This is a genomic window from Amycolatopsis decaplanina DSM 44594, assembly GCF_000342005.1.
Classification (GTDB): domain Bacteria; phylum Actinomycetota; class Actinomycetes; order Mycobacteriales; family Pseudonocardiaceae; genus Amycolatopsis; species Amycolatopsis decaplanina.
The window spans coordinates 57,002-113,965 of the sequence record NZ_AOHO01000077.1; the positions used below are offsets into that span (position 1 = coordinate 57,002).

At 69.0% G+C, this 56,964-nt stretch carries 50 protein-coding genes and 3 tRNA genes (2 of these 53 only partly in view); 27 read left to right on the forward strand and 26 right to left on the reverse strand.

Annotated features, from left to right (window positions below; translation table 11 throughout):
* Both H074_RS34225 and H074_RS34230 read left to right on the forward strand, forming a co-directional pair.
* On the forward strand, positions 1–773 hold the 3' portion of the coding sequence (locus tag H074_RS34225; RefSeq protein ID WP_007034678.1) for a pyridoxal phosphate-dependent decarboxylase family protein. The gene continues 592 nt to the left of window position 1, outside the view; 773 of the gene's 1,365 nt are visible here — the last part of the coding sequence; its start codon lies off the left edge, out of view; it ends in the stop codon at positions 771–773.
* 35 nt (positions 774–808) lie between these two features.
* The gene (locus tag H074_RS34230) at positions 809–2,197 is read left to right on the forward strand and encodes an amino acid permease (RefSeq protein ID WP_007034679.1); all 1,389 of its coding nucleotides are present in this window, start codon (positions 809–811) and stop codon (positions 2,195–2,197) included.
* Here H074_RS34230 and H074_RS34235 read toward each other — a convergent pair.
* Positions 2,175–3,176 (reverse strand): ROK family transcriptional regulator, encoded by a 1,002-nt coding sequence (locus H074_RS34235; protein ID WP_007034680.1) that lies wholly within the window; start codon positions 3,174–3,176, stop codon positions 2,175–2,177. The two genes, H074_RS34230 and H074_RS34235, sit on opposite strands and share 23 nt — an antisense overlap.
* Before the next feature lie 8 nt (positions 3,177–3,184).
* A complete protein-coding gene (locus tag H074_RS34240; protein ID WP_007034681.1) occupies positions 3,185–3,613 on the reverse strand; it encodes a winged helix-turn-helix transcriptional regulator in 429 nt (142 codons plus the stop codon).
* 131 nt (positions 3,614–3,744) lie between these two features.
* On the opposite strand from H074_RS34240, the gene H074_RS34245 reads away from it, so the two are divergent.
* On the forward strand, positions 3,745–5,157 hold the full coding sequence (locus H074_RS34245; RefSeq protein ID WP_039924087.1) for an MFS transporter: 1,413 nt from the start codon (positions 3,745–3,747) through the stop codon (positions 5,155–5,157).
* On the opposite strand, the gene H074_RS34250 is transcribed toward H074_RS34245, so the two are convergent.
* A complete protein-coding gene (locus tag H074_RS34250; RefSeq protein WP_007034683.1) occupies positions 5,097–5,561 on the reverse strand; it encodes an SRPBCC family protein in 465 nt (154 codons plus the stop codon). The two genes, H074_RS34245 and H074_RS34250, sit on opposite strands and share 61 nt — an antisense overlap.
* A gap of 65 nt (positions 5,562–5,626) precedes the next feature.
* Between H074_RS34250 and H074_RS34255 the strand changes: the two genes are divergently transcribed.
* The gene (locus H074_RS34255; protein ID WP_007034684.1) at positions 5,627–6,118 is read left to right on the forward strand and encodes a hypothetical protein; all 492 of its coding nucleotides are present in this window, start codon (positions 5,627–5,629) and stop codon (positions 6,116–6,118) included.
* Here the strand turns inward: H074_RS34255 and H074_RS34260 are convergent.
* From H074_RS34260 to H074_RS34270, 3 genes are all read right to left on the reverse strand, one after another.
* On the reverse strand, positions 6,099–7,097 hold the full coding sequence (locus tag H074_RS34260) for an aliphatic amidase (protein ID WP_007034685.1): 999 nt from the start codon (positions 7,095–7,097) through the stop codon (positions 6,099–6,101). The two genes, H074_RS34255 and H074_RS34260, sit on opposite strands and share 20 nt — an antisense overlap.
* On the reverse strand, positions 7,084–7,707 hold the full coding sequence (locus H074_RS34265; protein ID WP_007034686.1) for an AmiS/UreI family transporter: 624 nt from the start codon (positions 7,705–7,707) through the stop codon (positions 7,084–7,086). The genes H074_RS34260 and H074_RS34265 overlap by 14 nt, the downstream gene beginning before the upstream one ends.
* Before the next feature lie 86 nt (positions 7,708–7,793).
* The gene (locus H074_RS34270; protein WP_268744785.1) at positions 7,794–8,870 is read right to left on the reverse strand and encodes a substrate-binding domain-containing protein; all 1,077 of its coding nucleotides are present in this window, start codon (positions 8,868–8,870) and stop codon (positions 7,794–7,796) included.
* Positions 8,871–8,957: 87 nt separating this feature from the next.
* On the opposite strand from H074_RS34270, the gene H074_RS34275 reads away from it, so the two are divergent.
* Positions 8,958–9,368: a MarR family transcriptional regulator gene (locus tag H074_RS34275; protein ID WP_007034688.1), complete on the forward strand. Its 411-nt coding sequence runs from the start codon at positions 8,958–8,960 to the stop codon at positions 9,366–9,368.
* Between the two features lie 3 nt (positions 9,369–9,371).
* Here the strand turns inward: H074_RS34275 and H074_RS34280 are convergent, their stop codons facing one another.
* The 7 genes from H074_RS34280 to H074_RS34305 all read right to left on the reverse strand — a co-directional run bounded on the left by H074_RS34280 (position 9,372) and on the right by H074_RS34305 (position 14,081).
* Entirely contained in the window at positions 9,372–10,019 is a 648-nt protein-coding gene (locus tag H074_RS34280) for an MFS transporter (RefSeq protein WP_007034689.1), read from the reverse strand.
* Positions 10,020–10,437: 418 nt separating this feature from the next.
* Positions 10,438–10,656, reverse strand: coding sequence for a DUF397 domain-containing protein (locus H074_RS34285; RefSeq protein WP_007034690.1), 219 nt, complete (start codon positions 10,654–10,656; stop codon positions 10,438–10,440).
* Positions 10,657–10,972: 316 nt separating this feature from the next.
* A complete protein-coding gene (locus H074_RS38875; RefSeq protein ID WP_152521551.1) occupies positions 10,973–11,584 on the reverse strand; it encodes a hypothetical protein in 612 nt (203 codons plus the stop codon).
* 149 nt (positions 11,585–11,733) lie between these two features.
* Positions 11,734–12,003: a hypothetical protein gene (locus tag H074_RS38880; protein WP_007034691.1), complete on the reverse strand. Its 270-nt coding sequence runs from the start codon at positions 12,001–12,003 to the stop codon at positions 11,734–11,736.
* A gap of 135 nt (positions 12,004–12,138) precedes the next feature.
* Positions 12,139–12,212: transfer RNA gene (locus tag H074_RS34295), tRNA-Arg, on the reverse strand.
* A gap of 241 nt (positions 12,213–12,453) precedes the next feature.
* Positions 12,454–12,843: a peptidase inhibitor family I36 protein gene (locus H074_RS34300; protein ID WP_039924090.1), complete on the reverse strand. Its 390-nt coding sequence runs from the start codon at positions 12,841–12,843 to the stop codon at positions 12,454–12,456.
* Between the two features lie 188 nt (positions 12,844–13,031).
* Complete coding sequence (locus tag H074_RS34305) at positions 13,032–14,081, reverse strand: LacI family DNA-binding transcriptional regulator (RefSeq protein ID WP_007034693.1); 1,050 nt, start codon at positions 14,079–14,081, stop codon at positions 13,032–13,034.
* A 121-nt stretch (positions 14,082–14,202) separates the two neighbouring features.
* Here H074_RS34305 and H074_RS34310 point away from each other — a divergent pair, with 121 nt between their 5' ends.
* On the forward strand, positions 14,203–15,381 hold the full coding sequence (locus tag H074_RS34310; RefSeq protein ID WP_007034694.1) for an MFS transporter: 1,179 nt from the start codon (positions 14,203–14,205) through the stop codon (positions 15,379–15,381).
* Positions 15,382–15,491: 110 nt separating this feature from the next.
* On the forward strand, positions 15,492–16,652 hold the full coding sequence (locus tag H074_RS34315; protein ID WP_007034695.1) for a sensor histidine kinase: 1,161 nt from the start codon (positions 15,492–15,494) through the stop codon (positions 16,650–16,652).
* On the opposite strand, the gene H074_RS34320 is transcribed toward H074_RS34315, so the two are convergent.
* On the reverse strand, positions 16,626–17,264 hold the full coding sequence (locus H074_RS34320) for a histidine phosphatase family protein (protein ID WP_007034696.1): 639 nt from the start codon (positions 17,262–17,264) through the stop codon (positions 16,626–16,628). The genes H074_RS34315 and H074_RS34320 overlap by 27 nt on opposite strands.
* Positions 17,265–17,306: 42 nt before the next feature.
* On the opposite strand from H074_RS34320, the gene H074_RS34325 reads away from it, so the two are divergent.
* The 8 genes from H074_RS34325 to H074_RS34360 all read left to right on the forward strand — a co-directional run bounded on the left by H074_RS34325 (position 17,307) and on the right by H074_RS34360 (position 31,121).
* A complete protein-coding gene (locus H074_RS34325) occupies positions 17,307–19,334 on the forward strand; it encodes a bifunctional copper resistance protein CopD/cytochrome c oxidase assembly protein (RefSeq protein WP_051072069.1) in 2,028 nt (675 codons plus the stop codon).
* Between the two features lie 218 nt (positions 19,335–19,552).
* Positions 19,553–20,002: a single-stranded DNA-binding protein gene (locus H074_RS34330; protein ID WP_235096952.1), complete on the forward strand. Its 450-nt coding sequence runs from the start codon at positions 19,553–19,555 to the stop codon at positions 20,000–20,002.
* A gap of 96 nt (positions 20,003–20,098) precedes the next feature.
* A complete protein-coding gene (ettA, locus tag H074_RS34335) occupies positions 20,099–21,775 on the forward strand; it encodes an energy-dependent translational throttle protein EttA (protein ID WP_007034699.1) in 1,677 nt (558 codons plus the stop codon).
* 16 nt (positions 21,776–21,791) lie between these two features.
* The gene (locus H074_RS34340) at positions 21,792–24,359 is read left to right on the forward strand and encodes a hypothetical protein (protein ID WP_007034700.1); all 2,568 of its coding nucleotides are present in this window, start codon (positions 21,792–21,794) and stop codon (positions 24,357–24,359) included.
* Positions 24,360–24,702: 343 nt separating this feature from the next.
* Positions 24,703–29,676 (forward strand): NAD-glutamate dehydrogenase, encoded by a 4,974-nt coding sequence (locus tag H074_RS34345; RefSeq protein WP_007034701.1) that lies wholly within the window; start codon positions 24,703–24,705, stop codon positions 29,674–29,676.
* Positions 29,676–30,095: an acyl-CoA thioesterase gene (locus tag H074_RS34350; RefSeq protein WP_007034702.1), complete on the forward strand. Its 420-nt coding sequence runs from the start codon at positions 29,676–29,678 to the stop codon at positions 30,093–30,095. The genes H074_RS34345 and H074_RS34350 overlap by 1 nt, the downstream gene beginning before the upstream one ends.
* A complete protein-coding gene (locus H074_RS34355; RefSeq protein WP_007034703.1) occupies positions 30,088–30,723 on the forward strand; it encodes a DUF8010 domain-containing protein in 636 nt (211 codons plus the stop codon). Before H074_RS34350 ends, H074_RS34355 begins: the two co-directional genes overlap by 8 nt.
* 98 nt (positions 30,724–30,821) lie before the next feature.
* Positions 30,822–31,121 carry a hypothetical protein gene (locus H074_RS34360; RefSeq protein WP_007034704.1) on the forward strand — a complete coding sequence of 100 codons (300 nt, stop codon included), beginning with the start codon at positions 30,822–30,824 and terminating at the stop codon, positions 31,119–31,121.
* A gap of 75 nt (positions 31,122–31,196) precedes the next feature.
* Here H074_RS34360 and H074_RS34365 read toward each other — a convergent pair whose 3' ends face one another.
* On the reverse strand, positions 31,197–31,838 hold the full coding sequence (locus H074_RS34365) for a DUF305 domain-containing protein (protein ID WP_007034705.1): 642 nt from the start codon (positions 31,836–31,838) through the stop codon (positions 31,197–31,199).
* Between the two features lie 87 nt (positions 31,839–31,925).
* Here H074_RS34365 and H074_RS34370 point away from each other — a divergent pair, with 87 nt between their 5' ends.
* Both H074_RS34370 and H074_RS34375 read left to right on the forward strand, forming a co-directional pair.
* Positions 31,926–33,377: an LVIVD repeat-containing protein gene (locus H074_RS34370; protein WP_007034706.1), complete on the forward strand. Its 1,452-nt coding sequence runs from the start codon at positions 31,926–31,928 to the stop codon at positions 33,375–33,377.
* 104 nt (positions 33,378–33,481) lie between these two features.
* Positions 33,482–34,417: a hypothetical protein gene (locus tag H074_RS34375; protein WP_007034707.1), complete on the forward strand. Its 936-nt coding sequence runs from the start codon at positions 33,482–33,484 to the stop codon at positions 34,415–34,417.
* Between the two features lie 32 nt (positions 34,418–34,449).
* Here the strand turns inward: H074_RS34375 and H074_RS34380 are convergent, their stop codons facing one another.
* From H074_RS34380 to H074_RS34390, 3 genes are read right to left on the reverse strand one after another with little or no spacing between them, the layout of a single operon-like run.
* Positions 34,450–36,003 carry a glycoside hydrolase family 13 protein gene (locus tag H074_RS34380; protein WP_007034708.1) on the reverse strand — a complete coding sequence of 518 codons (1,554 nt, stop codon included), beginning with the start codon at positions 36,001–36,003 and terminating at the stop codon, positions 34,450–34,452.
* Entirely contained in the window at positions 36,003–36,398 is a 396-nt protein-coding gene (locus tag H074_RS34385; protein ID WP_007034709.1) for a globin, read from the reverse strand. Before H074_RS34385 ends, H074_RS34380 begins: the two co-directional genes overlap by 1 nt.
* Positions 36,399–36,418: 20 nt before the next feature.
* Positions 36,419–37,396, reverse strand: coding sequence for a mechanosensitive ion channel family protein (locus H074_RS34390; RefSeq protein ID WP_007034710.1), 978 nt, complete (start codon positions 37,394–37,396; stop codon positions 36,419–36,421).
* Between the two features lie 409 nt (positions 37,397–37,805).
* Here H074_RS34390 and H074_RS34395 point away from each other — a divergent pair, with 409 nt between their 5' ends.
* The 3 genes from H074_RS34395 to H074_RS34405 all read left to right on the forward strand — a co-directional run bounded on the left by H074_RS34395 (position 37,806) and on the right by H074_RS34405 (position 39,789).
* The gene (locus tag H074_RS34395; protein WP_007034711.1) at positions 37,806–38,300 is read left to right on the forward strand and encodes an HNH endonuclease; all 495 of its coding nucleotides are present in this window, start codon (positions 37,806–37,808) and stop codon (positions 38,298–38,300) included.
* A gap of 762 nt (positions 38,301–39,062) precedes the next feature.
* Positions 39,063–39,320, forward strand: coding sequence for an aa3-type cytochrome oxidase subunit CtaJ (gene ctaJ, locus H074_RS34400; protein ID WP_007034712.1), 258 nt, complete (start codon positions 39,063–39,065; stop codon positions 39,318–39,320).
* On the forward strand, positions 39,307–39,789 hold the full coding sequence (locus tag H074_RS34405; protein WP_039924094.1) for a DUF5130 family protein: 483 nt from the start codon (positions 39,307–39,309) through the stop codon (positions 39,787–39,789). The genes ctaJ and H074_RS34405 overlap by 14 nt, the downstream gene beginning before the upstream one ends.
* Positions 39,790–39,935: 146 nt before the next feature.
* Here H074_RS34405 and pepN read toward each other — a convergent pair whose 3' ends face one another.
* Positions 39,936–42,509, reverse strand: a complete 2,574-nt coding sequence (pepN, locus tag H074_RS34410) for an aminopeptidase N (RefSeq protein ID WP_007034714.1) — start codon at positions 42,507–42,509, stop codon at positions 39,936–39,938.
* 168 nt (positions 42,510–42,677) lie between these two features.
* Here pepN and H074_RS34415 point away from each other — a divergent pair, with 168 nt between their 5' ends.
* Complete coding sequence (locus tag H074_RS34415; protein WP_007034715.1) at positions 42,678–43,298, forward strand: mycothiol-dependent nitroreductase Rv2466c family protein; 621 nt, start codon at positions 42,678–42,680, stop codon at positions 43,296–43,298.
* A gap of 11 nt (positions 43,299–43,309) precedes the next feature.
* On the opposite strand, the gene H074_RS34420 is transcribed toward H074_RS34415, so the two are convergent.
* Together H074_RS34420 and H074_RS34425 are read right to left on the reverse strand one after the other, a co-directional pair.
* Positions 43,310–44,113: an MBL fold metallo-hydrolase gene (locus tag H074_RS34420; RefSeq protein WP_007034716.1), complete on the reverse strand. Its 804-nt coding sequence runs from the start codon at positions 44,111–44,113 to the stop codon at positions 43,310–43,312.
* On the reverse strand, positions 44,110–44,853 hold the full coding sequence (locus H074_RS34425; RefSeq protein WP_007034717.1) for a 2-phosphosulfolactate phosphatase: 744 nt from the start codon (positions 44,851–44,853) through the stop codon (positions 44,110–44,112). The genes H074_RS34420 and H074_RS34425 overlap by 4 nt, the downstream gene beginning before the upstream one ends.
* Before the next feature lie 45 nt (positions 44,854–44,898).
* On the opposite strand from H074_RS34425, the gene H074_RS34430 reads away from it, so the two are divergent.
* Positions 44,899–45,372 (forward strand): ribose-5-phosphate isomerase, encoded by a 474-nt coding sequence (locus H074_RS34430; protein ID WP_007034718.1) that lies wholly within the window; start codon positions 44,899–44,901, stop codon positions 45,370–45,372.
* Between the two features lies 1 nt (position 45,373).
* A complete protein-coding gene (locus H074_RS34435) occupies positions 45,374–46,183 on the forward strand; it encodes an Fpg/Nei family DNA glycosylase (RefSeq protein ID WP_007034719.1) in 810 nt (269 codons plus the stop codon).
* Positions 46,184–46,273: 90 nt separating this feature from the next.
* Here H074_RS34435 and H074_RS34440 read toward each other — a convergent pair whose 3' ends face one another.
* A complete protein-coding gene (locus H074_RS34440) occupies positions 46,274–47,056 on the reverse strand; it encodes a hypothetical protein (protein WP_007034720.1) in 783 nt (260 codons plus the stop codon).
* Positions 47,057–47,185: 129 nt separating this feature from the next.
* On the opposite strand from H074_RS34440, the gene H074_RS34445 reads away from it, so the two are divergent.
* On the forward strand, positions 47,186–48,061 hold the full coding sequence (locus H074_RS34445) for a TIGR03619 family F420-dependent LLM class oxidoreductase (RefSeq protein ID WP_007034721.1): 876 nt from the start codon (positions 47,186–47,188) through the stop codon (positions 48,059–48,061).
* Positions 48,062–48,064: 3 nt separating this feature from the next.
* The gene (locus tag H074_RS34450) at positions 48,065–48,511 is read left to right on the forward strand and encodes a nuclear transport factor 2 family protein (RefSeq protein ID WP_007034722.1); all 447 of its coding nucleotides are present in this window, start codon (positions 48,065–48,067) and stop codon (positions 48,509–48,511) included.
* Here the strand turns inward: H074_RS34450 and H074_RS34455 are convergent.
* The 3 genes from H074_RS34455 to H074_RS34465 form a co-directional block, all read right to left on the reverse strand.
* Positions 48,508–49,728: an RNA polymerase sigma factor gene (locus tag H074_RS34455; RefSeq protein WP_007034723.1), complete on the reverse strand. Its 1,221-nt coding sequence runs from the start codon at positions 49,726–49,728 to the stop codon at positions 48,508–48,510. The genes H074_RS34450 and H074_RS34455 overlap by 4 nt on opposite strands.
* Before the next feature lie 81 nt (positions 49,729–49,809).
* Positions 49,810–50,250 (reverse strand): GNAT family N-acetyltransferase, encoded by a 441-nt coding sequence (locus tag H074_RS34460; protein ID WP_007034724.1) that lies wholly within the window; start codon positions 50,248–50,250, stop codon positions 49,810–49,812.
* Between the two features lie 216 nt (positions 50,251–50,466).
* A tRNA-Pro gene (locus H074_RS34465) sits at positions 50,467–50,543 on the reverse strand.
* 84 nt (positions 50,544–50,627) lie between these two features.
* On the opposite strand from H074_RS34465, the gene H074_RS34470 reads away from it, so the two are divergent.
* Positions 50,628–50,701: transfer RNA gene (locus tag H074_RS34470), tRNA-Gly, on the forward strand.
* Between the two features lie 137 nt (positions 50,702–50,838).
* On the opposite strand, the gene H074_RS34475 is transcribed toward H074_RS34470, so the two are convergent.
* Positions 50,839–55,533 (reverse strand): HAMP domain-containing protein, encoded by a 4,695-nt coding sequence (locus tag H074_RS34475; protein WP_051072070.1) that lies wholly within the window; start codon positions 55,531–55,533, stop codon positions 50,839–50,841.
* A 130-nt stretch (positions 55,534–55,663) separates the two neighbouring features.
* On the opposite strand from H074_RS34475, the gene H074_RS34480 reads away from it, so the two are divergent.
* Positions 55,664–56,964: the 5' portion of a SpoIIE family protein phosphatase gene (locus tag H074_RS34480; RefSeq protein WP_007034726.1), read on the forward strand. 277 nt of this gene lie beyond the right edge of the window; 1,301 of the gene's 1,578 nt are visible here — the first part of the coding sequence; the start codon lies at positions 55,664–55,666; its stop codon lies off the right edge, out of view.

Here is a 56,964-nt window from a genome sequence, read left to right on the forward strand (position 1 = left end):
CCGCGCTCGGCACGGTCGAACCTGTTCACGAGGCGCTGGCGCTGCGTGAACGCTACGGCGTCCGGGTGCACGTCGACGCGGCCTACGGTGGGTTCTTCCGGCTTCTGTCCGGTTTGGACGGTCCCGAAGGTCTGCCCCAAGCGCCGTGGCTCGCCATCGCGGAGGCCGACTCGATCGTGATAGACCCGCACAAGCACGGCCTCCAGCCCTACGGTTGCGGCGCGGTGCTGTTCAAGGATCCCGGGGCGGGCCGGTTCTACCTGCACGATTCGCCGTACACCTACTTCACCTCGGAAGACCTGCACCTCGGCGAGATCAGTCTCGAATGCTCCCGGGCGGGCGCGGCCGCCGCCGCGTTGTGGCTCACCTTCCGGGTGCTGCCGCCCACCCCCGGCGGACTGGGCCGGGTGCTCGCGGCCGGGCGCCGCGCGGCGTTGCGGTGGGCGAAACTGCTGGAGGACTCCGAGCGGTTCGACCTGTACCAGCCACCGGAACTCGACATCGTCACCTACTTCCCCCGCACGGAGCCGCTTTCGCTGTCGAAGATCGACCAGGCGAGTACGCGGATCCTGCGCAACGGCATGGCCGCGGCGAGGGAACCGGTGTTCCTCAGCGCGCTCCAGGTGAGCGAGGCGCAGTTCGGTCTGCGTCACACCGAGGTCGGTGCGGATGCGGACGGCGCGAGGATCCTGCGTAGCGTGCTGATGAAGCCCGAAATCGAGGACCACGTCGACCGGCTCCATGAGCGGCTGGAAGAGTTGTCCCGCGCTTGAGCGTCCGACTACCACCGCAGACGAATGGATCCGCCATGCCCGCACCAGGTCCCGCCGAACCCGTGACCACGATCGAGACCCGGTCGCTCGGCACCGGGTTCCGGCGGCGGCACGTCACCATGTTGGCCATCAGCGGGGCGATCGGCGCCGGACTGTTCGTCGGCACCGGCGCGGGGATCAAGACCGCGGGCCCCGGCATCCTGCTGTCCTATGTGGTCGCGGGCCTGCTCATGGTGCTCGTGATGCGCATGCTGGGCGAGATGGCGGCCGCCGAGCCGAGCAGCGGTTCGTTCTCGGTGTACGCGGAGAAGGCGCTCGGGCGCTGGGCCGGGTTCACCGTCGGCTGGCTGTACTGGTCGCTGCTGGTGGTCGTGGTCGCCGCCGAGGCCACCGCGGCGGCGGGGATCGCGAACGGGCTGCTGCCCGTGGTTCCACAGTGGACCTGGGTGCTGCTGTTCATGGCCGTGCTGACCGTGGTGAACCTGTTCGCCGTGCGCTCGTTCGGGGAGTTCGAGTTCTGGTTCGGCGCGATCAAGGTGACCGCCGTGGTCGGCTTCCTCGTGCTCGGCACGCTGGCGGTGTTCGGGATCCTGCCGGGGACGTCGCCGGTCGGCCTGGACAATCTCACCGGGCACGGCGGTTTCCTGCCCAACGGTCTCCAAGGCGTGCTGACCGGTCTGCTCGCGGTCGCGTTCTCCTTCGGCGGCATGGAACTGGTCACCATCGCCGCGGCGGAGTCCGACGATCCGGCGGGCTCGATCCGCCGCACCACGCGCACGGTCATCGTGCGGCTGCTGTTGTTCTACATCGGTTCCGTGGCGCTGATGGTGTTGTTGCTGCCGTGGGAGTCCGCTTCGGCCAACACCAGCCCCTTCGTGACCATCCTGGAGCAGATCGGGGTGCCGTCGGCGGCGCTCATGATGAGTTTCGTCGTGCTGACCTCGCTGCTCTCGGCACTGAACGCGAACCTCTACGGCGCCTCGCGGATGGTGTTCTCCCTGGCCGCGCGCGGTGAAGCGCCGCGCGCGATGCTGAAGCTGTCCGGAGCGGGTGTTCCCCGGACGGCGGTGCTCGCGTCGGTGGCCTTCGGTTTCGTGGCCGTGCTGCTGAACTTCCTCGCGCCCGAGCATGTGCTTCCGTTCCTGCTGAACGCCATCGGGGCGAACATCCTGCTGGTCTGGATCTTCGTCGCCGTCTCCCAGTTGCGGCTGCGGAAGGCGGCGGAACGCGACGGCACGGCCGCGGACCTGCCGGTGCGGATGTGGGGTTTCCCGTGGCTCAGCTGGGTCGCCCTGCTCGCGATGGCCGGTGTCCTCATTCTCATGTGGACGGACGCCGACGCGCGGACGCAGCTGTTCACCAGTGGTGGGGTGGCCGTGCTGATCGTGGTGATCAGCCTGCTCAGGCGACGTCCGCGACGCTGAACAGTTCGCGCTCCACGCGGCTCAGCGCCAGCCTGACCGCGCCGAGCGCCACCGAGTCTTCGCCGAGCGTCGACGTCTCGACGCGCACCGGGAACAGGCACAACCGGGCCAGTTCGGCGCGCAGCGGCGTCGTCAGCACGTCCCCGGCCGGGGCGAGCCCGCCGATCACCACCAGTCGCGGGTCGACGGCGAGCACGATCGCGGCGACGAGCTCGACGAACCTGTCGAGTGACGCGTGCCGGCCGACCTGCCGCAGGGCGCCGATCTCGCCCGCCGCGCCGTGGTGGCCGGCGTGCAGCTTCCCGCCCAGCAGCAGGCCGAGTGAGATGGTGCGCCCGGCCCGCACGTAGACGACGTCGTCGACGCCGTGCGCGGCCCCGCGCCAGTGTTCGGCCAGTGTCGCGAGCTTGGTGTCGTTCCCGGCCAGTACCGGGCATCCGCCGCCGAACTCCGCGGGCAGGTCGACGCCGGTCCAGCCGGGAAGGCGGTCGTCGCGGACGACCTTGCCGCCGGACACCACGCCGGTGGTGCCGATGCCGAGCACCCGAACGTTGACGTGGCCTTCGACGGCCGTGCCGAGCACCCGGTGCGCGGCGCCGAGCCGGTCCGTGGCGTCCATTTCCGGGGTGAGTCCGGCCTTCGCCCGCCCGACGACCTCGCCCCGCAGGTCGGCGACCAGGCACAATGCCCGGTGCGGGCCGATTTCGAGGCCGGCGACGTGCCCGGACTCGTGGCGGAAGCGGTACCGCTTGGCGGGCCTGCCCACCGGCCGCGGTGCGCCGGGGGAGAGCGGTAGCTCCTCGACGAGGCCCTGTTCGCCGAGTTCGGCGGCGATCTCCTTGACCGTCGGACGGGAGACCTCGCTGGCCCTGACCAGTTCCGCGAGGGTGAGTTCCTCCGCCGCGTACAGCGCTCGCAAGACGGCGATGGTGTTGAGCCGCCGAAGCAGTGACGGATCCCCTCCGGACAGTCTGGCCATGCGACTCCTCAGGCGGTGACGCGTTTGTCGTACTGGGCGCGGGCGAGGGCGATTTCGCTCTGGTGGTCCTCGGTCCAGGTGACCAGCGACTGGATGGTCTGGTGCAGCGTCATCCCCAGCGGCGTCAGTGCGTACTCGACCCGGGGCGGCACCACCGGATAGACGGTCCGCTTCACGAGCCCGTCGCGTTCCAGATGCCGCAGCGTGGTGGTGAGCATGCGCTGGCTGATGCCGTCGATCTTGTACTTGAGCTCGGTGAACCGCAGAGTGTTCCGGTCGAGCAGCGCGATCACCAGGAGCGACCATTTGTCCGCCACCCTGTCCAGGATCTGGCGGACCTCGCAGTCCTCGCGCGTGTCCCACTGGAAGGCCTCGTAGTCCTCTTCGGTGAGTTCGCAACGACTAGGTGAGTTCGAAGTGCCTTCTTCCATGGTCATCGATAGTGTCCGAAGATCTCCTTGGTTACAAGAGGGAACCGACCGGCATTTGGGTAACCGTCGGTCCCTTGTCCACTGAGGGAGATCCGATCTTGATCAACACACGAACGCCGCCGCGCGCCGCCGACCGGATGGGCGGGGAGGCCTGGGGCATGCTCCTGGTGCTGTGCGGCGCCATCTTCCTGGAGGGCATCGACGTCGCGATGCTGAACGTGGCGTTGCCGTCCATCCGGGCCGAACTCGGCCTGTCGACCGCTACGCTCAGCGGCGTGGTGAGCGCCTACGTGCTCGGCTACGGCGGGTTCATGCTGCTGGGCGGGCGCGCCGCCGACCTGTACGGCCGCCGCCGCATGTTCCTCACCTGGCTGATGGTGTTCCTCGTCTTCTCCGGGCTGGGCGGATTCGCCACCGAGGGCTGGATGCTGCTGCTCGCCCGGTTCATCACCGGCGTCGCCGCGGCCTTCATGACCCCCGCCGGCCTGTCGATCATCACCACGAGCTTCGAAGAAGGCCCCCAACGCACCAAGGCCCTGCTGTTCTACGCCGGCACCGCGGCGGGCGGTTTCTCGCTCGGCCTGGTCATCGGCGGGCTGCTGACCAGGATCGACTGGCGCTGGGTGTTCTTCACGCCGGTGATCCTGTCCGCCGTCATCCTGTCCGCCGCGCTCTGGCTCATCAAGGAACCGGTGAAGCGGGTCCGCGTCCCCCGGCGCCTGGACCTCGGTGGAGCCGTCACCGTGACCGTGGCGATGCTGCTGCTCGCCTACGGGGTGGTCCGGCTGGAGCACCCCGGACAGGGCTGGGGCTGGACGGTCGCTTCCTTGGCCGGGGGAGTGGCGGCGCTGGCGGCCTTCGTGGCCATCGAACGCCGCTCGCCCGCGCCACTGGTGCGGTTGGGCATCCTCAGGTCGGGACCGCTGATGCGGGCGAACACCAGCGCCCTGCTCTACGCGGGTTCCTTCTTCGGGTTCCAGTTCCTCGTGACGTTGTACCTGCAGGAACTCCGGGGCTGGTCGACGCTCGAGACGAGCCTGGCGCTGCTGGCGACCGGGATCGACGCGATCCTCGCGCCGACGCTGACCCCTCGGCTGGTGGCGAAGTTCGGCAACACGCGGGTGATCTTCGGCGGCCTCGTGCTCGCTGTGGTGGCGTACGCGCTCTTCCTGCCGCTGGGCATGGACTGGACGTACGCGGCGATGTTCCCGTCGATGATCCTTCTGGGCCTCGGTTTCGCCCTCGCCTACGGGCCGTTGACGATCGTCGCCACCGACGGGATCGCCGAGGACGAGCAGGGACTGGCGGGGGGCCTGCTGTACACGGCCTTCCAGTTCGGGGCGGCGCTCGGGCTGTCCGCGGTGACCGCGGTCAACGTCGCCGCGCTCGGTGACGGTTCGCCGCAGGCCGCGCTCGGCGGTTTCCGGGCGGCGCTGGTCGTGCCGCTGGTGATGGCCGTCCTCGCCGCGATCGTCATCGCGTCCGGTCGTCAGCGTGTTTCGGCGAAGGAAGCCAGGTTGGCCAGCGAAGAGGCGATCCCCGCCTCGTGATCCGCCTGGCCGATGCCGGACGGCACGTCCGTCGCGGTGACGGTCACTTCGGTGCCGTCGCCCGCGACGGCGAGGTCCCAGGTCATCGTCATGGTGCCCGCGAACGCCGGGTCTTCGGACTCGAAAACGGCCGACTGCACCACACGTTCCGGCGGATCCAGGTCGGCGAACCCGACTTCGACGACGTCCGTCGCGTCCGATGACTTGCCGGGCGCGGCGGACGCGTCGAGGTAGGTGAGGATCATCCGGAAGCCGCCACCGGGCCGCGGATCCCACTGCTCGATCCGGCCCCGCATGCCTTCGGGTGGCAGCCAGGTTTCGAGGGCTTCCCTGTCGAGGAGGGCTTTGTAGACGGTCTCGGGCGGAGCGGCGATCACCCGGGTGCCGCTGTCGATCCTGTCCATGGTCTCGAGTCTAGGGCGGATAAGCTGATCATCGCGGATCACGGACGTCGGTGGTCCGGGGAGGGGTGATCCACATCGAGTACTTCACCGCCTGGTCCGCCTTCCTCGGCGGCTGGCTCCTAGTCGCCGGGCCCATGTACCAGGGCGCGCTCGAACTCCGCGAGGAAAGCGAGCGGTTCGGAGATCTGCGGTCGGTCAAGGACACGCCCCGCCCCTCCTACGGCGAGCCCGTTTCGCGCTGGTGGTGGCTGCTGCCGCCGGTGGCCATCGCCAAGGAACGCCGGCGGCGGCGCAAGGTGCACCGCGAGGTCATGAAGTCGTTCACGGCCGAGCAGCGGCGCACCATGGCCACCTTCGCCAACAAGGCCCGCGGCTGGTTCATCGTGACCGCGGGCGCCTTCTTCATCGCCCTCAAGGAAACGTGGCACCTGAATCATCTGTACCACTGGCCTTTGTGGATCTATTTCGCGCTGGTGCTCGTCCCGCTGGCGCTGAGTTTCGCCCACACGTCACGGGGTGTCCGGCTCACCGTCCTCATCATGGGTTCCGAGGAGTGATGGTGTCGCGGGTGATCGACTCCACCTTCTCCTGCGCCTTCTTGGCGTCGGTGACCCAGAGCTTGTAGAAGTCGAACGGGCAGTCCGCCACGCCCTTGTCGCCTTCGCCGGCGTCCTGCACGCCGGTGTAACCGCGGTGCAGCAGCTTGAAGATGTGGTTCTGCGACTGGTCGTAGGCCCGCGCGTCGCGGATCGCCGAGACCGACAGCTGCGCGTACTGGATCCCGTATTCCTCTTCGCCGGTCTCGCCGAGCGTGCGCCCGTCGAAGCCGATGATCGCGGAATGGCCGAAGTACGAGTACACGCCGTCGAAACCGGCGGCGTTCGCCACGGCCACGTAGCAGTTGTTGGCCCATGCCATCGCCTTGGCCATCAGGACCTGCTGCTCCTTGGCCGGGTACATGTAGCCCTGGCAGCGCACGATCAGTTCGGCGCCCTTCATCGCGCAGTCGCGCCAGATCTCCGGGTAGTTCCCGTCGTCGCAGATGATCAGCGAGATCTTCATGCCCTTGGGGCCGTCGCTGACGTAGGTGTCTTCGCCGGGGTACCAGCCTTCGATCGGGCACCACGGCAGGATCTTGCGGTACTTCTGGACGATCTCGCCGCGGTCGTTGATGAGCACGAGCGTGTTGTACGGCGGCTTGTCCGGGTGGTCTTCGTGCCGCTCGCCGGTGATGGAGAAAACGCCCCAGGTCCGGGCTTCCCGGCACGCGGCGGCGAAGATCTCGGTCTCCTCGCCGGGGATGGTCGCCGCGGTCTCGTACATCTCGCCCGCGTCGTACATGATGCCCTGCGTCGAGTACTCCGGGAACACCACGAGGTCCATGCCCGGCAGTCCGGACTTCATGCCCACCACCATTTCGGCGATCTTGCGGGCGTTGCCGAGGACCTCGGCCTTGGTGTGCAGGCGCGGCATCTTGTAGTTGACCACCGCGACGCCGACCGTGTCGGGGCTGGCGGAAATGTCACCGTGTCGCATGAAGACTCCTTTTCTCCGAACGGTTTTTCAGGACGTCGAGTGATCCGGCCGCCGCGATCAGCGCCACCGCGATCGCGGCCGCGAGCAGTGCGGTGCCTCCGTCGCTGTGGTACGCGCCGATGAGGCCGAGAAAGGCGGGCAGCGTGCACGTCGGCTGGCTGAGCAGCAGGACGGTCCAGCCGGTGAACCGCGTCAGATGCTCCTTGCCGAGGCCGAGCACCAGGAAGAACAAGGTCCACAGCAGAGCCCAGGACAGCCAGATGACACCGAACACCGGGTCGTTGTCATGCCAGAAGGCGATTCCCGCGTACACCACGGCGGCGCCCGCCACGAAGAGCGAGAACCAGCCGATGCCTTCGGGCGCCAGGCCGGCGAGGTTCGCGATGCCGACGTACAGATAGGTGAAACCGAACAGGTACAGGCCGGACGCGGCGAGGATCGCGTCCTGGTCCCCGTCCGCCTGCACGATCAGCACGGTCGGGGTGACGCACTGCAGTGCGCCGACGAAGAGGTTCAGCACCGCCGCCGAACGCGGTGGTATCCGGCCGAGCAACATCAGGCCGTTGATCATCAAGGCGGCGCCGACGTAGAGCAGGCCCACGTTGCCCATGCTCACCTCCGCGTAATCGATGTCACATGGAATAATTTCAAATGAAAGTATGTGGTGCGCCGGAGCGAGTCAAGGGGGGTGTTGGTTCAGAGCCGGGTGAGGACTTCGAAGTCGTAGCCGTCGGCTACCGCGAGATGGACGTGCTGGTCGGCCTGCTGCCCGCGGAACTCGATCGTGCCACGCGGACCGTGGTAGGCGACGCCGTCGATCGCCGCGTTGAGCGCGGGCAGATCGGGTGTTCCCGCCCGGCGGACGAGTTCCGCCAGCGTGTGCAGTCCCTCGTAACAGGATTCGGCGGCGTTGTTCAGAGCAGGGGCGCCGGGGCCGTTGCGGTCGACGTAGCGGCCGAGCAGGTCCATCGCGTCGGCCGTGACCATGGAACGGAAGTAGGCGGCGGAGACGTAGAGGTCGGTGGTGGCGTTCGCGCCGCTCGCGAGGAGCATGTTCTCCTCCATCAGCGGGCTGAACCGGATCAGCCGGTCGCCGAGCCCGTGCGCGGCGAAGGCCCGGTTGAAGCGCACCGCGTCCTGTCCGACCAGCAACATGAGCACACCGTCGCTTGTGGACCGTTCGACCTTGCGGACCATTGTGGACATGTCGCCCGCGCCGAGCCCGACGAACGCCTCGCCGGTGATGCGCAGATCGAGATCCTTCGCGTACTGGCGGATCGCGCGGGTCGACCGGTGTGGCCAGACGTAGTCGTCGCCGACGACGAACCAGCGCCGGGCGCCGAGGTGGTCGCGCAGCCAGCGCAGTGCCGGTTCGATCTGGCAGCGCGGCGTCTCGCCCGTGCAGAAGATGCCCGAGCGGCGCTCGCCGCCTTCGTAGAGCGAGGTGTACACGTACGGCACCCTGTCGGCCACGACCGGCGCGAGCGCGTGCCGGATCGACGAGATGTGCCAGCCGCTCACCGCGTCGACCCGCCCGCTGTCGACGAGACGCCGCAAGTCGCCGGCTACTTGCGTGGGACTGCCGCCGCCGTCGACCACCTCGGCCTCGACCTGCCTGCCGAGGATGCCGCCGGCTTCGTTGAGTTCGTGGACGGCCAGTTCCGTGATCGCCTCGCACGACGGGCCGAACAGTCCGGCGGGCCCCTGTAACGGGACCACCATGGCCACACGCCAGGTGTCGTCACGGGGCCTGGTGGCGAGGCGTAGGGGCATGGCGCTCCGTGCGGTGGCCCGGTAAGGTCAAAGTGCTTTCACCTGGAAGTATTGCGAGGGTGTCCGGTTTTGGCAAGGGGACGGGATATGGGGACACGCGGCGTCACGACCGCCGGAAGGTCGCTCACCGGCTCGCTCACCCGTGCCGCCCGTGCCGTCGCCGCCAAGGTGGAACAGGTGCTCGCCAAGGAAGGTCTCACCCTGGACCAGTGGCTGGTGCTGGACGCTTTGAGCGGCAAGGGCGGCCTCGCCATGGCCGACCTCGCCGACCGGACGCTGGCCACCGCCCCGACGCTGACGAGGGTGGTCGACAAACTGGTGACCACCGCGCAGGCCTACCGCGAGGTCGACGCCGCCGACAGGCGCCGCGTGCTGGTCCACCTCAGCGCCCGCGGCCGGGCGACGTACCGGCGCGTGGCCGCGAAGGTGTCCGAAGTGGAAGCCGGGCTCGACGTGCCGGACGAAGTGCTCGTGGCGTTGCGGGGACTCGGCGACTGAAGGTCAGGCATGCGGCGGGTACGGCATCGGCCGTGCCGGTGATTTCGCCTTGGCCAGCGCGACGATGCCGAGGACTCCGGCGACGACGAGCGCGACGAACACGAACAGCGCGGCCACCACGTACACCACGCGAAAGCCGGTGACGTCCGAAAGCAGTCCACCGAGGACCGGCGCGAGCACCAAAGCGAGGACACCGAGGCCCGCTGCCACCCCGGCCGCGGCGCCGCGGCCGGTCCTGAGCCGCCGGATCAGCGCGACGGTCACGCCGAGGGCGGCGCCCGCGCCGAGTCCGTTGAGCACCCGGCCGACCAGGAGCAGGCCGCTGCTGGGGACGAAGGCGACCAGCAATACGCCCAGGAGCATCAAAACGATCGCGGGCACGGTCACCGACGTCGGGAAGCGCCCGCCGAGCAGCAGGCCCGCCGGGAAGGCGAGCGCGGCCGCGACGAGGTACGCGACGAGGCCGTTCAGCAGCAGGGACTGGTTGGACATGCCCAGGTCGATCTGCAGGGCAGACCCGCCGTCGAAGCGGTAGATCACCGTCAGCAGGAACAGGCCGATGAGCGCGGCGAACCCGGGCCCGATGACCAGCCACCACGGAGGCCCGTCGGCCGGATGCGGGTCGCGCTGTGTCGGCGTCGGCACGTACATGCGCACAACCTATAGCGCCCCGCGATGCGGATGGACCACTTCGCGGGGAAACCGGACCTCAGCGCCCGCGGCGTTGCGGAGTCGCGGCGATTCCACCGGGAAGCCCGTGGTGGGTGTATGTCGCGACGAGCTCGTTCCACTCGGTGTAGAGCGGGCAGAGGCGGTCATAGAACCGACCGAACTCCGCAGCTAGTGCGAGCATCTCGGCATGTAGGTTCTCGACGCTCATTCGGGGTGTTCGATCCTTTCGGTTGCATGGAAACGCGAGGGCCCCGACGCCACGTCTACGTCGGGGCCTTCGCCCCCATCCGGGCCCGCTCGCCTGGCCCTCACCGCGCAGTTCGCGACGCGGTGGTCTGGAACCCGGCCGACGTGCCCGCAAGGGGACAGGCACGTCGGCCGGAGCTTCGAGGTACCGCTAGACGACCATGTCGTCGAACTCGCCATCCCGCGCGCCAGTGAGGAAGGCGGCGATCTCGCGCTTGGTGAACGGGAGGGTGCCCTCTGCGGGGCGATTGCTGTTGCGTAGCGCGATCTCGCCGGTCGGCGTCACCGCCAGCTCGACGCACGCGCCCTCGCCGACACTCGCCTTCGCCTTTCGCCACGCGAGACCGTCATTGGCGATGTTGTGAGACAACGAAATTGCTCCTTCAGTTGCGGGGGTTTGTGCTGGAGACAGGCTCCAGCACCACGGCATCTGCTGCCGTGGATCGGGGCCGGGAGATTCCGCTCTCCCGGCAGGAACGCAGTTCCTCAAGCGCGCTGTCTCGCGTCTCTTGATCAGCGTCTGGAGATAGTGCCTCAACAAGACGGTCATAGAGGCCGGGTGACACCATCGTGTGCCTGCCGTTCTTGTCGATCCGATAGTTCATGTCGCCTCTATTCGTTGCGGGTGGATGGAAGGTTTGGATACCTCTTCAGCGCGTCGAAGGGCGACGCGCTGACCAGGCGGATCAAGGGGTCACCGTCGTGCGGTGAGTACGCGCGGCTTCTCGCCGACATCGCGCCCGGCCCACCAGGCGAACCGGATCCGCGAGATCGAGTCCGTGATCTGCTCGCACGTCGGCGCGGGAAGATCCGCGTTCCACAGCACGGTCAGCGAGTGTTTGGAGATCTCGACGATCTGCACGTTGAACGCCGAGGTGTTCCCATCGCGCCATCAACCAATGGCCGAGCATCATCTCGCCGGCCATCTGCCGAGGGGCGTGGACCATGTACGGCTCGGCGACGCGGTCGGTTTGGAGGCGGGCGTGTCGCAGCGCGTTCGAGTGGCCTTCTTGGCATCGGGGAACGAGCCACCGAACGTCGGGGTCGGCCAACTCCGCGGTGAGGTAGTAGTGGATTCGCCCGCCGAGGATCCGGCCGACGTAGCCGAGCGCTTCCCGACCGCCGCCGAAGTGCACGCCCCGCCCGCGCAGCTCGACGTCCTGCCAACCCGTCAGGCTGCCGGTCCGTGCCGCGACGTATCCCCACCACCCCACGAGCCCGAGCGGCGCGACAATCGCCCAGGCGGCGAACGCCACGAATAACGATTCGGTGTAGACCCTGCTCTGGGTGATCGCCATCGGGGCACCCGCCCAGAGCGCGACGAGCACCAGGCCGACGCGGTCCCCGCCGACGAGGCGGCCGATCCGCTCCAACCCGCACGCGGCGGTGATCCCGGCGACCGTCGACACGATCAGGCCGGCCGCGACGAGCGGTACGCCCGTTTGGCCTATGACGTTGATCGTCCACGGGTACAGGGGAAGAAGCCCAGCGGCGCGTCCGCGTACGGCTGCCCGGCCGCGTCCAGGGTGCCGGTCATGCCGCGGTAGCCGTGCTCGGCCAGCTGCAGGTACCACTGCCCGTCCCAGGCGGTGAGCCGGTCGATGACGGGCAAGCCACGCTGGGCCGCCATCGCGGTGAGCATGACCACACTGACGACGCGGACGGCCAGGAACACGAGTCCGGCCCGGAAGGCCCAGAGCCGGGCCAGGGTCGCCACCGAGGCATCCCGAGATGCTCCGGCGGTGCGATCCGCTCGGCCCTGGCGCGAATCCAAAGTGCTGAGTTTGTGCTGACTCAGCACCTTCTGAGTTTGAGATGGCTGGTCACACAGTGCGTGTGACCAGCCGCGACGTGCCCCCGGCAGGACTTGAACCTGCGACCTAGAGATTAGAAGGCTCTTGCTCTATCCAGCTGAGCTACGAGGGCCGACGTCGGCGACGTTGGGTGTCGCCCAGCATCGGCAGCTTAGCCGTCGCCTACCTGTCGATCGTTCGACACCGCCAGATCGTTTCAGGTCGAGCCCACCGTTTTTTGGAACGCCCGTGAGCGCGTCACGACGCGGGGTGACGCGCTCACGGGCCGGGGCCGCTTCGGGGGAGCGGCCCCTGGGTTCGCGCAGGTCGCGAGTCGACTCCTCCGCGAGCGACCGGCACGAACCGCCGGGTGGTCAGTCCCAGATCTTGAGGGCGCGGATCACGAACGGTCCCTGGGGTACGTAGGTGCCGCCACCCGGATAGGTGATGAAATCTCCTTCGGTCGTGCACTCCTCGCTCTGGTAAATCGTCACGTCCCTGCTCAGCCGGTTGACGAACGAATGGCCTTCGAAGCCTTCGGGCAGGGGAATGCATTCCTCGGGATTGGACGTGCGCAGGTCGAATTTGTGCACCGCGCCGCCGTACGATTCTTCGCCCCATACGCAGAACTCGCCCTTCTGGCAGGCGGGTTCAGGCGGCGCGGCGGTGGCGCTCGCGACTCCGGCGCTGGTCAGCAGGCCGGCCATGGCCAGCAGGAGCACGTGCGGGAGGCGGGCGCGCAGGTTCGTCAAACGTCGTTGCATGGCTGGGTTCTCCCCCGTGAATCGGCGGCACGAGGGCCGTCGGTGAATGTGTGATTCCACGATGACCCGAGGAGAAGGCTTTGTCTGCCCGCATTTCTACTTCTGTGGATAAGTAGTTGTGCGCCGCTCGATCGGGGCGAGTTCTCCACATATCGCCGAGACCGCCTTGCGCTTGCCGAAATCGACTGCTACGCGGGCGCGGTGGAGTCCCGGACGACCAGTTCGGCGGGTACCTCGGCGGGAGCGGGGGTCTTCTCCCCGCGCAGCAGGCTCAGCACCAGCTCGCCCGCCGCCCGTCCCTTGGCGGCGAGATCCTGCCGGACGGTCGTCAGCGGTGGTTCGGACCACCGGGCGGGCGGGACGTCGTCGAAGCCCACGACCGAGAGATCACCCGGGACCGACAGGCCGAGATGTCTGGCGGCCGAGATCGCCGCCAGCGCCAGCAGGTCCGACATGCACAGCAGAGCCGTCGGCCGCGGGTGCCGGTCCAGCAGGCCGAAGGCGCTCGGGAGGGCTCCTTCGACCGAGAGCCCGGACGCCTCCCAGATCGGCACGTCCGCTGCCGGGATCCCCGCCTCGGTCAGCGTCTCCAGGTAACCGGCCATCCGTTCGCGGTTGTCGTGGAACCGGCTGTTCCCTGCCTCCGAAACGCTCAGTTCGCCGCCGCGCGGCGCCGAGAGGCACTGCGCCGAGAAGATCCCGATCCGCCGGTGCCCGAGTTCCACCAGGTGCCGGGCCGCGGCGGCCGCTCCCGCCCGGTCCGCGACCCCGATCCTGGCCGAACCGCGGATGTGCGGCTGATCGATCACCACCAGCGGCAGGCCCCGGTCCCGGACCGCGGTCAGCGCCGGCGCGCCGTCGGCCAGCGAATACGCCACCGCGATGTCGGCTTGCGCGGTCAGGATCCGCTCCGCGCGCGGGCCGCCGCTCTCGCCGTCGCCGGGGAGCAGCAGAAGGGCGTGGCCCTCGGGGTCGACGACGGTCGAGAGCGCGTCGAGGGTGACCGACAACGCGGGATCCGAGAACGCCGTCGAAAGATTCGTGTCGAGCAGGACGGCGATCGCGCCGGTGCGGCTGGTGGCGAGGCTGCGCGCGGTCGGGTTCGGCCCCGCGTACCCGATCTTCTTGGCCGCGCGAAGCACCTCTTCCCGCAGCTGGGCGGACAGCTGATCGGGCCGGTTGTAGGCGTTGGAGACGGTCGCGCGCGACACCCCGACGGCGTCGGCGACATCGTCCAACGTCGGCCTTCGCCGTCGCGTGCTGGTCACCGCCGCAGTCTAGTCACGGACAGGGCCGGTGGACTTTCTGAAGCGCTTAAGTCATTCTGGGGGAAGAGGAATCGAAAGGAGACTGGGGTCTATGCGTGACCGTACGGCCGTTTTCGTCGTGTTCGCGCTCAACGGAGCCGCGCTCGGCTCCTGGGCGCCGCGGACTCCGGCGTTGTCGGAAAGGGTGAACGCCTCACCGGGTGTCTTCGGGCTGGCCCTGCTGGGCGCCAGCGTCGGCATGCTGATCGCGGCGTCGGTTTCGGGACGGCTGATCGAACGGCACGGCGCCCGCGCGGTGGTCGCGGGCAGCACGATCATCGCCTGCGCCGCGCTGCCGATGATCGGCTTCTCGACGTCGGTCGTCCTGCTCGCCGGGGCGCTGTTCGTCCTCGGAGCGAGCGTCGGCGCGCTGGACGTGGCGATGAATGTCGCGGGCGTCGAGGTGGAGCGCCGGACCGGACGAGTCATCATGCCGATCCTGCACGCCGGATTCAGCTTCGGCGCGCTGGCGGGCTCCGTCGCCGCCGGATTCGCCGCGTCGCACCAGTGGTCGCCGGGGCGGCATCTCACGGTCGCCGCGTTGTCCGCGCTGGTCGTGCTGGCCCTCGTCATCGTGGCCGTGCCCGGCGCGCGGCCCGTGCACACCGAACCCGTCGAGAAGCCGCGAGTGCCGCCGATCAAACGTCCCGTCCTCTGGTTGCTCGCCGCCATCGCGCTGTTCTCGGCGATCGCGGAGGGTGCGAGTTCGGACTGGTCCGCCCTGCTGATGACGTCCGTGCACGGGGTCGGCGACGGGGCGGCGGCCTTCGCCTACTCCGGGTTCGCGCTGGCCATGGCGTTCGCCAGGCTCGCGGGCGCCTGGCTGCAGAACCGTTTCGGCGCGACGCGTGCGCTGGCGGTGGGCGCCGGGATCGCCGCGGCCGGTCTCGTGCTCGCCGCCCTGGCAAGCCTTCCGGTGTTCGGATTCGTCGGCTTCGCGCTGGCGGGTGCCGGGCTCGCCGCGGCCTTCCCGATCGCCCTGAGCCTCGCGGGAGCGTCGGGCAAACGCGCCGACGGAACGGGAGGCGAGCGGGAACTGGCCTTCGTCACGGCGATCGCCTACACCGGTTTCCTCGCCGGGCCGCCGCTGATCGGCGGGATCGCGCAGGTGACGTCGCTTTCGGTGTCGTTCCTTTTCGTCGGCCTGACCGCCGCGCTGATCGTGCCGTCCGCGGTGGCCGCGGCGCGGGCGCGGAAACGTGAGGAGGCCGTCGAACCCGTCGCCCGTTGACATCCCCGCCAGGCCACGGGCAAGCTGATTGCTCGGTAAACTGAAATGAATGCGACTTTGCCGCTGTTTCAGGAAGGCTGATCCGGGGGAGGGGCGGCGTGAGGGTATTGATGCTCGTGGGCGGCGTAGGGGTCCTGACCGGTCGTCATCAGGTCCCCGGGATCCCGGCGCGGCTGGTGCAGACCACGTTGCCCTGGCTCGTCCTGATCCCGGTGGCGTTCCGGCTGGCGATGCTGGTGCAGGCGCTGTGGACGGCGGGTCTCGGCGGATCGTCGGTGCTGTGGACGTTCGCGGTGCTGCACCTGGTGCCGAACATCGCCGAAGCCGTCTGGTTCTTCCGCCACTCCGCCACCGGGACGAGGCTGGTCCCGGTGGCGGACACCGGATTCGCCGTCCTCTTCGCCTTGGGGGCGGCGCCGTTCGCGCAGGACACCGCGATCACGTCGATCACCTGGACCCATCTGATGGGCACGGTGATGATCTGGGCCCTGCTGCGCGGCGCGCCGGCGGGGGCGCTGGCCATCGGATGCGCGGTGGTTCCGCACACGCTGCTGGACCCGGCCTCCTCGCTCGGTCTCCTTCTCACTCTCACGACCGCGCTGGTGGCGTCACTCGCGGTCGTCGGCCTGGTCGGCGCGTCGATGCGGTTCGCGCTCGGGTTCGGGGAGCAGCAGGGCCGGGCGGCGGAACGCGAACGGCACCGCCGCGACGTCCACGACACCGTCCTGCAGGTGATGGAGTCGTTCGCGATCCCCGCGCCCGCCGACGAACTCGACCCGGCGGCCAGCCTCGACCGCGTCCGCCGGACCGCTCGCGCCCAGGCGATGCGCATCCGCATCAGCCTCGAACACGAATCCACCGAGGGGATCGGGCTGCACCAGCGGCTGCGGCTGCTCGCCGCCGAAATGGCCGCGGAGGGGCTGCGCGCCGAGGTGGTCATCCAGGACGACTCAGCTCCGGAGCTTCCGGAAGAGGCGGCCATGGCGCTGCACGACTCGGCCAGGGAAGCCCTGCGCAACACGTTGAAGCACTCCGGGACCAGACGGGCCGTGGTCAGCGTCGAACAGATCGGCGGCGGGGTTTCCTTGACGGTGCGCGATCACGGCGCCGGTTTCGACGTCGGAGACCGGCGGCGCGGCTTCGGCCTCGAGAACTCGATCATCGCGCGGATGGCGGAGATCGGGGGTTTCGCGCGGATCGAATCCAGCCCTGGGCTGGGAACGAGGGTGGTGCTCCTCGCGCCGTCAGTCTTGCGTCTCCCCGTCGGGTGAGTCCCGCCACTGGCGGAACGGGCGGTCCAGCGTCCATTTGTCGCCCACCCGCTCGACGATCCGGTATTCGCACGTCGTCGGGTTCGACAGGGACTCGAACAGCTCGATGCTCCAGCCGAAGAGCCGCCGGCACAGCAACCGGATGGTCAACCCGTGTGAGACGACGAGCACGGTCTCGGGGTGATCTTCGCCGCACGCCGCCAGTTCGCTGAGGAACGCCGCGACCCGGTCGTCGACGTCCGCGCCGGACTCGCCGAAGGGCAGCCGGTAGAAGAAGTGCCCGAACTCGTGGCGCCGTTGTTTCTGGACCTCCTGCTCCAGCGGATCCTGGAGGTTGCCCCAGTCCTGTTCCCGCAGCCTCGGCTCCGGCACGATCCGCTCGCAAGAGTCACGGATATCCAGTAGCCGCAACGTTTCCCGTGTCCGCAGATACGGGCTGACATAGACCGCCGTCCACTGTCCGCCGAGGACTTCCCGGAGCTCCGGGCCTGCCAGCCTCGCCTGCTCCCGGCCGGTGTCCGTGAGCGGCAGGGCGTGGTCGGGGATGCGCGTATAGGCGAGCTCGTCGATGTTGCCCAGCGACTCGGCGTGCCTCAACAGGATGATCCGCACGCCGCCATCTTGCCGGTTGCGCGTCCGGCATACCCTCGTGACGTGCCTTCAGACCCCGAGACGAAACCGGCCCCACCCGTGCGGAAGGCCGGTGTCCTGCCGCTGGTGTCGATCGGGGCGCTCCTGGCCGCGGTGGTGGCCGTCGGCCTGGTCGCGCTGACCGGTGGCGCGGGTTACGTCATCGCCGGACTCCCGGATCCGGGGCTGGTGACCCGCTACGGCATCACCGTCGTCCGGGTACTGGCCGAGTCGGCTTCCGTGCTGTGCGTGGGTTCGCTGTTGCTCGCCGCGTTCCTGGTCCCGCCGCAGAAGTCCGGCACGCTCGCGGCCGACGGTTACGCGGCCATCCGCGTCGCGGGCGTCGCCGCGTGGGTCTGGTTCTTCGCGGCGGCCGCGTCGATCTTCTTCTCCGCGGCCGACGGCGCGGGTCGCCCGTTCACCGAGGTGCTTTCACCGCAGGTGCTGATCGACCTCGTGGACGCCATCGAGCAGCCGAAGGCCTGGCTGTTCACCGCGTTGATCGCCCTGCTGGTCGCGCTCGGCTGCCGTCTCGCGCTGACCTGGGGCTGGACGACGGTGGTCTTCTTCCTGTCCGTCGGCGGCCTGGTCCCGGTCGCGGTCACCGGGCATTCAGCGAGTGGCGGCTCGCACGACATGGCGACCAACAGCCTGCTGTACCACCTGGTCGCCGCCGCGCTGTGGGTCGGCGGGCTGGTGGCGCTGCTCGCGCTCGGCTGGCGCCGCGGCGAGAACCTCAAGCTCGCCGCGACGCGGTTCTCCAAGCTGGCCTTGGTCTGCTGGATCGTGATGGCGGTCTCCGGCATCGTCAACGCGCTGGTGCGGATCAGGATCGCCGACCTGTTCACCACCGACTACGGCCTGCTGGTGGTCGCGAAGATCGTCGCGTTGCTGCTGCTCGGCGTCTTCGGGCATCAGCAACGGCAGAAGGGCGTCGCCGGCCTGGTGAACGGCGCGGGCGGCGGGCAGTTGCTGCGGCTCGCCGCGGTCGAAGTGCTGATCATGTTCATCACGATCGGCATCGCCACCGGGCTCGCGAAGACCCCGCCGCCGCAGGAATCGCTCACCCAGCCGTCGACCACGGAACTGCTGATCGGCTACGACCTCTACGGTCCGCCGACCGTCTTCCGGCTGCTCACGGACTGGCGGTTCGACCTCGTCTACGGCACCCTCGCGATCGTTCTCGCCGGGCTGTACCTCGCCGGGGTCCGGCGGCTGCGGCGCCGCGGCGACACCTGGGCCACCGGCCGGACGACCGCGTGGCTCGCGGGCTGTTTCGTGCTGCTGATCGCGACGTCGTCCGGCATCGGGCGGTACGCGCCCGCGATGTTCAGCGTGCACATGGGCAACCACATGTTGCTGTCCATGGTGGCGCCGGTGCTGTTCGTGCTCGGCGGACCCGTGACGCTCGCGCTGCGCGCGTTGCCCACGGCGGGCAAGGACGCCCCGCCCGGACCGCGTGAATGGCTGCTCGCGTTCGTGCACTCGCCGCTTTCGCGGTTCCTGACGCATCCGATCGTCGCGCTGCTGCTGTTCGTCGGTTCCTTCTACGGCCTGTACTTCTCGGGTCTGTTCGACTCCGCGCTGAACTACCACTGGGCGCATCTGGCGATGAACGCGCACTTCCTGCTCGCCGGGTACGTCTTCTACTGGCCGGTGATCGGTGTCGACCCGGCGCCGCGCCGGCTCCCGCCGCTGGGACGGCTGGGGATGATGTTCGCCGCCATGCCGTTCCACGCGTTCTTCGGGATCGCGCTGATGAGCATGCAGACCGTGCTCGGACAGGACTTCTACCGTGGGCTGAAACTGCCGTGGGTCACCGACCTGCTGACCGACCAGCGGCTCGGCGGCGGGATCGCGTGGGCGTCCGGCGAGCTGCCGGTACTGCTGGTGCTCATCGCGCTGCTGGTGCAGTGGGCGCGTCAGGACGAGCGGGAGGCGCGGCGCCGGGATCGCCGGGAGGAAGCCTCGGGTGACGCGGATCTGAACGCCTACAACGCGATGCTGAAGAAACTCGCCGATCAGGGCCGGGAGCCGGGGCAGGGTTCCTAGGGCGCCACTAAACGTCCTCCTGCCCGAACTCGCCGAGTAGCACATTCCGCCGATCCGCCCGGCGTTCGACCTCCAGTTGTCCACAGGAAGCCTGCAACGCCCGGAGTTGTCCACAGATCCGGTTCGTGTCCTTTTCCGCCCTTCGATCCGAGGCAGTCTGTGCTCAAGGGAAACCCCGGGAAGGGCCCGGATCGAGGAGAAAGGCGAGTGTGATGGCGATGGGCGAAACGTGGGTGACCATGATCGGCAACCTGACCAGCGAACCGGTCCACCATCCGGAGCGGGTGCACGGGCACGACGTCGTGTCGTTCGGCTTGCGGAGTGTCGAACGCCGGTACGACAAGGAAAGAGGGGAGTGGGGCGAGGGGCGGCAGCTCGCGGTCAAGGTCACTTGCTGGCGCAAGCTGGCGATGGCGGCGTTCTCGTGCCTGAGCAAAGGGGACCCGGTGATCGTGGCCGGACGGCTGCGTGGCGCCGAGACCGCGGAGGAGATCCCGGCACCTCTGGGTCTACCTGAGCTTGAGGCCTTCTCCATCGGCCCCAACCTCGCGCGCTGCTCGGCCGAGATCCACCGGATCGGGCGGGACCGGCCCAGGGCGATCCCGTCGGCACCGCCGCCCGCGGGGAATCCCATGGTCATCGCGCTGGAGGACGCACCCGTGGCGTGAGGTTGCGATGCTCGCTCAGTGATATCTTGCTGACTTTCGGTAGTTCGATGGTGACCGCCGTCAAGGCCTCGATCGGCTCGCTCTACGATCGGTTGTATGGCCGAGTTCATCTACACCATGAAGAAGGTGCGCAAGACCGTCGGGGACAAGGTCATCCTCGACGACGTCAGCACCGCGTTCTACCCCGGCGCCAAGATCGGCGTGGTGGGGCCGAACGGCGCGGGTAAGTCCACCGTTCTGAAGATCATGGCGGGGATCGAGCAGGCCAGCAACGGCGAAGCCTTCCTCCAGCCTGGCGCCAGCGTCGGCATCCTCATGCAGGAGCCGGAACTCAACGAGGAAAAGACCGTCCGCGAGAACGTCGAAGAGGGTCTGGGCGACATCAAGGTCAAGCTCAACCGCTTCAACGAGGTCGCCGAGCTCATGGCGACCGACTACAGCGACGAGCTGATGGAGGAGATGGGCAAGCTCCAGGAGGAGCTCGACCACGCCGACGCGTGGGAGATCGACTCCACGGTCGAACAGGCGATGGACGCGCTGCGCTGCCCGCCGCCGGACGAGCCGGTCACCCACCTCTCCGGTGGTGAGCGCCGCCGGGTCGCACTGTGCAAGCTGCTCCTGTCCGCGCCGGACCTGCTGCTCCTCGACGAGCCCACCAACCATCTGGACGCCGAAAGCGTGCTGTGGCTGGAACAGTTCCTCGCGAACTACGCCGGTGCCGTCCTCGCCGTCACCCACGACCGGTACTTCCTGGACAACGTCGCGCAGTGGATCATGGAGCTCGACCGCGGCCGCGTCGTCGGCTACGAGGGCAACTACTCGACGTACCTGGAGAAGAAGCGCGAGCGCCTCGAGGTCCAGGGCAAGAAGGACGCCAAGCTCGCCAAGCGGCTGAAGTCCGAACTCGAATGGGTCCGGTCCAACGCCAAGGCGCGCCAGACCAAGTCGCGGTCCCGGCTCGACCGCTACGAGGAGATGGCCGCGGAGGCGGACAAACACCGCAAGCTCGACTTCGAAGAGATCCAGATCCCGCCGGGGCCCCGGCTGGGCAGCGTGGTCGTCGAGGTCGAGAAGCTGCGCAAGGGTTTCGACGACCGTGTGCTGATCGACGGGCTGTCGTTCGACCTGCCGCGCAACGGCATCGTCGGTGTGATCGGGCCGAACGGTGTCGGCAAGACGACCCTGTTCAAGACGATCGTCGGGCTCGAGGAGCCGGACGACGGCCGGGTCAAGATCGGCGAGACGGTCAAACTGTCCTATGTGGACCAGAATCGGGGCGGGATCGACCCGAAGAAGACGGTGTGGGAGGTGGTTTCGGACAAGCTGGACTACATCCACGTCGGGCAGACCGAAATGCCCTCGCGTGCCTACGTCAGCGCGTTCGGTTTCAAGGGTCCGGACCAGCAGAAGCCGGCGGGCGTGCTCTCCGGTGGTGAGCGCAACCGGCTGAACCTGGCGCTGACCCTCAAGCAGGGCGGGAACCTGATCCTGCTCGACGAGCCGACGAACGACCTGGACGTCGAGACCCTTGGCTCGCTGGAGAACGCTCTCGAGCAGTTCCCCGGCTGCGCCGTGGTCATCTCGCACGACCGGTGGTTCCTCGACCGGGTCGCGACGCACATCCTCGCCTGGGAAGGCACGGACGAGAACCCCTCGCAATGGTTCTGGTTCGAAGGTAACTTCGAGGGCTACGAGAAGAACAAGGTCGAACGTCTCGGTGCCGAGGCGGCTCGTCCGCACCGCGTCACCCATCGCAAGCTGACCCGCGACTGAGGGCCGGGGGTTCCCCGTGGAAGCCAGCAAGCGCCAACGGCCGGGCCCACCCACCACCATGGTGGGTGGGCGGACGGCTGCCACCGGGGGAACCCTGTCCGCTGTCGGCAGGCTGATCGAACGCGCGGACGCCCTGCACCTGAGGGCGCCCGAGCTCGCCCTGGTCCTCGGGGAGCGCGCGGCCGCGCTCGCCGAGGCCGCCGGGGCCGACGAGCAATGGATCCGTGCGGAAAGCCTGGTGGTGAGCGCTCGGGTGCGGCTCGGTGGCCGACCCCGGACGGTCGGCCGGGCAGTGGCCGCCCTGCGCGCCGCGGAACACGCGGGTTACGGCGACATCGCCGCTCGGCTGAGAATCGATCTGGCGGTCTGCGCGCGCAGCGTCGGCATCCCGCTGACGGGGCTGGCCGCGCTGCGTCCGTTGCTGGCGGATCCGGCGGTTTCGCCGTCGCACCGGGCGGAGGCGTTGTGTCACCTCGTCGGCTGCTTGGCGCAGTTCGGCCGCAAGGCGGAACTGGACCGTGTGCTCGCCGAGGCGGACAAGCTCGTGCTCGGCGACGGCTCGATGACGGCGGACTCGCAGTTGCTGATCCGCGCGATGCTGCGGGTCGGGGTGTCGGCGCACCGTCGCCGTCACGGGGATCTGACGTCCGCCGCCGATGCCGCGCGGACCGGGCTGGGCATGCTCGAAAAGCTCGGAAACCCTGACGACGACGGAGGTCTCGTCCGGATCAGGCTGGTCCTGCACCTCGTCTGCGCGTTGCTGGACCGGGGCGACACGGAGATGGCGCTGGAGGTCGCGCAGCCGATCCTCGACGCGCCCGTCCGGGCCGCCGGGATCGCGCCGGCCGCATGGCTGCGGCTGGCGGTGGCCACCCGTGTCCTGCTGCCCGCGGGGTCCGGCGAAGCCGCGGGCATGCTCGTCCGTGAGGCGGTCGCCGGGACCGAGGACCGCAATCTGCACGCCGTCACGGCACGGCTGTGGCTGGAACTCGCGCAGATCGAGGAACGGCTCGGCCGGGCCGAGGAGGCCATCGGCTGCCTGCACCGTTCGCGTGCCGCCGAGCATCTGCACGCCCGTGCGCGCAGGCAGGCGTGCAACGTCCTGGTCGGCGAGTTCGGCGCGGCCGAGAACGCCGCCGTCGACCTCGACGACGTCCTGCGGGCCGTCGCCGCGCGACCGTCCGCCTCCGCGCGACCGTCCGCCACCGCGGCGCCCGCTCCACCGCCGGTTCCGGCGCCGGAACCGGCCGAGGTGACCGCGGTGATGGCGCCGATCGACGTGGCACCGCCGAAGCGGGCCGCGACCGAGCCGCCGGTTCTTCGCGAGCCGCCGCGGCCCGTGCGGCAGAGCAGACAGGCGGAGCCCGCGCCGGTTCGGCCCGCGCCGGTCCAGCCTCCGCGCCCCGCCGTGCCTCCGCGCCCGGTGGAGCCCCCCGTCGTACCGGTCGCGGAAAAGAGCGAAGCACCGGTGTTGAAGCCGCCGTCCCGTCCGGAGCCCGCCCGGGAAGAGGTGGTGTCCGACAGCGACTGGCGTCGTCGGGTGCCGAAGAAATCCAAGCCGTCGATCAGGTTCGAGCCCAAGGCGGAACCTGTCGCGCCGAAACTGCTGCCGCCGCCGAAACCGGAGCCCGCGCCGCGCCCCGAGCCGGTGTCGCGTCCGAAACCGGAGCGCGCGCGCCGCCACCGTTCGGAGGCTCCCGCGGCGTACGAGACCGTCGTCCCCGAATCAGCGGTCGCCCGGCCGGAAACCCCGGCTCCGGCCGCGCGGCGCCGCTCCGAAGTCGAGGCGCCCGCCCGGACCGAGGAGCCGCTGCCCGTGGCGGCCTCGGAGCCCGTGGTCCCGGAACTGCTTCTCGCTCCCGAACCCGCCGCCGAGCCCCGGCCGCGGATGGCGGCGGAGGCCGGGCCGCCGGGTACCGCCGCCCCGTTGTGGGAGAGCGAAGAGTGGGCGGCCGAAGAGCGCGCCCGCCGGTCCTCCACTCCCGTTTCGCGCAAGACCAGGCACGACGCCGAACACGGTTCCGTGGCGGCGAAATCGGTGCTGGACCGGCTCGGCATCTCGAGCACCGGCGGACACGGCGGTGGCCGTCGTCGCGCGGACGGCGCCGCGGATCCCGTGCAACCCGATCCTGTCACCGAAGAACGCGCCGATACCGGCCGTGTGCGCCGGGAGCAGCCTCCGGTCGAGTACAGCGAACCCGCCGTTCCGCTCGCGCCGCCGCCTCGGGAGGACCCGGCGCCGTCGTATGGAGGCGGGACCCAGGAAAGCTCTCGCCCGAGCGCCAAGGAAGAGGTCACGGATCCGTGGCTGCCGCGTTTGCGGATGCCGCCGGCGTTGGACCCGCTGACCGACACCGGTTCCTGGCGGCCGGTCACGCCGTTCCCGGAAAGCTATGCCCGCGCGATCGCGGAGGAGGAACCGCCGCCGGACGCGGGTCTCGCGGATCTGCTCGCCCGCGCGCTCGCCGAGCATCAGGCGGGTACCGCCAGTGCCGCCGCGCTCGTGAAGCAACTCGGTTCCCAGGACTCGGGAAAACGTCCCGTCAACGGCCACGACCGGCATCGCGCCAACGGGAGCGACTGACCCGGCGACAGCAAAGGTCCCTTGCTCCACCTCGGTGGGAACCGAAGGCGACTTGAACGATTCAGTCGACCCGATGAGACGGCTCGTCGTGGCTTCGCTCGGGAATGGGTGCTGGTCACCCCGGTGCGGCGGGGCGAGGGAAGGTCCGGACAGACCGCCGATGTGACCGGCGAGTAGCTGAACCGATCACGGCGATTCCGGTATCTGAGCAGGGAAATCTTCGACGGCCGGGAGGGACCCGGCCTTGTGGAGCCGACTGTCCGGAGCTGTAGGTTGGGTCTGGGCCGGTACAGAGTCGTGCCGGTCGCGGTGTCAATCTCGCTACAGTGGAGAGTTGCCTCAAATGAGCTCGACGGGAGTCTCGTCCCCGCCCGGAAAAGATGTCGGCACCGAGGATGGCGCCCGGCGCCGGTCGGCGAACCCGGAGCAGATCCGGGACGACCTGATCGACGCCGCGGCGGCGTACGCCCCGGAGATCGGCGACTTGATCCGCCTGTACTACCGGCACATCCCGGCCGAAGAGATTCTCGGTGACGATCCCGTCGACCTCGTCGGCGCCGTCCGTTCGCATCTGCAGCTGGCGAAGGACCGGATGCCCGGCCGTCCCGCGGTGCGGCTGCTGAATCCGACGGGCCCCGAAGACGGCTGGACGCGTGAGGCCACCGTCGTGCAGGTCGTCACGGACGACATGCCGTACCTCGTGGACTCCGTCGCGGCCGAGTTCGCGCGGGACGGGGTGCAGGTTCAGCGGATCGTGCACCCGATCGTCGTGGTGAGCCGGGATCTGACCGGCGAGCTGCTGGAGGTCCACCCGGCCGCCGACCCGGCGGAGCCGCCGGCGAACTCGGCCGCCGAATCGTGGATGTACATCGAGATCGACCTGGTGACGGACCCGAACCGCGCCCGCGAGCTGGACAACCGGCTGTCGTCGGTGCTGGGTGACGTCCGCGAGGTCGTCGAGGACACCGACAAGATGACGGAGACGGCGCGCCGTCTCGCCGACGAGCTGGACGGGAACCCGCCGCGGCTGTCCGCGCACGAGGTCGCGGAAGGCGCCCGGCTGCTGCGCTGGCTCGCCGACGGCCACTTCACCTTCCTCGGTTACCGCCGCTACGAGCTGATCGACAATCCGCACCCGGACAGCGACGAGCCCGCTCTGCGCGCGGTGCTCGCCACCGGGCTGGGCGTGCTGCGCCAGGACAGCCTGGCCGCGCGCAGCCTCACCGCCGGTCCTGACACGGCCGCGTCCGCGCTCGCGCCGACGCTGCTGGTGCTGACCCAGGCGAGCGCGCCGTCCACGGTGCACCGCCCGGTGTACCCGTACTACGTCGGCGTCAAGACGTTCGACGACAACGGGAAAGTCACCGGTGAACACCGGTTCCTCGGCATGTTCACCACCACCGCCCTGCACGAGAACGTGCTCGACATCCCGGTCGTCTGCAACCGGGTCCGCGAGGTCATCCACCGCGCGGGCTTCCCGATGGAGTCCTTCTCCGGCCAGCGGATGCTCGAAGTGCTGCAGAACTGGCCGCGTGCGGACCTGTTCTCGGCCGACACCGATTCGCTGTATTCGACGACGACGGGTGCGATCACGCTCTCGGATCGCAGACGGCTGCGCCTGTTCCTGCGCCGTGACCCGTACGGCCGCTTCTACTCGTGCCTCGTGTACCTCCCGCGTGACCGCTACACGACCCGTTCGCGGCTCGCGATGCAGGAGGTCCTGCTCGAAGAACTCGAAGGCACGCAACTGGAGTACAGCGCGCGCATCGGCGAGACCGTGCTCGCGCAGGTGCACTTCATCGTGCACACCGATCCGTCGCAGCGGTCCGAACCGGACACCCTGCGTATCCAGGAACGGCTCAACGAAGCCGTTCGCAGCTGGGACGACCGGATGGTCGAGGCGATCCTCGCCGAGCGCCGCGAGCGCGCCGGTGACAGCGGCGTCGCGATCGGCCTGCTGGTCGAGGAGTCCGCGGGCGAGCAGGGGCAGCGGTTCGCCGCGGTGTTCCCCGAGGGCTACAAGGAGGACTTCACCGCGCTCGAAGCGCTCGCGGACCTCCGTGCCCTGGAGTCGCTGACCGACGAGGGCGACCTGTCGATGTCGTTCTACCTGCCCGCCGACGCCGAGGCGGGAGAGCGGCGCTTCAAGCTGTACCTGCGCGGCGAGGGCGTCACCCTCTCGCAGGTGCTCCCGGTCCTGCAGCGGATGGGCGTCGAGGTCGTCGACGAACGGCCGTACGAACTACGCCGCGAGGACGGCGGCCGGTCCTGGATCTACGACTTCGGCCTGCGGATCGACCCGCAGGTCCTCGACCACGCGGACAATGATCTCCGCACCCGCTTCCAGGACGCCTTCCACGCCGCTTGGCGCGGCGACTGCGAGGTCGACGGCTTCAACGGCCTCGTCCTGCGCGCCGGGCTCACCTGGCGTCAGGCTGCCATCCTGCGGGCCTATTCGCGGTACCTGCGCCAGACGAAGATCCCGTTCTCGCAGGAGTACATCGAGAACACCGTCCTCGCGCACACCGACATCGCCACCGCGCTGGTGCGGCTGTTCGAGACCCGCTTCGACCTCTCCCTCGGCGACGAGGCCCGCGCGTCGCAGGCCGACCAGCTCACCACCGAGATCGGCAAGCTGGTCGACGAGGTGACGAGCCTCGACGAGGACCGGATCCTGCGGCGGCTGATGTCGGTCATCCTCGCCACGCTGCGCACGAACTACCACGTCACCGACGAGGACGGGAACTCCCGCCAGTACCTGGCGCTCAAACTCGACCCGAGCGCGGTGCCCGAACTGCCCGAGCCGCGGCCGAAGTACGAGATCTTCGTGTACTCGCCCCGGATCGAGGGTGTGCACCTGCGGTTCGGCGACGTCGCGCGCGGTGGCCTGCGGTGGTCCGACCGCCGGGAGGACTTCCGCACGGAGATCCTCGGCCTGGTCAAGGCGCAGGCGGTCAAGAACGCGGTCATCGTGCCCGTCGGCGCGAAGGGCGGTTTCGTCGTGAAGCGCCCGCCGACGGCCACCGGGGACCCGGGTCTGGACCGCGACGCCCAGTTGAACGAGGGCATCGCCTGCTACCGGATGTTCATCTCGGGCCTGCTGGACGTGACCGACAACCGCGTCGAGGGCAAGACCGTCCCGGCGCCGGGCGTGGTCCGCCACGACGGTGACGACAGCTACCTCGTGGTCGCCGCGGACAAGGGGACCGCGAAGTTCTCCGACATCGCGAACGAGGTCTCGGCGAACTACGGTTTCTGGCTCGGCGACGCCTTCGCGTCCGGTGGCTCGGTCGGCTACGACCACAAGGCCATGGGCATCACCGCGAAGGGTGCCTGGGAGAGCGTCAAGCGCAACTTCCGCGAGCTGGGCAAGGACACCCAGACCGAGGACTTCACCGTCGTCGGCATCGGCGACATGATGGGTGACGTCTTCGGCAACGGGATGCTGCTCTCGGAGCACATCCGTCTTGTGGCCGCCTTCAACCACATGCACATCTTCCTCGACCCGAACCCGGACTCGGCGACCTCGTTCGCCGAGCGGCGCAGGCTGTTCGACCTGCCGCGGTCGTCGTGGGAGGACTACGACCGCTCGCTGATCAGCGAGGGCGGCGGGATCTTCTCGCGGTCGGCGAAGACGATCCCGATCAGCCCGCAGGTCCGCGAGGCGCTCGGGCTCGCCGAGGACGTCACCGCGCTGGCACCGAACGACCTGATGCAGGCGATCCTGCTGTCCCCGGTCGAACTGCTGTGGAACGGCGGCATCGGCACCTACGTCAAGGCCGAGAACGAGACGCACGCGGACGCGGGTGACAAGGCCAACGACGCCCTGCGCGTCAACGGGAACCAGCTTCGCGTCAAGGTCGTCGGCGAGGGCGGGAACCTGGGCCTGACCCAGCTCGGCCGGATCGAATTCGCCCGCGCGGGCGGCAAGATCAACACCGACGCGCTCGACAACTCGGCGGGCGTCGACTGCTCCGACCACGAGGTCAACATCAAGATCCTGCTGGACCACCTGGTCTCGACCGGATCGCTGGACGCCGAGCAGCGCAACGAACTGCTGGAGCAGATGACCGACGAGGTCGGCGAGCTGGTGCTGGCCGACAACTACCGGCAGAACGCCGTGCTCGGCGTCAGCCGGGCGCACGCCGGTCCGATGGTGTCGGTGCACCAGCGGCTCGTCGCGGCGCTGGTCGCGAAGGGCGCTTTCGACCGCAAACTCGAGGCGCTGCCGAGTTCGGCGGAGTTCCGCGCGCTGGAGAAGGCGGGCGAAGGCCTCACCTCACCGGAGCTGGCGACGCTGCTCGCGCACGTCAAGCTCGACCTCAAGGACGAGCTGCTGGCGAGCGAACTGCCGGACTCCGAGGTGTTCTCGCGTCGTCTGCCCGAGTACTTCCCGAAGCCGCTTCGGGAGCGCTTCGGCGACGCGATCTTCCAGCACCCGCTGAAGCGCGAGATCATCACGACGATGGTGGCCAACGAGGTCGTCGACGGCGCCGGGATCTCGTACGTCTTCCGCCTGATGGAGGAGATGAACGCGACCGCGACCGACGCCGTCCGCGCGTACGCCGTGGTCACCCACGTGTACGACCTGCCCTCGCTGTGGGCCCAGATCGACGCGCTGGACAACGTCGTGCCGACCGAGGTCGCGGACGAAATGATGCTGGAGACCCGCAGGCTGCTCGACCGGGCCGCCCGCTGGTTCCTCACCAACCGGCCGCAGCCGCTGGCCCCGCTCGCCGAGATCAACCGGTTCGGCCGAGTCGTCGGCGAGCTGGCCCCGAGGGCACACGAGCTGCTTCGCGGTGTCGAGTGCGCTTCGGTGGACGCGAACACCGAGCGGCTGATCGAGAAGGGCGTCCCGGCGGAACTGGCCGAGCGGGTGGCGCTCCTGCTGCACACCTTCGGCCTGCTCGACGTCACCGACGTCGCGGAGCTGGCCGAGCAACAGGTGGGAATCGACGCGGTGCACACCCCGTCGGAGACAGCGGGCCTGTACTACGCGCTTTCCGACCACCTCGGCATCGACAAGATGCTGACGTCGATCAGCGGTCTCGAACGCGGCAACCGCTGGCACGCGCTCGCGCGGCTGGCACTGCGGGACGACGTCTACGGCTCGCTGCGGGCGATCACGCTGGACGCCTTGCGGCACAGCGACGCGGACACCGACCCCGACGAGAAGATCGCCCACTGGGAGAAGACGAACGCCTCAAGGCTGCAGCGGGCCCGCGTCGCGCTGGACGAGATCAGCCAGTCCGGCAAGCTCGACCTGGCGACGCTGTCGGTGGCGGCGAGGCAGATCCGGAGCACGGTGAGGTAGTGGCGTACATTTCCCTGATCCGGCCGCGCTGGTCGGATATGGACGTCTACGGGCACGTCAACCACGCGAACCTGGTGACCCTGCTCGAAGAGGCACGGATCCCTCTGCTGTTCGGGGACGCCGTCCGGGCCGGGCTCACCGAACTGCCCAAGGGCATCGTGGTGGTGAAGCTGGCCGTCCATTACCGTTCGCCGATCGTGGTGTCCGATCAGGACATCCGGGTGGAGATCTCGTTGAAGGACTTGAAGCACGCCAGCTTCACCCTCGGCTACCGGGTGCACAACGGGCCCGCCGAGGCCGACAAGGTCGCGGTCACCGCGGAGACGGTGCTCGCGCCGTTCGACACCGCGTCGGAGCGGCCCCGGCGGCTGACCGAGGACGAACGCGCGTTCCTGGATAAGGGGTTCGCGGATGCCTGAGCTCGTCATCCCGGACGCGGGCGACCGCGAAACGCTCGGCGCGTTCGTGGCCAGGGCGGTCCGGCTCGACCAGAACACGCTGGTGCGGTTGCGGCAGCGCGGTGACGGTGTCGTCGAGGCGTGGTGCGCGACCCCGTTCGAGGTCCTCGCCACCAGGGCCGTCGCCGGTGACATCACGCCGCCGGACATCACCGTGTCCGGGAACGAGCTGCTCGCCGCGCTGACCGTCGCCGGCGGCGAGCGGATGGATCCGGGCCCGGCCCGCGACCTGATGTGGCATTCCGAGCTGCCCGCCCCCGGCCGCTGGCAGCTGGTGGACGAACTGCCGGCGACGGTGATCTCGGATCTGGCCGATCGCGGGGTCACGCTGGCCCGCGACAACGTCGGCCCGCACGGCACGCCGCCGGCGTCGCTGATGGATCAGGCGGTGCTCACCGTCTCCGGTGGCGAGCTGGAGATCAAGGTCCAGATGCGGTGCCTGTTCGCGCTGTCCGGGATGGGCTTCCTCGACTCGTCGATCGCCGGCGACGTCGTCCGGGTCACCGCGACGGATTCGTGGATGCGCATCGACGCCCGGTACGGCGCCGTCCTCAAGCGCCGCCACGCGCTCCTGCCGCTGTTGTTCTGACAGATTTGAACCGCCCACCCCTCGGGTGGCTTCCGGCCGTTTCTTACCGCTCGACGCCGCGGGTGGCTTCCGGCCGCCCGCGGTGTCAGGCTGTCTCCATGAGCGACAGTGCCCCTCGCGACGCCGGCAAGGACGTGGAGGACCCGACCGCGGACTTCCTCGCCGAGGTCAGGCCGGAGGAGACTCCGTGGCGGACCGAGCGGCCGCCGGGTGAGGAGGCGCCGGAACGCGCCGAACGCCCGGAGAAGTGGGGTCGTGCCAAGGCCGCCGGACGAGCAGCCGCGCAGGCGGCGCCCTATGTCCAGGCCGCCGCGCTGGCGACTTGGATCGTCTCGGGCACCCTCGACGACTCCGGCGACTCCGGGTTCGGTGACCTGGGCTCCTCCGGCGACGCCTAGAACTTCGCAATTCGGCACCTGCTTGCGGTAGTTGGCATCGCGAACCATCGCAAGCAGGTGCCGAATTGCGTAGGGCTAGAGCTTCGCGCGCATCGTTTTCATGCGCTCGATTTCAGCGGACTGGCCGGTGATGACCTCCTGCGCCATCTCCTGCGCCTTGATCTCCACACCCTTGCCGAGCTGGGCTTCGGCCATGGTCAGCGCGCCCTGATGGTGCGCGATCATCAGGTCGAGGAACAGCTTTTCGAACGCCACCCCGCTCGCCGCGCGCAGATCCGCCAGCTGGGCCTCGGTCGCCATCCCCGGCATGAGCGCGTGATCGTGCCCGCCACCGTGGCCCGCGTGCCCCTCGCCCGGCACCGGCTTGCCGCGGTCGGCCAGCCAGGTCTTCATCATCGTGACCTCACCGTCCTGCGCGACCGAGATCCGCCCGGCGATCGCCCGGATCTGCTCGTTCGCCGTCTTGCCCGGCACCAGATCGGTCATCACCTTCGCCTGCTGGTGGTGGGGGATCATCATCGTCATGTACTCGACGTCGGCCTCGCCTGCCTGATCGCGGTTCACCGGGCCGGGGGAGCCGGTGCCCGCCTGCTCACCGGGCTTGCCGGGGACGATCACCGGCGCGCTCTGGGCCGGGGCGGCGGGCTCCGCGTCGGGGGTGCAGCCCGAGACGAGGAAAGCGGCGGCGACCAGCGCCGATGTCAAACTTTTTCGCATCCCGGGAGTTCCTCCGTTGGTCGGTATCTGCTGAGCCTAAATAAGGAATAAGGTGCGCGTAAAGCTGGGTGGAAGGAGAGCCATATCGTGCTGCAGCCTGGGCTGAAACGTCGCTTGACCAGGGTCTTCGTGTCGGCGGCCGCGGTCGCCGCCCTCGGGGCCTCAAGTGCGCTCGCCGCGCCCGCCGTCGTCGCGGAGCCGTCGGCGACCACGATCCCGGGTGTGGACGAGATCGTCCACAGCCCCAACCTCCGGTCGATCGCGAACGTCCCGCAGCAGGGACCGTTCACCAAGGACTCGACCGGCACCGACATCGCGTTCACCAAGGGCCACGCGATCGTCGGCACCTACGACGGGTTCAACGTCTTCGACGTCCGCAACCCCTACCGCCCGAAGATCGTCAGCCAGGTCCTCTGCCCCGGTGGGCAGAACGACGTGTCGATCTCCGGCGACCTGCTCTTCCTGTCGACCGACGCGTCGCGCAGCGACAACTCGTGCAACAGCGTCTCGAAGCCCGCTTCGGACAAGACGGCGTGGGAGGGCATCAAGATCTTCGACATCTCGAACCTCGCGGCGCCGAAGTACGTCGCGGCGGTCGAGACCGACTGCGGTTCGCACACCAACACCCTGGTGCCGGACAAGCGCGGCAAGGACGTTTACATCTACGTCTCGTCGTACGCGCCGGCGGCCAATCTGCCCGACTGTCAGCCGCCGCACGACAAGCTGTCGATCATCAAGGTCCCGGTGAAGGACCCGGCGAAGGCCTCGCTGGTCGCGACGCCGGTGCTGTTCCCGGACGGCGGCAACGAAGGCGGCACCAACCCCGACGGCACCCGTCGTTCCGCGACCACCGGCTGCCACGACCTGACGGCGCTGCCGGAGAAGGACCTGATGGCCGGCGCCTGCATGGGTGACGGCGTCCTGATCGACATCTCCGACCGGCTCAAGCCGCGTGTCATCAACCGTGTCCAGGACAACGTGAACTTCGCGTTCTGGCACAGCGCCACCTTCAACAACGACGCCACCAAGATCGTCTTCACCGACGAACTCGGCGGCGGCGGGATGGCGACCTGCCTGGAGAAGTTCGGCTCCACCCGCGGCGCCAACGGCATCTACGAGATCACCGGCCGCGGCGACGACCGCAAGCTGGAGTTCCGCAGCTACTACAAGATCCCGCGGTTGCAGTCCGAGACCGAGAACTGCGTGGCGCACAACGGTTCGCTGGTCCCGATGCCGGGCAAGGACATCATGGTCCAGTCCTGGTACCAGGGCGGTGTCTCGGTGTGGGACTTCACCGACTCGACGAAGCCGAAGGAGATCGCGTACTGGGAGCGGGGCCCGCTCTCGAACGAGAAGCTCGTCGGCGGTGGAACGTGGTCGGCGTACTGGTACAACGGCTACATCTTCTCGTCCGACATCGTGAAGGGCCTGGACGTCCTGGACCTCAACGACTGGCGGACCTTCCCGGCGAAGCTCGTCCGGCAGAACCAGTTCAATGCCCAGACGCAGTACAAGCTGCACCCGGGCTTCAACAACTGATCCAGTAGCGCCCTGAACGGTCCGTTCTTTGCGAATTTCGCAAAGAACGGACCGTTTCCTTGTGCTTAGCTGTACCTGACAACAAGATCACCTGGGGGTTTCACATGAGAATTCGTCAGAGACTCACCGCGCTCCTGGCCGTCGGGGTGGTGGCGTTCAGCGCCGTACCGGCCCAGGCGAGCGCCACATCCCTGATCGCCGAGCCCACCGTGACTTCGGCCGAGTACCCGGACGACGGTGCCTGGCACCCCGGCGCCGGAATGCCGGGCTCGTTCACCTTCGACGCCAACGGAGACGGCGCGGTCGTCGGGTTCTACTACGGGAACACCGATCCGGCGGGCACCTACGTGGCGGCGAACCACGCCGGCGGGTCCGCGACGGTCTCCTACACCCCGCAGACGTCCGGCCCGAACGATCTCTACGTGGCGAGCGTCGACAGCGCGGGCAACCGGTCGCCGCAGCACGTCCACCGTTTCTACGTGCAGTCGACGGAGCCCCAGGTCGCCGGGCCCCGGGAAACCGGTGTCGGACTGCCCGCCGAGTTCCGCTTCACCCCGGGCATCGCCGATGTCGTCTCCTACACCTACCGGATCGACAACGGGCCGGAGACCACCGTCGCGGCCGCGGCCGGTGGCACCACGAGCGCGAGCATCGTCACGGCGAGCAAGGGGTTTCACCGGCTTTACGTGTGGAGCACGACCGGCGCGGGGTTGACCTCCGGCACCGCCGAGAGGATCTACACGGCCAGTGACGCCCCGTTGGTGGCGAGCACCGACTACCCGGACTCCCAGGGCAGCGGTGGTCCCGGCGTCTCCGGCGTCTTCACCCTGACCCCGCGTATGCCTGGCGTTGCGGAGTACACCTACTACCTCGACGAGGAGTGGAGCAAGCCCACGGTGGTCCCGGCCTCGGCCGACGGCACGGCGAGCTTCACCTTCACACCCGCCGCTTCGGGTTGGTACTCCGTCAAGGTCTATAGCCGGGCCGCGGACGGCACCCGGTCGGAGGGCAGTCGCGACTACTACATCGTGGTGAACTGAGTCGTTCGGCTCGTCTGATCTCCCGAAAGAGATCAGACGAGCCAGACGGCCGCGTCCGCCGGCAGTTTCCCGTTCACCAGCGGAACGCTCGACAGCAGCACCTCACCCGGCGGCAGTGCGATCGGGCTCGCCGACGTGTTCAACGCGCAGACCAGTCCGCCACCGCGCCGCCGGAACGCGAAACACCCGGCCGGGGCGCCGTACCATTCGAGCTCGTCGCCGCGGAAAGCCTCGTGCGACTTACGGATCTCGATCGCCCGCCGGTACAGCGACAGCGTCGACGCCGGATCCTCCAGCTGCGCTTCGACGGTCACCGACGCCCACGAAGCGGGCATCGGCAGCCATGTCCGCGGATTGCGCGAGAAACCGAACGGCGGCAGGTCGCCTTCCCACGGCAGCGGCACCCGTGACGCGTCCCGGCCGAACTCGACGCCGGAGATCTTGGCGCGCGGGTCCGCGAGCGCTTCCGGCGGGAGGTCGACGTTGCCGAGCCCCAGTTCTTCGCCGTTGTACAGATAGACCGCTCCGGGCAGCGCGAGCTCGACGAGCGCCATCGCCCGCGCGCGCCGGACGCCGCGTTCGCCACCGCCGTACCGGCTGACCTGCCGCCAGACGTCGTGGTTGCCCAACGTCCAGGTGGCGGGGGCTCCGGCGGACTTCGGCACCGCCAAGGACCGCTCGATGGCCGTCCGCAGCGCGTCCGCGTCGAAATGCGTGAGCACGAGCCGGAAGTTGAACGCCAGGTGCAGCTCGTCGGGCCGTAGATAACGGGCGAGGCGTTCCTCGTCGGTCACCCAGATCTCGCCGACGGCCATGGTGCCCGGGTACTCGTCGAGCACCTTGCGGATCATCTGGTGGATCTCGTGGACGCGGTCGTTGTCGAACCGCGGATCGTAGAACTCGCTCGGCCCGAGCGGGTTCACCCGCGGGTCCATGTCCGGCAGGTCCGGCGGTTTCGCCATGCCGTGCGCGACGTCGACGCGGAAGCCGTCCACCCCGTGGTCCAGCCAGAACCGCAGGGTCCGCTCCAGATCGGCGGCGACCTCGTGGTTGGCCCAGTTCAGGTCCGGTTGCTGCGGCGAGAACAGGTGCAGGTACCACTGGCCGTCCGGGACCCGGGTCCACGCCGGGCCGCCGAAGGCGCTGATCCAGTTGTTCGGCGGCTGGTCGCCGCGCGGGCCGAGCCCGTCACGGAAGATGTAGCGATCCCGTTCCGGGCTTCCCGGCGGCGCCGCCATCGCCGACTTGAACCAGGCGTGGGTGTTGCTGGTGTGGTTGGGCACGACGTCGACGGTGACCTTGATGCCGCGTTTGTGCGCCTCGGTCAGCAGGACGTCGAAGTCGCCGAGGGTGCCGAACATCGGGTCGACGTCGCGTGGGTCGGCGATGTCGTAGCCGTGATCGGCCATGGGGGACCGGTAGAACGGCGTCAGCCACAGCGCGTCGACCCCGAGCAGCTCCAGGTACCCGAGCTTCCCGCGGATGCCTTCCAGGTCACCGACGCCGTCCCCGTCCGAATCGGCGAACGAGCGCACGTAGACCTGGTAGAAGACCGCCTGGTCCCACCAAGCCACGTCGCGCTCCATCACACGAAACTGTTCATCATGCTGTTGGCGGCCATCTCCAGGTACGCCCACAGCTGCCCGCGATAGGGCTCCTCGATGTTCTCCTCGTCGACCGCGATCTTGATGCAGCGCAGCCAGGCGTCGCGTTCGATCGGGCCGATCTTGAACGGGGCGTGCCGCATCCGCAGCCGCGGGTGACCGCGCCGGTCCGAGTAGGTGTGCGGGCCGCCCCAGTACTGCATGAGGAACAGCCGGAAACGCTCCTCGGCCGGGCCGAGGTCCTCCTCCGGGTACAGCGGGCGAAGCACCTCGTCGACCGCCACTTCGGCGTAGAACCGCGCGACGATCCGGGTGAAGACCGGCTCACCGCCGATCGCTTCGTACAGGGTGGTGGGGTCAGGTTCGGTCACGGACACAGCTCCATTCTGCCCTTGTCCTACTGCCCGGCGGGGCCGGACGCCATGAAGCGCCCCAGAGGTGGCTCGAAGCCGGCTTCGTCGAGCGCGGCGAGCAGATGCGCCCGCAGCGCGCGCTGCACGGCCCACTGCTTGCCCGGCCGGACCTTGACCGTCAGGCGGAGCTTGATGCCCTCGGGGGTGACGGTCTCCACACCGAGCATCTCCGGCGGCTCCAGCACGTTCGGGGCCAGGCCTTCGCTCTCCAGGAGCGTCTTCGCCTTCTCGGCCATCAGTTCCGTGGCCTTCTCGACGTCGGCGGAGTAGCCGAGCGGGACGTCGACGACGGCCACCGCGAAGCCCTGGCTCGAGTTGCCGACCCGCAGCACCTCGCCGTTGCGGACGTACCAGACGGTGCCGTTGATGTCACGCAAGGTGGTGATCCGGAGGCCGACGGCCTCGACGGTGCCGGACGCCTCACCGACGTCGACGACGTCACCGACGCCGTACTGGTCCTCGATCATCATGAAGATGCCGGACAGGAAGTCCTTGACGAGGTTCTGCGCGCCGAAACCGAGCGCGACACCGACGATGCCGGCGGAGGCGATGATCGGCGCCAGATCGATGCCCAATTCGCCCAGCACGAGGATGAACGCGAGGCCGTAGATGAGGAATGTCGCCATCGACTTGAGCACCGAGCCGATCGTGGCGGCGCGCTGACGGCGTCGTTCCATCACCGCCGACCCGAGCACTTCGGGAGCCTTCTCCCGCAGCGGTCTCAACAGGGCGGGAAGGTTCGAGGAGCCGCTCGGCATCCGCGTCACGCGGTTGATCAGGCGCCGTACCAAGTACCGCAGCAGGAACGCCACGGCGACGATCATCAGGATCCGGATCGGCTTCGTCAGCAGCCAGCCGGCCGACGCGGAGAGCCATTCGTTCTTTGTGACCTGGAACACCTGGTAGCACAGGCTGCCGGCCTCGCGCGTGCAGGCCGGGGGTTCGGTGGGCAGCAGGTTCACGGAGAGGAAATGTCCTTTCGTACTCGGCGGGGACCGGTCACGCCGCTCGCCCCGGCGGATGCGAAACACCCAACTTCATGTGGCCGCCGGGTCGCGCGCATGTGACACGTCCAGTAACACACGTGCACTTTGGGGCTGATCTGTGGTCGACTATGCCTGCACCGGTGGAGGTGGTCGAGTGCCAGACCGACAACCCATCCCCCTCGGCGTCCCGAGCCAAGCCTTGGCCGGACAGGCGCCGGAGGTCGTGTTGCGCGCCCATCCGGGAGGTGCCCCCTCGCACGGGGCTCCACCGGGCGGACCGGGAACGCGGCCAGGGGGTATTGCCCGCCCGCCCGGACAGCGTAGAGGGCGGGATCCGTCGACTACGGCGGTACCCACCACGACTTCGTGGGGCCGCAGACGGGTATTGCTGTTGAACGCCACGTTCGAACCGCTCACGGCGCTGCCGTTGCGGCGCGCGGTGGTCCTCGTGATGTGCGGCAAGGCCGAGGTGGTGCACGGAGACCCGGCAGGGCTCGAATTGCACGCCGCCACGGTCTCGCTGCCCGTGCCTTCGGTGATCCGGCTGAGCACCTACGTGCGTGTGCCCTACCGCGCACAGGTGCCGCTGACCCGGGCCGGGCTGATGCACCGCGACCGGTACCGCTGCGCCTACTGCGGAGGACGGGCCGAGACGATCGACCACGTCGTCCCGCGCAGCCGTGGTGGGCCCCACAGCTGGACGAACTGCGTGGCCTGTTGCGCCAAGTGCAACCACCGGAAGGCGGACAAGCTGCTTTCCGAGATCGGCTGGCGCCTGCGCGTCGTGCCGAGGGCCCCGCACGGGCCGCACTGGCGGCTGCTCGCGCATTCGAAGGAGGCCGATCCGTTGTGGCGGCCGTACCTGGGAACGGCGGCCTGACCGGATTCCGAACACGTCGGCGCCCCGGCTGCCTTTCGGCGGCCGGGGCGGGCCGATGATGCCGTGGTGAAGCTCGTTACGAGTACGCCGTCCCCTGCTAGCCGGTCGTGCCCGGACTCAGGCGGCGAGGGAGAAGTCGCTCTGGCAGGTGACGCGGGTGCCACGGGTGACGCGGGTTCCGCGAGTGACGCGAGTGCCGCAGGTGGCGCGGGTTCCGGCGGTCACGCGGGTGCCGCGAGTGACGCGCGTGCCCCGGGTGACGCGGGTTCCGGCGGTCACGCGGGTGCCACGGGTGACACGAGTTCCGCGGGTGACCCGGGTCCCGGCGGTGACCCGCGTACCGCGAGTGACGCGAGTACCGCGCGTAACCCGTGTGCCCGCCGTCACACGCGTACCGGGGACGAATCCAGTTTCGAAGAGTGACGAAATGTCGTCCATGATCGCCTGGCCGGGTGTCTGGGTGCTCTGCATGACATATCCTCCTGCGACCGGTGCGTTACCTGCTGGGGTGGGGGAGCTGGGCGCAAGGCCCGTACAGGTGAAAAAGCTACGAGGATTTCAAGGCCGCGACAAGATGACAGCGCCGGGTGCGGCCGCCCGTACGTTGAGTTGCAACCTTTCGGCCTTGAGGGCTTCGCCCCAACGTGGGAGCGCTTTCGTGGCAAGCGGCGGACGGCCCCCTCCGGAAGACGAACGGTAGGTGCCGGGGCGCACACCCGTGCGAGCGGGTGCGGCCGCGCGCCATCGGATACGCTCACGCGCGTGAACCTTGTCGAGACGATCCTGGTCTTCGCGGTGATCCCCTTGGTCATCTACGCGCTTTGCGGGGTGGCCACGCTGCGGTCGAAGGGCGCGGGCGTCGCCCGGTACCGGCCGGGGCAGCCGTGGGAGTACCCGGCCATGTGGTGGAGCGCCAACCCCGACGGTGTCGGCGCCAGGCATTCGCACGCGGGCGGCGCGACCGCCGTCGACGCGGCGAACGGAGCTTCGGTGACGGGAGGCGCTCGTGGCAACTGGTGAACTGACCCATTCGTCCACCGCTGTTGACGAAGAGCCCGGTTACGGCGCCGCCGTTACTTCCAGCGGACGGATTTCCGCCGCCAAGATGTATGAACCGGCTGGTCCGATCAGCCCATTCACGACCCAGCAGCTTGCCCGGCTGGACGAGGCGCTGACCCTGGCCAGCCGCGAGACCGGCCTGGACTTCAGCGTGTACCTCGGCGACCTCGGCGAAGACACCCGCGTCACCGCCGAAGCCCTGCTGAGCTCGACCGACAACCCGGCCGACGGCGTGGTCATCGCCGTGTCGCCCGGCCAGCGCGCCATCGAGGTCGTGACGGGCTCGCAGGCCCGGCACCGCCTGCCCGACCGCGGCGCGAAGCTCGCCGTGGCCAGCATGGTGGCCTCCTTCAAGGAAGGCGACCTCATCGGCGGCCTCGTGAACGCTCTCCGCATGCTGAGCGACCAGGCGGGCGCTCCGCAGCACTGACGCCTTAAGCCGTGAAGGCCTCCTTGCCTACCTTCAGGGTAGGGAAGGGGGCCTTCACGTACTTCAGGCCACCTGAGCGGCGGACGGTGGTGGGGCTCGTGAGTGGTAAGGACGGTTCTAACCGTCCTTACCACTCACGAGCCTTGCTAGACCCCGGCCTGCGAATCGAACTCACGGGCGGCCAGCGCCCGCACGATCCCGGCCCGGCCTTCCGACACCAGACGGCGCAGCGCCGCCGGGTGCTCCCCGGCCAGCCACTCGTCCGACGCCTCGACGGTCGCCGGTTCGACGGCCCACGACGGGTACAGCCCGACCACGGTCGGCTGGGCCCGCTCGCTGGAGCGCCGCTGCCACACCTCGTCGATGACCTCGAAGTAGCGCGTCACGTAGTCGCCGAGCAGGTGCTTCTGGCCGGGATGGGAGAAGCCGGTGATGAGCGAGTCGCTGACCGCGTTGGGCAGCTCGTCGTCGTACACCGCCCGCTGCCACGCGTCGGCCTTCGCCTCGCCGGTCGGCCGCAGCGCCCGCGAGCGCTCCGCCTGACGTCGTCCGGCGGCGGTGTCGTCCTTGGCGAGTTCCGCGTCGATCTCGGGGTTCTCCGCCTTGCCGTGCGCGACCAGCGCGTGCAGCAGCCGCCAGCGCAGGTCGGTGTCGACGGTCAAGCCCTCCAGGGGCGCCGTGCCGTCGAGCCAGCCGGCGATGATCCGCAGCGTCTTGTCGTCGAGCACCGAACCGGCGAGCGAGTTCACGAACGCGAGCTGGTGGTCCGATCCGGCCTCGGCGCCCTGCGCCAGCTCCAGCAGCCGCGCGGAGAACCCGGGCCAGCCCTTGTCCGCGGCCCACGCCGGATTCGCGTACGAGTTCAGCGCCGTCTGCGCCTGCAGCAGCAGCCGCTGCACCACGCCGACCTCGGTCTCGGTGTGCACGCCGCGCTGGACCAGCGTGACGAAGTCGCGGGCCTTGAGCTCGGCCTCGCGCGTCATCTCCCACGCCGCCGACCAGCACAGCGTGCGGGGCAGCGGTTCGGTGATGTCGGCGATGCGGTCGATCAGCGTGGTCAGCGACGCCGGGTCGAGCCGCATCGTGCAGTAGGTCAGGTCGTCGTCGTTGACCAGCACGAGCTTGCCCGCCGGGAGACCGACCAGCCCCGGCACCTCAGTGCGCTCGCCGTCGACGTCGAGTTCGACGCGGTGCTCGCGGACGATCTTGCCGTTCTCGTCCTCGTCGTAGACGCCGACCGCGACACGGTGCGTCCGCAGCTCACCGGCACCCGGCTTGGCACCGGTCTGGGTGACGGCGAACGAGGTGTACGTGCCGTCGGCGCCGATCTCGTAGCGCGGGCTCAGCGAGTTGAGACCGGTGGTCTCCAGCCACTGCGCGCTCCACCACGACAGGTCGCGGCCCGAGGCCTCTTCCAGTGCGCCCAGCAGATCCGCCAGGGTCGCGTTGCCCCAGGCGTGCTTGCCGAAGTAGACCTTGAGGCCCTCGAGGAAGTGGTCGAGCCCGACGTAGGCGACGAGCTGCTTGAGCACGCTCGCGCCCTTGGCGTAGGTGATGCCGTCGAAGTTCACCTCGACCGCGTGCAGGTCGACGATGTCCGCGGCGATCGGGTGCGTCGAGGGCAGCTGGTCCTGCCGGTACGCCCACGACTTCTCGATGTTCGCGAAGCTGGTCCACGCGTTCTTGTACTCGGTGGCCTCGGCCTGGGCCAGCACGCTCGCGAAGGTCGCGAACGACTCGTTCAGCCACAGATCGTCCCACCAGCGCATGGTGACCAGGTCGCCGAACCACATGTGCGCCATCTCGTGCAGCAGCGTCTCGGCGCGGCGCTCGTAGGCGTAGCGGGTGACGCGGCTGCGGAAGACGTAGTCCTCCAGGAAGGTGACCGCGCCGGCGTTCTCCATCGCGCCCGCGTTGAACTCCGGCACGAACAGCTGGTCGTACTTGGAGAACGGGTACGGGGTGGCGAACTTCTCGTGGTAGAAGGCGAAACCCTGTTTGGTCTCGGTGAAGAGCTTGTCCGCGTCCATGTGCTCGGCGAGCGAGGCGCGGCAGTAGATGCCCAGCGGGATCGTGCGGTGCTCGTCGGTGAATTCGTCGCGCCACTCGCTGTACGGGCCCGCGATCAGCGCGACCAGGTAGGTCGAGATCCGCTCGGACACCTTGAACACGGTGCGGACGGCCCCCTCCGGGGTCTCCTCCGCCGACTCGATCAGCGCGTTCGAGATGACCTTCCAGTCCTTCGGCGCGATCACGGTGAGCCGGTAGACCGACTTGAGGTCGGGCTGGTCGAAGCAGGCGAACATGCGCTTCGCGTCCGCGGTCTCGAACTGCGTGTAGAGATAGACGCCGTCGTCGACCGGGTCGACGAACCGGTGCAGGCCCTCACCGGTGTTCATGTACCGGCAGACCGCGTCCACGACGAGCTCGTTCGACTCGGCGAGAGCGGGCAGCTCGACGCCCTTGTCCTCGACGTACCCGCTGACGTCGAGGTCCGTCCCGTTCAGGACGGCCGACTCGATCCCCTCGGCGACGATGTCGACCCACGACGCCTCGCCGCTTCTGGCGCTCGCGAACTTGATCGTCGTCTTCGACGTGAAGGTCTTCTCACCGGGACCGCCACGGCCGTCGGTCAGATCCAGCTCGATGTCGTAGGACTCGACGTCGAGCAGTTCCGCGCGCAGCTTGGCTTGGTCTCGGGTCAGGTTGGGGGCGGGCACTGGCACCTCTGGTCATCGGTATCGGTTTTGGTTTCCAACTACAGGCATCCAATCATGTCCGGGCCCGTGCTGACGACGGGAACAACGCCGACGGCCGCGATGTTGGCTCGCTGTGTAGCACCGTGTGTGTACCGGCCCACCCCAAGACGATGGCACTGGGAGAACTTGATGACCGCCCCGTCCGAGACGACCAAGGTCGACTTCTACTTCGATCCGATCTGTCCCTTCGCCTGGATCAGCTCGCGCTGGATCCTCGAGGTGGAGAAGCACCGCGACCTCGACCTGAGGTTCCGGATCATGAGCCTGTCCGAGCTCAACAGCGGCCGCGAGGACCTGCCTGAGCAGTACAAGGAGCTGCTGGACCGCGGCTGGGGCCCGGTCCGCGTCGCGACCGCGCTGGCGCAGAAGAACGGCGAGGAGGCCCTGCGCGACTTCTACACGGAGTTCGGCACGCGCCACCACAACCAGGGCGACAAGGACATCCCGAAGGTCATCAAGGAGACCCTCGAGGCCATCGGCGCCCCGGCCGAGCTGGCCGAGGCCGCGGAGTCGACCGAGTACGACGAGGCGCTCAAGAAGAGTCACTACGAAGGTATGAATCCGGTCGGAATGGACGTCGGCACCCCGACGATCCACATCGACGGCGTCGCCTTCTTCGGCCCGGTGCTCACCTCGATCCCGCGTGGCGAGGATGCCGTCAAGGTCTTCGACGGCGCCCGCGCGCTGGCGAGCTACCCGGACTTCTTCGAGTTGAAGCGCACCCGGTCCGGCGATCTGAACTTCGACTAGCTCATCGAAAGCTAGGGGGTCTCCAAGGCCGCCTTGGTGACATCGCCGGGGTAGGAGGACCTCGCGACGGCTTCGCCTGTCGTGAGGTCTCCTGCCGCGATCCGGGTCTTGAGTGCGACGAGTTCGCGCAGCCCGTCGCGGTGCCTCTCGATGAACGCGGTGTCGACGGGGTCCCCGTGCCCGGCCACGATGATCTTCGGTTCCAGCGCGAGGATCGCGTCCATCACGCCGGGCCATTCGGCCAGCGAAGTGCCGTCATTGAAGGAGAACGCGCTGAAGCCGGCTTCGGCGTTCTCGACGGCATCGCCCGCGTAGACGACCCCCGCGTCGGGCACGTGCACGAACAGGTCGTGATCGGTGTGGGCCCGGCCGAGGAACCGCAGCACGACGGTGCGGCCGCCGAGGTCGATTTCGGTGGTGTCGGCGACCGGTTTGTCCGGCAGGGTGATCTGCGTGCGTTCCAGCGCCTCGGCCATTTCCGGCCGGTTTTCGCCGAGGTAGTGCTGTATCCATTTGCGCCGCGCGCCTTCGCCGTAGGTGGTCAGCTCGGCCAGGCACCGTTCGTGTGCCCAGACGTCGCACGGCAGGAACGCCGTCGTGCCGAAGGCGTGGTCGAAATGCGCGTGGGTGTAGACGACCGACCACGGCAGCGGCGTGATCTCCCGGACCGCCGAGGCCAGTTCGGCGCCCTGGTCGACGTCGCCGCGGACGTCGACGACCAGGCAGCGGTCACTGCCCACGACGAGGCCGACGGTCAGGTCCAGCTCCTCGTAACGGCGGGCGTAGACGCCGTCCGCGAGTTCGAGCCAAGTCACGAATCCTCCAGAATTCCGTTGCGCAGCACAGGAACCGTGCTGCTCGTATCGAGCTTTGCGGCGAGCTTCACGTCATTCGCGTGCCCGGCCGCGGCGAGCTCACGCCCTGAAGAACACTCTGTCAGTGCTTCGGCGATGTCGATCGCTTTCGCCGCGATGGCCGCGAGGCGGGCTTCGGCGGACAGGCGGCCGTAGCCGGTCAGCGCGGCGACGATCGCCCCAGCGCCGAGCTGGTCCTCGACGCACGGCCTCAGCGGTCCGAACGCCTTGACCTCGGTGCGCACGTCGACGCCCCAGCGTTCCCCGGCCGGGACGACGCCGATCGGACGTCCGTCCGCCAGTTCCGCCGCGCGGGCGGCGACGGCGGTCGCGTTGCGCAGACACCCCGCCAGGACTTCGGCACCGGTCGTGGCGGCGGCGTCGCACAGCGTGGCGCCGTTGGGAGAGGGGAGCGCGAGGAGCGTGCCGGAAGGGATTTCCGTCACAGACGAAGGTCGCAAGGTCCATTCGCTTTCACCCGCCAGGATGGCGCCTCGCTCTTTCGCGGCTTCCTCGCCGCGGTGATCGCGCCAGCGCACGGGCCGCACCCGTCCGCCGTTGCCGAGGACGAGATCCGTTGTGGTGCAGAAGGAAAGCACGTCGACGACGACGAGAACGGCGCAACTGCCGCCCAAGGCTTCGACGCCTTCGGGTCCCCATTCGAGTCTGATGTCCGCTTCGATCTGGCCCCAGGTGTCCACCCCCACAGCATGCCCGCGCCGGAACGTGATGGCAGACTCCGCGCTGTGCGTGTTTATCTTGGCTCTGACCATGCCGGTTTCGAACTGAAGAACCACCTCGTGGCCCACCTCAAGGAGCAGGGTCACGACGTCGAGGACGTCGGTCCCTTCGTCTACGACGCGGCCGACGACTACCCGGCGTTCTGCATCGAGGCGGCCCGCCGCGTCGTCGCGGACGAGGGCAGCCTCGGCATCGTCGTCGGCGGCTCGGGCAACGGCGAGCAGATCGCGGCCAACAAGGTGAAGGGCGCTCGCGCCGGCCTCGCGTGGAGCGTCGAGACCGCGAAGCTCACCCGCGAGCACAACCACGCCCAGCTGATCGGCGTCGGCGCGCGGATGCACACCACCGAAGAGGCCACGGAGATCGTGGAGGCGTTCCTCGCGACCCCGCCGAGCCCGGACGAGCGCCACGGCCGCCGCGTCCAGCAGATACTGGACTACGAGAACACCGGCTGGCCGCCGCCGCTGCCCGAGCACTGACATGCCCGAGGGGCACACGCTCCATCGCTTGGCACGTCTGCACAAACGCCGTTTCGCCGGTCACCCGGTTCAGGTGAGCAGCCCGCAGGGACGGTTCGCCGCCGAAGCGTCCCGTTTGGACGGCGAGGTGCTGGTGAAGGCCGAGGCGTACGGGAAGCACCTTTTCCACGACTACGGTCCACACGGGACGGTGCACGTCCACCTCGGCCTCTACGGCACGTTCTCCGACGAGCCGCTGCCGGTGGGCGAACCGGTGGGGCAGGTGCGGATGCGGCTGGTCGGCCCGACGCATTCGGCCGACCTGCGCGGCCCGAACCAGTGCGAACTCCTCGACGCGCCCCGGGTCGACGCGATCAAGGCACGTCTGGGCCCGGATCCGCTGCGCCGGGACGCGAAGCCGGACAAGGCGTGGGAGCGGATCTCGCGGTCGAAGACGTCGATCGCGGCACTGCTGATGGACCAGTCGGTGCTGGCGGGCGTCGGCAACGTGTATCGCGCCGAGGTGCTGTTCCGGCACGGTGTCGCCCCGCTCGTCCCGGGTCGCGCGCTCGATCGCGGGCTGTGGGACGACATGTGGGCGGACCTCGTGACGCTCATGCGGCACGGTGTCCGGGTGGGACGGATCGACACGGTCGCGCCGGAGCACCTGCCCGAGGCGACCGGCCGCGCGCCGCGGCAGGACCGGCACGGAGGCGAGGTCTACGTCTACCGCCGCGAGGGGCTCCCTTGTCTCGTGTGCGGGACGGCGGTGCTGCGGAGCGATCTGGCGGCGCGGAACCTCTTTTGGTGCCCGGCCTGCCAGCCCGCCTGACGGCTTTCCCCGGATGCAACGAAGGGGCCTTTCATCGCAAAATTTGCGATGAAAGGCCCCTTCATTGCGCTTGAGGGGACGGGGTGCGGGCTAGAAGTCGAAGCCCCCGCCGTCGAACCCGCCGCCGTCAAAACCGCCGCCATCGAAGCCGCCGCCGTCGAACCCACCGGCGTCCCCGCCCATGTCGCCTCCGGCGTCGCCCATGTCGGCGGCCGCGTCCTCCTGGCCGGCGTCGTAGCCCGACTCCCAGGCCGACGCGCTCGCGATACCCGCCATGCCGGAGAACATCGCGCTGAACAGCAGCATCGAACCGAGACCCCACGCACCGGCGACGAGCGCGGGCTTCCACCACGGCTCGCTGTACCAGCCCTGCGGCACCGGACGTCCGGCCACGCGACCGCCGGGGTAGTAGTGCGGCGTCCGCTGGCTCGGGTCCGGCGAGGCCTCGAAGTGCTGGCCTTCGACGTCGACCGAGCGGTACTCGGTGACCTTGCCCGCCCTGTCGCGCTCTTCGCTGCCGGGCAGTTCCGGACCGGGGTCCATGCCCATCGCGAGCCGCGCCGCTCGGACGTAATAGAGCCCTTCGATGGCGGTCTCGCGCACCAGCCGGGCCTGCTCGACGGTCTGCGCCTGCTCCATCTGGGAGCCCGCGGCGGTGAAACGCTCGGACGCGTCCGCCATCGCCTGCTGGGAGGCGGTGTCCGTGCCGGTGATGTTCATGACCTGACCGCCGAGCCGCTCGACGAGGCGCCGTGCGTCGGCTTTCGCGTCGTCCAGTTGGCGCTTCTTGGCCGCCGCCTGGGATTTCGCGAAGTAGATGCCGCCGCCGACCACGACGACGAGGAGCACGATCAGGAAGATCGCGGTGCCCATGGGTTCACTCCAGGAATCGTTCGGCCTTTGATCCGGACAACGCGGACGGCCCGGCCGCGGTTCCCGCCAGTGCTCCCGGTCACCGCGGGCACTGGCGGGGTAAACTAGAACACGTTATAGTTCGGCCTCATGAAGTTCACCCTGTCGATCGCGATGAACCCGCTCGATCAGCTGGGCGAGCTCGCCCGTGCGGCCGAAGAGGCGGGTTTCTCCTCGATCGCGCTCCCGGATTCCCTGTTCTACTCCGAAACGGTCTCCGCCGACTATCCGTACACGCCCGACGGCAGCCGCTTCTGGACCGAGGAGACCCCCTGGGCCGATCCGCTGATCGCGGCCGCCTCGATGGGCGCGGTCACCGAACGGCTCACGTTCTACACCTCCGTGCTCAAACTGGGCTCCCGCAATCCGGTCCTGCTCGCCCGCCAGGTCAACTCGGTCGCGGCGCTGACCGGCGGCCGCTTCGGGCTCGGGCTCGGCGTCGGCTGGTCGCCGGAGGAGTTTCGCTGGTGCGGCGCACCGTACGAGAAGCGCGGCAAACGCGTGGACGAGGCCATCGAGGTGCTGCGCCTGATCCTCGACGGCGGGATGGTCGAATTCCACGGCGAGTTCTTCGACTTCGACAAGCTCCGGATGAGCCCGGCACCGCCGTCGCGGGTGCCGTTCTACATCGGCGGTCACACCGACGTCGCTCTGCGCCGCGCCGCGCGAGTCGCCGACGGCTGGTCCTCGGCGATGATGAAGTTCGACGACCTCCGTGACACGATCGCCAAGCTGCGCGGGCTGCTCGCCGACCAGGGCCGCGCCGACGATCCCTTTGAGTACCAGGCCGTCTGCATCGACAAGTTCGGCCTCGACGGCTATCGCGAGCAGGGCGACATCGGCGTCACCGACATCATCACCATGCCGTGGGTGTTCGACGGCCTCGGTTTCGACGCCGAGGTCGGCCCGAAGCTCGATTCCATCAAGAAGTTCGGCGACGAGATCATCGCGAAGATCGGAGACTGAGCCATGGGTGTCGACGTCTGCTGGGATCCCGCCGCCGCGCAGCCGCCCGCGCGCCAGGCCGCGTTCCGCTCGATGACCGCCGTCACCGCCGGGGACAAGGGCGCCTGGCTCGAACTCTTCGCCGGGGACGCCGTCGTCGAGGATCCCATCGGCCCGTCGATGTTCGACGAGGAGGGCAAGGGACATCACGGGCAGGACGGAATCAGTGCCTTCTGGGACAAGACGATCGCGAACGTCGAACGCTTCCAGTTCACCATCCGCGATTCGCACGCGGCCGGTGACGAGGTCGCGAACGTCGGCACGATCACGACGTACCTGCCCGGCGGCTACCGCGTCGACACCGACGGCGTGTTCGTCTACCGGGTGCGCGAGGACGGGCTGATCGTCTCGATGCGGGCGTTCTGGGAAACCGAACGCGCGATGGCCACCGCGAGGCAGGTCGAGGACTAGGACCCGAGCCGTTCCGCTCGCCGGGTCAGGTACTGCTTCTCGGGTTCGCTCGCGGTCTTCCGAGCCGCCCGCAGGTAGGCCTCGCGCGCGGCGACGGCGTCCCCGGCCAGCTCCAGCAGGTGCCCGCGCACTGAGTCGAGCCGGTGGGTCTGGCTCATCCGGCTGTCGTCGTCGAGCGTGGCGAGCAGGTCGAGGCCCGCTTCGGGCCCGTTGACCTCGGCGACCGCGACGGCGCGGTTGAGCGTGACGACAGGACCGGGCGAGACCTTTTCGAGGACGTCGTAGAGCGCGAGGATCTGCGACCAGTCCGTGTCGGCCGCGGTGGCCGCCTCGTCGTGGACGGCGGCGATCGCGGCCTGCACCTGATACGGCCCGACAGGGCCCGCTTCCAAGGCACCGCTCACCAGCGAGACCCCTTCGGCGATCGTTCCCGTGTTCCAGAGCGAGCGGTCCTGCTCGGCGAGGGGGACGAGCGAGCCGTCGTCACCGGCGCGGGCGTCGCGGCGGGCGTCGGTCAGCAGCATGAGCGCGAGCAGGCCGGTGACCTCGTCTTCGTCCGGCATGAGCCGCCGGAGCAGCCTGGTCAGCCGGATCGCCTCGGCGGTCAGGTCGGCGCGGTGCAGATCGGGACCGCCGCTGGTCGTGTACCCCTCGTTGAAGATCAAGTACAGCACCTGGAGGACGACGCGGAGCCGTTCGGCGAGTTCTCCGGCCGGCGGCAGGACGAACTCGGCGCCCGCCTTCTTGATGGTCTGTTTCGCTCGGCTGATCCGCTGGGCGAGCGTCGATTCCGGGACCAGGAACGCGTTCGCGATCTCGCCCGTGGTCAGGCCGCCTACGGCGCGCAGCGTGAGCGCGAGCTGCGATGGCGCGGACAGGGAAGGGTGACAGCACAGGAAAAGCACGGTGAGCGTGTCGTCCGAAGTGGACGCTTCGCCCGGACCGGCCAGGTCCATGAGCGCGGAGTTCTCCTCGCGTCGTCGCCGCGCGCTCTCGCTGCGCCATTCGTCCACCAGCCGCCGCGAAGCCACGGTCGCGAGCCAGGACTTCGGACTGTCCGGGATGCCCTGCTCCGGCCATTGCTGCGCGGCCGAGAGCAGGGCTTCCTGGACGGCGTCCTCGCAGGCGTCGAACTGCCTGTGCTTGCGCACCAGCAACCCGATGACCTGCGGGGCCAGCTCCCTGAGGAGCACTTCCACCTGACGATCGTCCTTCACGACGCCAGTCTTACCCCATTCAGGGCGTCAGGCGACGGAAGCCCCATCAACGGAGCGGATGTTCAGTGGGCCCGGTACCGGTCAGACGCCCAGCCGTCGGATGAACCGGGCGCTGTGTTCGCAGCGGTCCTCGTAACCTCGCGCGCGGTAGAAGGCATGTGCGCCGGTGCGGTGGCGGGAACTGGTGACCTCCATGGTGTCGCAACCCAAACGCCGTGCCTCCGCTTCGGCCGCGGCGACCAGCTTACGTCCGATGCCCGAGCCGCGCCGGGACTCGTCCACCACCAAGGCCACGATCCGGCCGCCGGAACCCGGCCGCTCGAGCAGCGGGATCGCGACCACCGCGACGACGCCGAGCACCGTGCCGTCCGATTCGGCGACGAACGCGGCACCTTCGGGATGACGGGACCAGCGTTCGAGCCGACCGCGCACGTCCTCCACGTCGTTGTCCGGGTAGCCCAGCTCGGCGAGGAGCGTGGTCACGGCGGGGGCGTCGGTAGTGAGGGCGTGGCGGATCTCCATGATCCTCATTAAAGCCGAGGCTCACAGAGTGCCGGCCTGTCCAGGAAGCGGGCCGGGTGCCTCGTTCTCATGAGGTCACTGGTCCGCGGAGCGCAGACCAGACGGGGAGCATCGGGCAACCGAGCTCGAGAGCGACAGCCCTCGGATGCGCCATGCCGTCTTTCGGACCGGACCGGCCGGTCCGAAAGACGGGTGAACTCGCAGGTCGAAGACCTATGGTCGGGCTGACAGGATTTGAACCTGCGACCCTCCGCTCCCAAAGCGGATGCGCTACCAAGCTGCGCCACAGCCCGTGACTTCCCCGATCTCCCGGGGGGTGTGCACACAGCCTAGCGGGTCACGCTAAGCTGTTTTCGCACCCGGTACTCCGGGGGCATGCGGGTGTAGCTCAATGGTAGAGCCCTAGTCTTCCAAACTAGCTACGCGGGTTCGATTCCCGTCACCCGCTCCACCGCTCCGAACGAGACCCGCAGGCTTCTGGCCTGCGGGTTCTTTCATGTCCGGACCAGCGTTGGTCTCGTGAGTGGCTAGGACGGTTCTAACCGTCCTAGCCACTCACGAGACCGGGCCCACAGCTCACCGCGGCCCTCAGTCCGCGCCGACCTCGGATTCGTCCGCGGTGGTCGCCACGGCACGTGAAAGCCCGCTGGAGGCGGCATCGGCCTCGAGGTGGACGGCGATCAGGTCCAGCAGCCTGTCCGTGTCCACCGGCTTGGTCACGTAGTCGTCCGCCCCCGAGGCGAGCGTCCGCGCCTTGTCCTCCGCGGTCGCCTTCGCCGTGACGGCGATCACGGGCAGGTCTTCGTGCGCGGCCTCGGCGCGGATCGCGGTGATCGTGGCGTTGCCGTCCAGTTCGGGCATCATCACGTCCATCAGCACGAGCGCGGTGTCCTCGTGCCGTTCCAGCGCCCGGATGCCCGCGACGCCGGTCTCGGCATAGATGACCTCCAGGCCGTTGCGCTCCAGCACGGCGGCCAGGGCGAAGACGTTGCGCAGGTCGTCGTCGACGATCAGGATCTTCTCGCCGTGGAACCGCTGCGACGGGGGCACCGGGATAACCTGCGGGACGGCCATGATCAGCGGGACACCGCTCGCCTGCGTGGTCGGGACGACCAGGTTCGCCGCGCTCACCGGCAGGTACAGCGTGAACGTGCTGCCCTTGCCGGGTTCACTGCGGACGCGCAGCTCGCCGCCGAGCAGTTCCGTCAGCTGCTGGCTGATCGACAGCCCCAGCCCGGTGCCGCCGTACTTGCGGCTGGTGGTGCCGTCGGCCTGGCGGAACGCGTCGAAGATGATCGCGAGTTTGTCCGGCGCGATGCCGATTCCGGTGTCTTCGACGGCGAACGCGAGGACACCGGGGGCTTGGCGGAGCGAGTCGGCTTCGACCTCGCCCGGATCGGCCATGCGGATGTGCAGGCGCACGGCGCCCTCGTCGGTGAACTTCGCCGCGTTGGACAGCAGGTTCCGCAGCACCTGCTGCACACGGTGTTCGTCGGTGTGGATCGACGACGGCACCGGCGGGTCGATCAGGACGGCGAACTCCAGGCCCTTGTCCGAAGTGAGCGGACGGCAGATCGATTCGACGTACTCGACCAGTTCGGGCAGCGTGACGTCGGACATCTGCAGGTCCAGGTGACCGGCCTCGACCTTGGCCATGTCGAGGATGTCGTTGATCAGCTGTTGCAGGTCGCTGCCCGCCGAGTAGATCGTCCGCGCGAACTGGATCTGCTTCTCCGACAGGTTCCCGTCCGGGTTCTCCGAAAGGAGTTTCGCGAGGATCAGCGCGCTGTTGAGCGGCGTCCGCAGTTCGTGCGACATGTTCGCCATGAACTCGGACTTGTACTGCGACGCCATGGTCAGCTGCCCGGCACGCTCTTCGAGTTCCTGCCGCGCTTGCTCGATCTCGCTGTTCTTGACCTCGATGTCGCGGTTCTGCTGTGCCAGCAGCGCCGCCTTCTCCGCCAGATCCGTGTTGGACCGGCGCAGTTCCCGTTGCTGCGCCTGCAACTGCTCGGACCGCGCGCGCAGTTCCTGTGCCAGGCGCTGGGATTCGGTCAGCAGGGCCTCGGTGCGCGAGTTGGACTGGATGGTGCTGACGTTGACCGCGATGGTCTCCTTCAGCTGCTCCAGCAGGTCGATGTGGACGGTGCTGAAGGCGTTGATGCTCGCCAGTTCCAGCACGCCGAGCACCTCGCCCTGGAACAGCACCGGCAGCACGATCACGTTCACCGGGGCGGCCGAGCCCAGGCCCGAGGAGATGAGCGCGTACTCCGGCGGGGCCTCGTGGACCAGTATCGTGCGGCGGTCGACGGCGGCCTGTCCGATGAGCGATTCGCCGGGGGAGAACCGCAGGCCGTTCTGGGATTTCGCCAGCCCGTAGGTGGCGATGCTCTCCAGGACGACGTCTTCCTGCTCGTCTTCACGGGCGAGGAAGAACGCGCCCTGCTGCGCGGACACCAGCGGGGTCAGTTCGGACAGGATCAGCGACGCCACCGACGCGAGATCGCGGTGACCCTGCATGAGCGCGGACAGCCGGGCGAGGTTGGTCTTGAGCCAGTCCTGCTCGCGGTTCGCCCGGGTGGTCTCCTTCAGGTTCGCGATCATCTGGTTGATGTTGTCCTTGAGTTCGGCCACCTCCCCGGACGCGTCGACGGTGATGTGCCGGGTCAGATCGCCGGCGGTCACCGCGGTGGCCACCTGCGCGATCGCCCGCACCTGGGTGGTCAGGTTCCCGGCCAGCTGGTTCACGCTTTCGGTCAGCCGCGACCACGTGCCGGCGACGCCGGGCACCTCCGCCTGACCGCCGAGCGTGCCGTCCGTGCCGACCTCGCGGGCGACACGGGTGACTTCGGAGGCGAAGGCCGACAGCTGGTCGACCATCGTGTTGATGGTCGTCTTGAGTTCGAGGATCTCACCGCGCGCGTCGATGTCGATCTTCTTCGACAGATCGCCCTGCGCCACCGCGGTGGTCACCGTCGCGATGCTGCGGACCTGGCCGGTCAGGTTGTCGGCCATGACGTTCACGTTGTCCGTCAACGCCTTCCACGTGCCTGCCACGTTCGGGACGCGGGCCTGGCCGCCGAGGATGCCTTCGGTGCCGACCTCCCGCGCGACGCGGGTGACCTCGTCGGCGAACGCGCGCAGCGTCTCGACCATGCTGTTGATCGTCTCGGCGAGAACGGCGACCTCGCCCTGGGCGTCGATCGAGATCTTCTTCGACAGATCGCCGTTCGCCACCGCCGTGGTCACCGTCGCGATGCTCCGCACCTGGTCGGTGAGGTTGGTGGCCATGACGTTGACGTTGTCGGTGAGGTCCTTCCAGGTCCCGGCGACGCCGCGCACCTGCGCCTGGCCGCCGAGTTTGCCTTCGGTACCGACCTCGCGGGACACCCGGGTGACCTCGTCGGCGAACGCCGACAGCTGGTCGACCATGATGTTGACGGTGTTCTTGAGCTCCAGGATCTCGCCGCGCGCGTCGACGATGATCTTCTGCGTCAGGTCGCCCTTCGCCACCGCTGTGGTGACCTGGGCGATGTTGCGGACCTGGTCTGTCAGGTTCTTCGCCATGAAGTTGACGTTGTCGGTGAGGTCCTTCCACGTCCCGGCCACGCCGGGTACCTGCGCCTGGCCGCCGAGCCGCCCGTCACTGCCGACCTCACGGGCGACACGGGTGACCTCGTCGGCGAACGCCGACAGCTGATCCACCATGGTGTTCAGCGTGTTCTTCAGTTCGAGGATCTCGCCCTTGGCGTCGACGGCGATCTTCTGCGAGAGGTCGCCCTTCGCCACCGCTGTCGCCACCTGGGCGATGTTGCGGACCTGTGCGGTGAGGTTGTTCGCCATGAAGTTGACCGACCCGGTGAGGTCGCGCCAGGTCCCGGCGACTCCGGGCACCTGCGCCTGCCCGCCGAGCTGACCTTCCGTGCCGACCTCGCGCGCGACGCGGGTGACCTCGTCGGCGAACGCCGACAGCTGGTCGACCATCGTGTTGACGGTCGTTTTGAGTTCGAGGATCTCGCCGCGCGCGTCGACCGTGATCTTCTGCGTCAGGTCGCCCTTCGCCACCGCCGTGGTGACCTGGGCGATGTTGCGGACCTGGTCGGTCAGGTTGTCCGCCATCTGGTTCACCGAGTCGGTGAGGCCACGCCAGGTGCCCGCCACGCCCGGCACGGTCGCCTGCCCGCCGAGCCGTCCTTCGCTGCCGACCTCGCGGGCGACGCGGGTGACCTCGTCGGCGAACGACGAGAGCTGGTCGACCATCGTGTTCAAGGTGTTCTTGAGCTCGAGGATCTCGCCCTTGGCGTCGACGTTGATCTTCTGCGACAGATCGCCCTGCGCCACCGCGGTGGCCACCTGGGCGATGTTGCGGACCTGGTCGGTCAGGTTGTCCGCCATCAGGTTCACCGAGTCGGTGAGGTCGCGCCACGTGCCCGCCGCGCCGGGGACCTGCGCCTGACCGCCGAGACGGCCTTCGCTACCCACCTCGCGGGACACCCGGGTCACTTCGTCGGCGAACGACGAGAGCTGGTCGACCATGATGTTGACGGTGTTCTTGAGCTCGAGGATCTCGCCGCGCGCGTCGACGTTGATCTTCTGGGTCAGGTCGCCCCGCGCCACCGCGGTGGTCACCTGCGCGATGTTGCGCACCTGGTCGGTCAGGTTGCTGGCCATGACGTTGACGTTGTCGGTGAGATCGCGCCAGGTGCCCGCCACCCCCGGAACCTCGGCCTGACCGCCGAGCCGTCCTTCGGTGGCGATCTCGCGGGCCACTCTGGTGACCTCGGTCGCGAACCGCGAAAGCTGCTTGATCAGGCCGTTGACCGTCTTCGCGACTTCGGCGAACTGGCCCTGCAGCGGCCGCCCGCCGACCTCCAGCGGCATCGGCTCGGACAGATCACCTTCGGCGACCGCGCCGAGGACCCGGTTGAGCTCGGCCGTGGGCCTGCTCACGTCCTCGATCAGCCCGTTGACGACGTCGACCGCGGTGGCCCAGCCGCCGGGGCCGATCTCGGCCGCGACACGCTCGGTCAGCCTGCCTTCCTTGCCGACCGCCTCGCGGACACGCAGGAGTTCGGTCACCAGTCGCTGGTTCCGTTCGGCGATGTCGTTGAAGGCACCCGCGAGCTGGGCCGCGAGCCCGTCGCCGTGGGCCACGAGCCGCCGCCGGAAGTTGCCGTCCCCGAGGTCACGAGCCGCCGCGAGCAGGCGTTCCAGGGTCGCTTCGTCCACCTGGCCGCCACCGCCTTCTGCGGGGTTCCGGTCCCTTTGGGAGTGCTGTGTCATCTGTGTCGACCCTCTCCACCACGCATGCCAAGCCATGGTCGTCGCATCAGCGTGCCATGATTCGACCTACACTTCGAGCCAGTCCGCCCGCTCACACTGCGCTACCCGCCAGGCAGGAGGAGGTCCGGGAATGGTGTCACGGCCGGCCCCGGCCTCGACGTCGCTCCCCTCGGAGTCGTCGCCGACGGCGAGCGAGGGCGCGCTGCCCGAATCCGGGCGGTTCTGGCGTGAGCTGCTCGAAGACGTCCGCGACGCGGTGCTCGTGCAGGACGTCGGTGGCGCGCTGCGCTGGTCGAACCCCGCCGCCCGGGAACTGTTCGGCGGCGGCCGCCCGATACTGACCGCCGAAGGCCCCGATGTCGGGCATGTCGAACACACCGGCCGCCGATTCCCCGCGCGGATCCGGACGCTGCCGGGCGGCTGGCACGCGTGGACGGTGACCTCCGCGGTCGCGGCCGACGGCCCGCGCGTGGACGGCTTCCTCGCCGCTTCGGCGCCCCGGCTGGCCTCCGCGCGGGGACGGCACGGGACGGCGAAGGCGATCGCCGAGGTCGCCGCGGCCGAACTCGCCGACTGCGTGTTCGTCCTGCTGCCGACCACCCGCGGCCGGTGGGAATGGTGGAGCTGCGATCACCGCACCAATCACGGGCACGGCCGGATCCGGCGTGTCCCCGCCCAGCTGGCGCCGGTGCTCGCCGGCACCTTCGCCTCCACCGAGGAACCCGAGGCCAAGGCCGTCCCGGAGGAAGAGGTCGCGACGCTGCCCGCGATCGTCGCGGAACGGCTCGCCGTCCATCCGTCGGTGACCGTGGTCTCACTGGGGTTCGACGGCGGCGCCGGGGTCACCGGCGCGGTGGTGCTCGGCAGGCGCGGCGCGCCCGCGTTCGGCGAGGACCACCCGCGCGCGGTGACCGAGTTCGCCCGCGCGGCCGGGACGGCGCTGGCGAACGCGCACCGCTACGCCCGCCAGGAAGAGGCCACGCGCGGTCTGGAGACCACGCTGCGCCCGACGCCGCCCCCGGAGGTCCACGGCGTCAAGTTCGACGTCTGGTACGAGCCGTCGGGAGGCCTGCTCGATGTCGGCGGAGACTTCTACGACGTCCTGCCGCGCGAGGGCGGCGGGGCGATGTTCGTCCTCGGTGACGTTTGTGGAAAGGGCGCCGAGGCGGCCGCGCTCACCGGCCGGGTCCGGCAGACCCTCGCCGCGCTCGGCCTCGTCGAGCACGACAACACGACGTTGCTGAGCCTGCTCAACTCCCTGCTCATCACCGGCGGCAGTGGCCGGTTCGCCACGCTGGTGCTCGGTTCGGTGCAGGCGGCCGAAGACGGTCTCGACGTCACCTTGGCCTCCGGCGGGCATCCCGCGCCGCTGGTGGTGCGCCGCCGCGGCGGGGTCGACGAGATCACCCTGCCCGGCACCCTGGTCGGGAT

What these genes read in the sequence shown, in the direction of transcription:
- H074_RS34380 (WP_007034708.1), bottom strand. Translation starts at nt 36,003, where the DNA reads ATGGAGCGCGACGTGGCTTGGTGGGACCAGGCGGTCTTCTACCAGGTC.
- ettA (WP_007034699.1), top strand. Translation starts at nt 20,099, where the DNA reads ATGGCCGAGTTCATCTACACCATGAAGAAGGTGCGCAAGACCGTCGGG.
- H074_RS34450 (WP_007034722.1), top strand. Translation starts at nt 48,065, where the DNA reads ATGGGTGTCGACGTCTGCTGGGATCCCGCCGCCGCGCAGCCGCCCGCG.
- H074_RS34235 (WP_007034680.1), bottom strand. Translation starts at nt 3,176, where the DNA reads ATGGCCAGACTGTCCGGAGGGGATCCGTCACTGCTTCGGCGGCTCAAC.
- H074_RS34230 (WP_007034679.1), top strand. Translation starts at nt 809, where the DNA reads ATGCCCGCACCAGGTCCCGCCGAACCCGTGACCACGATCGAGACCCGG.
- H074_RS38875 (WP_152521551.1), bottom strand. Translation starts at nt 11,584, where the DNA reads ATGGCGATCACCCAGAGCAGGGTCTACACCGAATCGTTATTCGTGGCG.
- H074_RS34250 (WP_007034683.1), bottom strand. Translation starts at nt 5,561, where the DNA reads ATGGACAGGATCGACAGCGGCACCCGGGTGATCGCCGCTCCGCCCGAG.
- H074_RS34345 (WP_007034701.1), top strand. Translation starts at nt 24,703, where the DNA reads ATGAGCTCGACGGGAGTCTCGTCCCCGCCCGGAAAAGATGTCGGCACC.
- H074_RS34330 (WP_235096952.1), top strand. Translation starts at nt 19,553, where the DNA reads ATGGGCGAAACGTGGGTGACCATGATCGGCAACCTGACCAGCGAACCG.
- H074_RS34440 (WP_007034720.1), bottom strand. Translation starts at nt 47,056, where the DNA reads ATGGGCACCGCGATCTTCCTGATCGTGCTCCTCGTCGTCGTGGTCGGC.
- H074_RS34445 (WP_007034721.1), top strand. Translation starts at nt 47,186, where the DNA reads ATGAAGTTCACCCTGTCGATCGCGATGAACCCGCTCGATCAGCTGGGC.
- H074_RS34245 (WP_039924087.1), top strand. Translation starts at nt 3,745, where the DNA reads ATGGGCGGGGAGGCCTGGGGCATGCTCCTGGTGCTGTGCGGCGCCATC.
- H074_RS34315 (WP_007034695.1), top strand. Translation starts at nt 15,492, where the DNA reads ATGCTCGTGGGCGGCGTAGGGGTCCTGACCGGTCGTCATCAGGTCCCC.
- H074_RS34275 (WP_007034688.1), top strand. Translation starts at nt 8,958, where the DNA reads ATGGGGACACGCGGCGTCACGACCGCCGGAAGGTCGCTCACCGGCTCG.
- H074_RS34435 (WP_007034719.1), top strand. Translation starts at nt 45,374, where the DNA reads ATGCCCGAGGGGCACACGCTCCATCGCTTGGCACGTCTGCACAAACGC.
- H074_RS34415 (WP_007034715.1), top strand. Translation starts at nt 42,678, where the DNA reads ATGACCGCCCCGTCCGAGACGACCAAGGTCGACTTCTACTTCGATCCG.
- H074_RS34375 (WP_007034707.1), top strand. Translation starts at nt 33,482, where the DNA reads ATGAGAATTCGTCAGAGACTCACCGCGCTCCTGGCCGTCGGGGTGGTG.
- H074_RS34270 (WP_268744785.1), bottom strand. Translation starts at nt 8,870, where the DNA reads ATGCCCCTACGCCTCGCCACCAGGCCCCGTGACGACACCTGGCGTGTG.
- H074_RS34475 (WP_051072070.1), bottom strand. Translation starts at nt 55,533, where the DNA reads ATGACACAGCACTCCCAAAGGGACCGGAACCCCGCAGAAGGCGGTGGC.
- H074_RS34265 (WP_007034686.1), bottom strand. Translation starts at nt 7,707, where the DNA reads ATGGGCAACGTGGGCCTGCTCTACGTCGGCGCCGCCTTGATGATCAAC.
- H074_RS34355 (WP_007034703.1), top strand. Translation starts at nt 30,088, where the DNA reads ATGCCTGAGCTCGTCATCCCGGACGCGGGCGACCGCGAAACGCTCGGC.
- H074_RS34240 (WP_007034681.1), bottom strand. Translation starts at nt 3,613, where the DNA reads ATGACCATGGAAGAAGGCACTTCGAACTCACCTAGTCGTTGCGAACTC.
- H074_RS34310 (WP_007034694.1), top strand. Translation starts at nt 14,203, where the DNA reads ATGCGTGACCGTACGGCCGTTTTCGTCGTGTTCGCGCTCAACGGAGCC.
- H074_RS34260 (WP_007034685.1), bottom strand. Translation starts at nt 7,097, where the DNA reads ATGCGACACGGTGACATTTCCGCCAGCCCCGACACGGTCGGCGTCGCG.
- H074_RS34280 (WP_007034689.1), bottom strand. Translation starts at nt 10,019, where the DNA reads ATGTACGTGCCGACGCCGACACAGCGCGACCCGCATCCGGCCGACGGG.
- H074_RS34300 (WP_039924090.1), bottom strand. Translation starts at nt 12,843, where the DNA reads ATGCAACGACGTTTGACGAACCTGCGCGCCCGCCTCCCGCACGTGCTC.
- H074_RS34460 (WP_007034724.1), bottom strand. Translation starts at nt 50,250, where the DNA reads ATGGAGATCCGCCACGCCCTCACTACCGACGCCCCCGCCGTGACCACG.
- H074_RS34360 (WP_007034704.1), top strand. Translation starts at nt 30,822, where the DNA reads ATGAGCGACAGTGCCCCTCGCGACGCCGGCAAGGACGTGGAGGACCCG.
- H074_RS34365 (WP_007034705.1), bottom strand. Translation starts at nt 31,838, where the DNA reads ATGCGAAAAAGTTTGACATCGGCGCTGGTCGCCGCCGCTTTCCTCGTC.